The sequence below is a fragment of the Aeromicrobium sp. genome (assembly GCF_023146395.1).
Taxonomy (GTDB): Bacteria; Actinomycetota; Actinomycetes; order Propionibacteriales; family Nocardioidaceae; genus Aeromicrobium.
Genome location: NZ_JAGLCD010000017.1, coordinates 56330 through 112553 on the forward strand (window position 1 = coordinate 56330; position 56224 = coordinate 112553).

55 protein-coding genes (2 of these 55 cut by a window edge) are annotated in these 56224 nt (G+C 71.5%); 19 read left to right on the top strand and 36 right to left on the bottom strand.

Annotated features, from left to right (window positions below):
- On the top strand, window positions 1-851 hold the 3' portion of the coding sequence (locus KAG51_RS12225) for a glutathione S-transferase C-terminal domain-containing protein (protein WP_290584061.1). Its footprint begins 112 nt before the window's first position; the window shows 851 of its 963 coding nt (coding positions 113-963); its start codon lies beyond the left edge, outside the window; the stop codon is at window positions 849-851.
- 15 nt (window positions 852-866) lie between these two features.
- On the opposite strand, the gene KAG51_RS12230 is transcribed toward KAG51_RS12225, so the two are convergent.
- Complete coding sequence (locus KAG51_RS12230; RefSeq protein ID WP_290584063.1) at window positions 867-1613, bottom strand: IclR family transcriptional regulator; 747 nt, start codon at window positions 1611-1613, stop codon at window positions 867-869.
- Window positions 1614-1725: 112 nt separating this feature from the next.
- Here KAG51_RS12230 and KAG51_RS12235 point away from each other — a divergent pair, with 112 nt between their 5' ends.
- From KAG51_RS12235 to KAG51_RS12245, 3 genes are all read left to right on the top strand, one after another.
- A complete protein-coding gene (locus KAG51_RS12235; RefSeq protein WP_290584065.1) occupies window positions 1726-3093 on the top strand; it encodes an SLC13 family permease in 1368 nt (455 codons plus the stop codon).
- Entirely contained in the window at window positions 3090-4505 is a 1416-nt protein-coding gene (locus KAG51_RS12240) for an acyl-CoA synthetase (protein WP_290584067.1), read from the top strand. Before KAG51_RS12235 ends, KAG51_RS12240 begins: the two co-directional genes overlap by 4 nt.
- 125 nt (window positions 4506-4630) lie before the next feature.
- Window positions 4631-5080 carry an NAD(P)H-dependent oxidoreductase gene (locus tag KAG51_RS12245; protein ID WP_290584069.1) on the top strand — a complete coding sequence of 150 codons (450 nt, stop codon included), beginning with the start codon at window positions 4631-4633 and terminating at the stop codon, window positions 5078-5080.
- A gap of 116 nt (window positions 5081-5196) precedes the next feature.
- Here the strand turns inward: KAG51_RS12245 and KAG51_RS12250 are convergent, their stop codons facing one another.
- Window positions 5197-6180 (bottom strand): NAD(P)/FAD-dependent oxidoreductase, encoded by a 984-nt coding sequence (locus KAG51_RS12250; protein WP_290584071.1) that lies wholly within the window; start codon window positions 6178-6180, stop codon window positions 5197-5199.
- Window positions 6181-6248: 68 nt separating this feature from the next.
- Between KAG51_RS12250 and KAG51_RS12255 the strand changes: the two genes are divergently transcribed.
- Entirely contained in the window at window positions 6249-6656 is a 408-nt protein-coding gene (locus KAG51_RS12255) for a MerR family transcriptional regulator (RefSeq protein WP_290584073.1), read from the top strand.
- Window positions 6657-6658: 2 nt separating this feature from the next.
- Here KAG51_RS12255 and KAG51_RS12260 read toward each other — a convergent pair whose 3' ends face one another.
- The 12 genes from KAG51_RS12260 to hrcA form a co-directional block, all read right to left on the bottom strand.
- Window positions 6659-8827, bottom strand: coding sequence for a DUF3488 and transglutaminase-like domain-containing protein (locus KAG51_RS12260; RefSeq protein ID WP_290584075.1), 2169 nt, complete (start codon window positions 8825-8827; stop codon window positions 6659-6661).
- The gene (locus KAG51_RS12265; protein WP_290584077.1) at window positions 8814-9998 is read right to left on the bottom strand and encodes a DUF58 domain-containing protein; all 1185 of its coding nucleotides are present in this window, start codon (window positions 9996-9998) and stop codon (window positions 8814-8816) included. The genes KAG51_RS12260 and KAG51_RS12265 overlap by 14 nt, the downstream gene beginning before the upstream one ends.
- On the bottom strand, window positions 9998-10921 hold the full coding sequence (locus KAG51_RS12270; protein ID WP_290584079.1) for an AAA family ATPase: 924 nt from the start codon (window positions 10919-10921) through the stop codon (window positions 9998-10000). Before KAG51_RS12270 ends, KAG51_RS12265 begins: the two co-directional genes overlap by 1 nt.
- A gap of 87 nt (window positions 10922-11008) precedes the next feature.
- Entirely contained in the window at window positions 11009-12028 is a 1020-nt protein-coding gene (locus KAG51_RS12275) for a PHP domain-containing protein (RefSeq protein WP_290584081.1), read from the bottom strand.
- A 37-nt stretch (window positions 12029-12065) separates the two neighbouring features.
- Window positions 12066-13010, bottom strand: a complete 945-nt coding sequence (era, locus tag KAG51_RS12280; protein WP_290584083.1) for a GTPase Era — start codon at window positions 13008-13010, stop codon at window positions 12066-12068.
- Window positions 13010-13360, bottom strand: coding sequence for a cytidine deaminase (locus tag KAG51_RS12285; RefSeq protein WP_290584085.1), 351 nt, complete (start codon window positions 13358-13360; stop codon window positions 13010-13012). The genes era and KAG51_RS12285 overlap by 1 nt, the downstream gene beginning before the upstream one ends.
- Window positions 13357-14658, bottom strand: coding sequence for a hemolysin family protein (locus KAG51_RS12290; protein WP_290584203.1), 1302 nt, complete (start codon window positions 14656-14658; stop codon window positions 13357-13359). Before KAG51_RS12290 ends, KAG51_RS12285 begins: the two co-directional genes overlap by 4 nt.
- A gap of 5 nt (window positions 14659-14663) precedes the next feature.
- Window positions 14664-15140, bottom strand: coding sequence for an rRNA maturation RNase YbeY (gene ybeY / locus KAG51_RS12295; protein WP_290584087.1), 477 nt, complete (start codon window positions 15138-15140; stop codon window positions 14664-14666).
- Window positions 15118-16116 (bottom strand): PhoH family protein, encoded by a 999-nt coding sequence (locus tag KAG51_RS12300; protein WP_290584089.1) that lies wholly within the window; start codon window positions 16114-16116, stop codon window positions 15118-15120. The genes ybeY and KAG51_RS12300 overlap by 23 nt, the downstream gene beginning before the upstream one ends.
- A gap of 69 nt (window positions 16117-16185) precedes the next feature.
- Window positions 16186-16527, bottom strand: a complete 342-nt coding sequence (locus tag KAG51_RS12305) for a histidine triad nucleotide-binding protein (protein ID WP_290584091.1) — start codon at window positions 16525-16527, stop codon at window positions 16186-16188.
- A 27-nt stretch (window positions 16528-16554) separates the two neighbouring features.
- A complete protein-coding gene (dnaJ, locus tag KAG51_RS12310) occupies window positions 16555-17712 on the bottom strand; it encodes a molecular chaperone DnaJ (RefSeq protein WP_290584093.1) in 1158 nt (385 codons plus the stop codon).
- Between the two features lie 44 nt (window positions 17713-17756).
- Window positions 17757-18770: a heat-inducible transcriptional repressor HrcA gene (gene hrcA, locus KAG51_RS12315; RefSeq protein ID WP_290584095.1), complete on the bottom strand. Its 1014-nt coding sequence runs from the start codon at window positions 18768-18770 to the stop codon at window positions 17757-17759.
- A 73-nt stretch (window positions 18771-18843) separates the two neighbouring features.
- Here hrcA and KAG51_RS12320 point away from each other — a divergent pair, with 73 nt between their 5' ends.
- Window positions 18844-19278, top strand: a complete 435-nt coding sequence (locus KAG51_RS12320) for a hypothetical protein (RefSeq protein ID WP_290584097.1) — start codon at window positions 18844-18846, stop codon at window positions 19276-19278.
- Window positions 19266-20114, top strand: coding sequence for a DUF3097 domain-containing protein (locus tag KAG51_RS12325; RefSeq protein ID WP_290584204.1), 849 nt, complete (start codon window positions 19266-19268; stop codon window positions 20112-20114). The genes KAG51_RS12320 and KAG51_RS12325 overlap by 13 nt, the downstream gene beginning before the upstream one ends.
- A 77-nt stretch (window positions 20115-20191) precedes the next feature.
- Here the strand turns inward: KAG51_RS12325 and hemW are convergent, their stop codons facing one another.
- From hemW to KAG51_RS12345, 4 genes are all read right to left on the bottom strand, one after another.
- Window positions 20192-21334 (bottom strand): radical SAM family heme chaperone HemW, encoded by a 1143-nt coding sequence (hemW, locus tag KAG51_RS12330; protein WP_290584099.1) that lies wholly within the window; start codon window positions 21332-21334, stop codon window positions 20192-20194.
- Between the two features lie 28 nt (window positions 21335-21362).
- Window positions 21363-23204, bottom strand: coding sequence for a long-chain fatty acid--CoA ligase (locus KAG51_RS12335; RefSeq protein WP_290584101.1), 1842 nt, complete (start codon window positions 23202-23204; stop codon window positions 21363-21365).
- Window positions 23205-23325: 121 nt separating this feature from the next.
- On the bottom strand, window positions 23326-25191 hold the full coding sequence (gene lepA / locus KAG51_RS12340) for a translation elongation factor 4 (protein ID WP_290584103.1): 1866 nt from the start codon (window positions 25189-25191) through the stop codon (window positions 23326-23328).
- Window positions 25192-25198: 7 nt separating this feature from the next.
- Window positions 25199-25537 (bottom strand): hypothetical protein, encoded by a 339-nt coding sequence (locus tag KAG51_RS12345; protein ID WP_290584105.1) that lies wholly within the window; start codon window positions 25535-25537, stop codon window positions 25199-25201.
- A gap of 133 nt (window positions 25538-25670) precedes the next feature.
- On the opposite strand from KAG51_RS12345, the gene rpsT reads away from it, so the two are divergent.
- On the top strand, window positions 25671-25931 hold the full coding sequence (gene rpsT / locus KAG51_RS12350; RefSeq protein WP_290584107.1) for a 30S ribosomal protein S20: 261 nt from the start codon (window positions 25671-25673) through the stop codon (window positions 25929-25931).
- A 54-nt stretch (window positions 25932-25985) separates the two neighbouring features.
- Here rpsT and KAG51_RS12355 read toward each other — a convergent pair whose 3' ends face one another.
- From KAG51_RS12355 to glf, 7 genes are all read right to left on the bottom strand, one after another.
- Window positions 25986-27140 (bottom strand): heparan-alpha-glucosaminide N-acetyltransferase domain-containing protein, encoded by a 1155-nt coding sequence (locus KAG51_RS12355; RefSeq protein ID WP_290584109.1) that lies wholly within the window; start codon window positions 27138-27140, stop codon window positions 25986-25988.
- Between the two features lie 4 nt (window positions 27141-27144).
- Entirely contained in the window at window positions 27145-28128 is a 984-nt protein-coding gene (gene holA, locus KAG51_RS12360) for a DNA polymerase III subunit delta (protein ID WP_290584111.1), read from the bottom strand.
- Window positions 28129-28137: 9 nt separating this feature from the next.
- Window positions 28138-30414, bottom strand: a complete 2277-nt coding sequence (locus KAG51_RS12365) for a ComEC/Rec2 family competence protein (protein ID WP_290584113.1) — start codon at window positions 30412-30414, stop codon at window positions 28138-28140.
- Window positions 30395-31189, bottom strand: coding sequence for a ComEA family DNA-binding protein (locus KAG51_RS12370; RefSeq protein WP_290584115.1), 795 nt, complete (start codon window positions 31187-31189; stop codon window positions 30395-30397). Before KAG51_RS12370 ends, KAG51_RS12365 begins: the two co-directional genes overlap by 20 nt.
- A gap of 95 nt (window positions 31190-31284) precedes the next feature.
- On the bottom strand, window positions 31285-32166 hold the full coding sequence (locus KAG51_RS12375; RefSeq protein WP_290584117.1) for a DegV family protein: 882 nt from the start codon (window positions 32164-32166) through the stop codon (window positions 31285-31287).
- A gap of 49 nt (window positions 32167-32215) precedes the next feature.
- Window positions 32216-34900 carry a leucine--tRNA ligase gene (leuS, locus tag KAG51_RS12380; protein WP_290584119.1) on the bottom strand — a complete coding sequence of 895 codons (2685 nt, stop codon included), beginning with the start codon at window positions 34898-34900 and terminating at the stop codon, window positions 32216-32218.
- Window positions 34897-36078 carry a UDP-galactopyranose mutase gene (gene glf / locus KAG51_RS12385; RefSeq protein ID WP_290584205.1) on the bottom strand — a complete coding sequence of 394 codons (1182 nt, stop codon included), beginning with the start codon at window positions 36076-36078 and terminating at the stop codon, window positions 34897-34899. Before glf ends, leuS begins: the two co-directional genes overlap by 4 nt.
- A gap of 156 nt (window positions 36079-36234) precedes the next feature.
- On the opposite strand from glf, the gene KAG51_RS12390 reads away from it, so the two are divergent.
- Together KAG51_RS12390 and KAG51_RS12395 are read left to right on the top strand one after the other, a co-directional pair.
- The gene (locus KAG51_RS12390) at window positions 36235-37077 is read left to right on the top strand and encodes an ABC transporter permease (protein ID WP_290584121.1); all 843 of its coding nucleotides are present in this window, start codon (window positions 36235-36237) and stop codon (window positions 37075-37077) included.
- Window positions 37061-38350, top strand: coding sequence for an ATP-binding cassette domain-containing protein (locus KAG51_RS12395; RefSeq protein ID WP_290584123.1), 1290 nt, complete (start codon window positions 37061-37063; stop codon window positions 38348-38350). The genes KAG51_RS12390 and KAG51_RS12395 overlap by 17 nt, the downstream gene beginning before the upstream one ends.
- Window positions 38351-38366: 16 nt before the next feature.
- On the opposite strand, the gene KAG51_RS12400 is transcribed toward KAG51_RS12395, so the two are convergent.
- From KAG51_RS12400 to KAG51_RS12410, 3 genes are all read right to left on the bottom strand, one after another.
- A complete protein-coding gene (locus KAG51_RS12400) occupies window positions 38367-40319 on the bottom strand; it encodes an S-layer homology domain-containing protein (RefSeq protein WP_290584125.1) in 1953 nt (650 codons plus the stop codon).
- Between the two features lie 79 nt (window positions 40320-40398).
- Window positions 40399-40803 carry a cupin domain-containing protein gene (locus tag KAG51_RS12405; protein WP_290584127.1) on the bottom strand — a complete coding sequence of 135 codons (405 nt, stop codon included), beginning with the start codon at window positions 40801-40803 and terminating at the stop codon, window positions 40399-40401.
- The gene (locus KAG51_RS12410) at window positions 40800-41600 is read right to left on the bottom strand and encodes a phosphotransferase (RefSeq protein WP_290584129.1); all 801 of its coding nucleotides are present in this window, start codon (window positions 41598-41600) and stop codon (window positions 40800-40802) included. The genes KAG51_RS12405 and KAG51_RS12410 overlap by 4 nt, the downstream gene beginning before the upstream one ends.
- A gap of 87 nt (window positions 41601-41687) precedes the next feature.
- Between KAG51_RS12410 and KAG51_RS12415 the strand changes: the two genes are divergently transcribed.
- Window positions 41688-42941: a YibE/F family protein gene (locus tag KAG51_RS12415; RefSeq protein WP_290584131.1), complete on the top strand. Its 1254-nt coding sequence runs from the start codon at window positions 41688-41690 to the stop codon at window positions 42939-42941.
- 9 nt (window positions 42942-42950) lie between these two features.
- Window positions 42951-43271: a hypothetical protein gene (locus KAG51_RS12420; protein WP_290584133.1), complete on the top strand. Its 321-nt coding sequence runs from the start codon at window positions 42951-42953 to the stop codon at window positions 43269-43271.
- 1 nt (window position 43272) lies between these two features.
- On the opposite strand, the gene KAG51_RS12425 is transcribed toward KAG51_RS12420, so the two are convergent.
- The 3 genes from KAG51_RS12425 to KAG51_RS12435 are packed head-to-tail and all read right to left on the bottom strand — an operon-like array spanning window position 43273 to window position 46926.
- A complete protein-coding gene (locus KAG51_RS12425) occupies window positions 43273-43794 on the bottom strand; it encodes a hypothetical protein (RefSeq protein WP_290584135.1) in 522 nt (173 codons plus the stop codon).
- A complete protein-coding gene (locus KAG51_RS12430) occupies window positions 43791-44429 on the bottom strand; it encodes a class F sortase (RefSeq protein ID WP_290584137.1) in 639 nt (212 codons plus the stop codon). Before KAG51_RS12430 ends, KAG51_RS12425 begins: the two co-directional genes overlap by 4 nt.
- The gene (locus tag KAG51_RS12435; protein WP_290584139.1) at window positions 44422-46926 is read right to left on the bottom strand and encodes a hypothetical protein; all 2505 of its coding nucleotides are present in this window, start codon (window positions 46924-46926) and stop codon (window positions 44422-44424) included. Before KAG51_RS12435 ends, KAG51_RS12430 begins: the two co-directional genes overlap by 8 nt.
- Window positions 46927-47137: 211 nt before the next feature.
- Here KAG51_RS12435 and KAG51_RS12440 point away from each other — a divergent pair, with 211 nt between their 5' ends.
- Complete coding sequence (locus KAG51_RS12440; RefSeq protein ID WP_290584141.1) at window positions 47138-47875, top strand: DUF429 domain-containing protein; 738 nt, start codon at window positions 47138-47140, stop codon at window positions 47873-47875.
- Between the two features lie 4 nt (window positions 47876-47879).
- On the opposite strand, the gene KAG51_RS12445 is transcribed toward KAG51_RS12440, so the two are convergent.
- On the bottom strand, window positions 47880-48218 hold the full coding sequence (locus tag KAG51_RS12445) for a glyoxalase superfamily protein (RefSeq protein ID WP_290584143.1): 339 nt from the start codon (window positions 48216-48218) through the stop codon (window positions 47880-47882).
- A 9-nt stretch (window positions 48219-48227) separates the two neighbouring features.
- The gene (locus tag KAG51_RS12450) at window positions 48228-48728 is read right to left on the bottom strand and encodes a hypothetical protein (RefSeq protein WP_290584145.1); all 501 of its coding nucleotides are present in this window, start codon (window positions 48726-48728) and stop codon (window positions 48228-48230) included.
- Window positions 48729-48829: 101 nt separating this feature from the next.
- On the opposite strand from KAG51_RS12450, the gene KAG51_RS12455 reads away from it, so the two are divergent.
- The 3 genes from KAG51_RS12455 to KAG51_RS12465 are packed head-to-tail and all read left to right on the top strand — an operon-like array spanning window position 48830 to window position 51164.
- Complete coding sequence (locus KAG51_RS12455) at window positions 48830-50173, top strand: MFS transporter (protein ID WP_290584147.1); 1344 nt, start codon at window positions 48830-48832, stop codon at window positions 50171-50173.
- Window positions 50170-50781: a hypothetical protein gene (locus KAG51_RS12460; protein ID WP_290584149.1), complete on the top strand. Its 612-nt coding sequence runs from the start codon at window positions 50170-50172 to the stop codon at window positions 50779-50781. Before KAG51_RS12455 ends, KAG51_RS12460 begins: the two co-directional genes overlap by 4 nt.
- 38 nt (window positions 50782-50819) lie before the next feature.
- Entirely contained in the window at window positions 50820-51164 is a 345-nt protein-coding gene (locus KAG51_RS12465; RefSeq protein WP_290584150.1) for a VOC family protein, read from the top strand.
- A gap of 4 nt (window positions 51165-51168) precedes the next feature.
- Here the strand turns inward: KAG51_RS12465 and KAG51_RS12470 are convergent, their stop codons facing one another.
- Window positions 51169-53334, bottom strand: a complete 2166-nt coding sequence (locus KAG51_RS12470; protein WP_290584152.1) for a SpoIIE family protein phosphatase — start codon at window positions 53332-53334, stop codon at window positions 51169-51171.
- 225 nt (window positions 53335-53559) lie between these two features.
- Here KAG51_RS12470 and KAG51_RS12475 point away from each other — a divergent pair, with 225 nt between their 5' ends.
- Window positions 53560-53946 carry an ATP-binding protein gene (locus KAG51_RS12475; RefSeq protein WP_290584154.1) on the top strand — a complete coding sequence of 129 codons (387 nt, stop codon included), beginning with the start codon at window positions 53560-53562 and terminating at the stop codon, window positions 53944-53946.
- Between the two features lie 66 nt (window positions 53947-54012).
- Here KAG51_RS12475 and KAG51_RS12480 read toward each other — a convergent pair whose 3' ends face one another.
- Together KAG51_RS12480 and KAG51_RS12485 are read right to left on the bottom strand one after the other, a co-directional pair.
- On the bottom strand, window positions 54013-54402 hold the full coding sequence (locus tag KAG51_RS12480; protein WP_290584156.1) for a DUF805 domain-containing protein: 390 nt from the start codon (window positions 54400-54402) through the stop codon (window positions 54013-54015).
- A 111-nt stretch (window positions 54403-54513) separates the two neighbouring features.
- On the bottom strand, window positions 54514-55056 hold the full coding sequence (locus tag KAG51_RS12485; protein ID WP_290584158.1) for a putative immunity protein: 543 nt from the start codon (window positions 55054-55056) through the stop codon (window positions 54514-54516).
- 91 nt (window positions 55057-55147) lie between these two features.
- Here KAG51_RS12485 and KAG51_RS12490 point away from each other — a divergent pair, with 91 nt between their 5' ends.
- Together KAG51_RS12490 and KAG51_RS12495 are read left to right on the top strand one after the other, a co-directional pair.
- Complete coding sequence (locus KAG51_RS12490; protein ID WP_290584160.1) at window positions 55148-55681, top strand: hypothetical protein; 534 nt, start codon at window positions 55148-55150, stop codon at window positions 55679-55681.
- Between the two features lie 77 nt (window positions 55682-55758).
- Window positions 55759-56224: the 5' portion of an alpha/beta fold hydrolase gene (locus KAG51_RS12495; RefSeq protein WP_290584162.1), read on the top strand. 392 nt of this gene lie beyond the right edge of the window; 466 of the gene's 858 nt are visible here — the first part of the coding sequence; the start codon lies at window positions 55759-55761; its stop codon lies beyond the right edge, outside the window.

Sequence of the window (56224 nt, forward strand, 5' to 3'; positions counted from 1 at the left end):
ACTCCGCCGACTGGCCCGTCGAACCCGGTCGGTACCGCCTCGTCGCGGCCAAGGCCTGTCCGTGGGCCAACCGCGCCATCATCGTGCGGCAGCTCCTCGGCCTCGAGGATGTCATCAGCCTCGGCCTGGCCGGGCCGACGCACGACCGGCGGAGCTGGACCTTCGACCTCGACCCCGGTGGTGTCGACCCGGTGCTGGGGTACGAGCGCCTGCAGGAGGCGTACTTCGCACGCTTCCCGGCCTACCCCAAGGGCATCACGGTGCCCGCGATGGTCGACGTGCCCACCAAGCAGGTCGTCACGAACGACTTCCCCTGGATCACGCACGACCTGTTCTTCGAGTGGCAGGAGTTCCACCGCCCGGACGCACCGAACCTCTGGCCGGACGACGTCCGCGAGGAGATGGAGTCGGTCATGAAGCGGGTCTTCACCGAGGTCAACAACGGCGTGTACCGCTGCGGGTTCGCCGGGTCCCAGGAGACCTACGAGGCGGCGTACGAGCGGCTCTGGACCGCGCTCGACTGGCTCGAGGACCGCCTGGCCGACCGCCGGTACCTGATGGGCGACACGATCACGGAGGCCGACGTGCGCCTCTTCACGACGCTGGCGCGCTTCGACGCGGTCTACCACGGCCACTTCAAGTGCAACCGCAACAAGCTCACCGAGATGACGAACCTCTGGGGCTACGCACGGGACCTGTTCCAGACGCCCGGCTTCGGCGACAACACCAACTTCGACCAGATCAAGGCGCACTACTACGTCGTGCAGACCGACATCAACCCGACGCAGATCGTGCCGCAGGGGCCCGACCCGTCGGTGTGGCAGACCCCGCACGGGCGCGACCGCCTCTGAGGCGACGGCCCCGGATCAGGCGCGGAGCCGCTGCGTGATGCGGGCGGCGGCCTGCGCGACCTGGGCCCCGAGGTCGTCGAAGCGCGACGGCTCGATGCGGCTCGAGGGGCCGGAGATCGAGACCGCCGCGACCGGGGATCCGGTGTGGTCCAGCACCGGCGCTCCGAGCGAGCTGATGCCGGAGGACAGCCCGCCGACGTTGACCGACCAGCCGCGCTCGCGGATGTGCGCGAGCTCGTCGCGGATCCGGTCGGGATCGGTCAGCGAGTCGGGGGTGCGGGGCACGAGCGGGCCGTCGAGGTAGCGGTCGATCCGCCCGGCGTCGCAGGCCGACAGGAAGGCGAGGCCCGTCGCCGAGGCGTGCAACGGGATCCGCTCCCCCAGGGGGAGGAAGGCCCGGAGCGAGTGCGCGGTGTCGAGGCGCTCCAGCAGCACGAGCTCGTCGCCGTCGGGGGCGACGAGGTGGATCGTCTCGGTCGTCGACAACTGCAGCTCGTGCATGACCGGCACCGCGACGTCGCGCAGACTCTCGCGCGCGCCCATGCCGCCCGTGACCGAGAGGGCCCGCAGCGTCATGCTCCAGCGCGTCGGCGCCGAGGAGGACGACTCCGCCCACCCCACCTCCTGCAGCGTGAGCAGGCAGCGCTGGACGGTGCTCTTGGGCAGCTCGACCTCGCGGGCCAGCTCGGAGAGCCCCACGGGCTGCAGGCGGGCGACGCCCTCGAGCACCCGGAACGCGGAGACGACGCTCGTCGTGGCCATATTTGCCTTTCGCGGGAAGTGTGTTCTACGTTACATCGTACGGTCCACCAGTTAGACCATTGTGCCATCTGATGGACCGTTTGTCATCCCCGACCGTCGACCGGAGACCTTCATGTTCGAACAACTTCTCGCGCTCGCGATCTTCATCGCAGTGTTCGCGATCGCGGCCGTGCGCAACGTCAACATCGGCATCGCGATGTTCCCTGTCGCCTGCGTCGTCGGCATCTGGATCGCCGACATCGCGCTCGACGACGTCGTGGCCGGCTTCCCCCTGAGCATCCTGGTGCTCCTGGTCGGCGTGACGTACTTCTTCGGCATCGCGCACAGCAACGGCACGATCGACTGGCTCATCGAGTCCTCGCTCGCGAAGGTCGGCGACCGCGTGGCCCTGCTCCCCACCGCCTTCTTCGTGTTGACCGGACTGATCTCGGCGATGGGTGCGCCTCTCGGCGGTCTCGTGATGGCGCCCATGGGCATGAGCGTGGCGCACAAGCGCGGCATCGACCCGATGCTCATGGCACTCGCGATGGGCTGCGGCTTGAGTGCCGGCGCTTTCGCACCGACCAGCCTGTTCGGCATCATCACGTGGGGCACCGCCGACTCGGCCGGCATCGAGCTGAGCCCGCTGCTGCTGTTCGGCGTCGCCATCGCGATCAACCTCGTCCTGCTCGTCGTGGCGCACGTCCTGTTCGGCCGCGGTCGTCGCCGTGCCGCCACCCCGGAGTTCGCCAAGGCCATGGTCGCCCGCGGCGAGGCCCAGAGGAACGCCCTGCCGACCTACGGCCAGTCCTCGCTCGACCTGGAGCCCGACCGCGCGAACAGCGGCGACGGCGACGGCGAGCGTGGTCCGGTCGGCCGGCCCACCGGCCTGCAGTCCCTGACGCTCGCGGCGATGGTCGTGCTGGTGGCGCTCGTCGTCGTGCTCGCCCTGCGCGACGCCGATCCCGACATCGGCGTCATCGGCTTCGCTCTCGGCGCGGCGCTCGCGCTCCTCGACCCGAAGGCCGGCAAGGCCGCGATGTCGCGGATCGACTGGGGCTCGGTGCTGCTGGTCGGCGGCATCATCACCTACGTCGGCGTCCTGACGCAGATGGGCGTGATCGACCTGCTCGGCGAGAAGGCCGCCGCCGTCGGCGCACCCGTCATCGCCGCCCTGATGCTGTGCGCGGCCGCCGGGCTGATCTCGGCCTTCGCCTCGACGACCGGCATGCTCGCCGCCCTGGTGCCGCTCGCCCTGCCGCTCATCTCCGAGGGCGGCATCCCCGGGTGGGCCATGATCTGTGCGATCGGCGTGTGCGCCTCGATCGTCGACGTGTCACCCTTCTCCACGGTCGGCGCCACGTACGTCGCCACCACGGTCGACGAGGAGCAGCGACCCCGCATGACGACCCTGCTGACACGGTGGGGCCTGTCGATGGTCGTGATCGGCCCCGTCGCCCTCACCCTGACCCTCATCCTTCCCGGAATGGCCTTCTCATGACGTTCCTCGCCGCACTGCGCGACACCACCCGACCCGACGACGACCACGCGGTCCGGATCGACCAGGACTCGCTCTCGTGGTCGGGGCTGCGCTCGGCCGCCTCGACCTTCGCGGGGACGCTCCCGGGTGCCGGTCCGGTGGCGGTCTGCGCCGAGCCCACGCTCGAGACCGTCGTCGCCGTCACGGGGTGCCTGCTGGCCGGGGTGCCCGTGGTGCCGGTGGCGCCGGACTCCGGCCCGGCCGAGCTGGCCCACGTCCTGGACGACTCGGGAGCGACCAGCTGGGTCGGACCCGCCCGCGACGGGGTGAGCCTCCCGGTCCGGTCGGTCGACGTGCGCCCGGCGGCCGAGGTCGCGCTGCCGCCGCCGGTCGACGAGGAGGCCGTCGCGACGATCCTCTACACGTCCGGCACGACGGGGGCGCCGAAGGGGGTCCTGATGAGCCAACGAGCGCTGCGCGTCGGCATCGACGGCCTCGCGCAGGCCTGGGGGTGGACCGACGCCGACACCGTCGCGCACGGCCTGCCGCTGTTCCACACCCACGGACTCGTGCTGGGGGTGCTCGGGTCGCTGCACCTCGGTTCACGCGTGCTGCACACCGGCAAGCCCACGCCGGAGCGCTATGCGGCCGCCGACGCCACGATGTACTTCGGTGTGCCCACGATCTGGGGCCGCGTCGCCCGCGACCCGGAGTCCGCACGCCGGCTCGCCTCGGCGCGCCTGCTCGTCTCGGGAAGCGCACCCCTACCGGTGCCGGTGTTCGAGCGGCTCCGCGAGCTGACGGGGCAGTCGCCGATCGAGCGCTACGGCATGACCGAGACCCTGCTGACGCTCAGCACCCGCGCCGACGGCGAGCGCCGGCCCGGGTGGGTGGGCCTGCCGGTCGCGGGGGCCGAGACTCGCATCCGCGCCGAGGACGGCTCCGACGCTCCCGCCGACGGCGAGACGATCGGCCGGCTCGAGGTGCGCGGCGAGATGCTCTTCGACGGCTACCTCAACCTGCCGGAGGTCACGGCCGAGGTGTTCACCGACGACGGCTGGTTCATCACGGGCGACCTCGCCGTCGTCGACGCCGGCGGATTCCACCGCATCGTGGGTCGCGAGTCGGTCGACCTCATCAAGTCCGGCGGCTACCGCATCGGAGCGGGCGAGATCGAGACCTCGCTCCTGGCGCGCCCCGAGGTGCTCGAGGTCGCCGTGGTGGGCCTGCCGGACGAGGACCTGGGCCAGCGGATCGTCGCATACGTCGTGACCGAGGCTGCCGCGCCGTCCGACGAGCTCGCCGCCGCTCTCGTGGCCCACGTCGCCGACGACCTCTCGTGGCACAAGCGGCCGCGCGAGATCGTGTTCGTCGAGGCGCTCCCCCGCAACCACATGGGCAAGGTCCAGAAGAAGCAGCTCCTGCCCCACTGACCCCCGGTGGGCGGTGAGTGGCGCGCCGAATCACCGTCTCCATTGGCGCGTCGCTCACCGCCGGCCTGCGGCATCGCCGCGTAGGTCACCGCCCGCCACCCGGCAGGCCGCGTTAGCGTTTCGACATGTCCCGTCTGCTCGTGGTCCAGCACACGCCGACCGAGAACCTCCGGACGATCGCGGACGCCGTGCTGGCCGGGGCGCGGCACCCGGACCTGGAGGGCGTGGAGGTCCAGGTCCTACCGGCGCTCGAGGCCGGGATCGACGACGTGCTGGCCGCAGACGGCTACGTGCTCGGGACGCCGGCGAACTTCGGGTACATCTCCGGGGCGATGAAGCACTTCTTCGACACGGTCTACGACCACGTGCGCGAGGAGACCGCCAAGCGTCCGTTCTCGTACTGGATCCACGGCGGCTACGACACGACCGGCGCCGAGCGCGCGATGGAGCAGATCACGACCGGGCTCGGCTGGACCCTCGTGGCCGAGCCGCTGGTGTTCACGGGCGAGGTCACCGAGGACCGCCTCGAGGCCGCCACCGAGCTCGGCGGCACCGTCGCCGCGACGCTGTCCTGACCCCGGGCGGGCGGTGACCTGCGCGCCGAACCGGCTCGCGGGCGGTGACCTACGCGCCACATTGCGGGTCAGTTCGGCGCACAGGTCACCGCTCCTCGCACGGTTTGGCGCGTACCTCACCGCCCGGCGGTGGGGGCGAGGAGCGCGGCGCGGTCGGCGACCATCAGGTCGGCGACGCACACACCGCCGGCCAACGCGCCGGCACCGATCGCGTTCGCGACCGAGGCCATGGCCATCGGCAGGTCACGGTGGTGGGCCGCGTCGCCGGCCGCGTAGACGCCCGGGACGCTCGTGCGAGCGAACGCGTCGACCAGGATCGACCCCATCGCCGAGACCTCGAGGCCCAGCTGCTCGGCGAACGGGGCCGCCTGGTGGACCGTCGGCGCCACGAAGACGCCGTCGAGCCGCACCGGGTCGGCAGCCGCGAGGTGCACCACGAGCCCCTCCCCCTGCGGCGTCACGCGCTCGACGACCTGGTCGTGCACCGTTGCGCCGTACGCGTCCAGCACGGCTCGCGTCTCGGCGTCCACCGCGGTGCCGTGGGAGAACACGTCGAACGTCCGCGAGATCCGCGGGAAGAACCCGGCCAGGTGCAGGAGGTGGCCGGGGACCGTGCCGATCACGCCGGCGGCGCCGCCACTCAGCTCGTGCCCGTGGCAGAACGGGCAGTGGGCGACCCCGCGACCCCAGAGCTCGGTGAGCCCCTCGATGGGCGGCAGCTCGTCGCGCACGCCCGTGGCCAGCACGACGTGGCGCGCCCGGCGCGTCGATCCGTCGTCGAGCACGGCCGTGAAGTCGTCTGCCTCCCCCGTCAGCGACACGACACGGGCCGCGACGCTGGTGACGGTGCCGTAGGCGGCGATGTCACGCCGGGCCGCGGCACGGAGCTCGGCCGGATCCTGGCCGTCGTGACCGATCAGATTGTGCAGGTGTCGCTCGGGCGCGTTGCGGTACACGCCCGAGTCGAGGTGCAGCACCGTGCGGTGCACCCGCGCCAGGCTCAGCGTGGCCTGCAGACCTGCCGGGCCACCACCGATCACCAAGGCGTCGTGCTGTGCGGTGTCGTGCAGCGGGCTGTCGTGCTGTGCGGTGTCGTTCATGGGTTTCTCCCGAGTCTGACGTGCGCGACGAGTTGCCGTCGGACCCGAGTGTGTGACTTCATGTCAACATGAAGTCAAGTGCCGACGCGCCCTCGGCGCGGTGGAGCATCGGCGACACCGCCGCGAAGTTCGATCTGCCGACCCACGTGCTGCGGCACTGGGAGGACGTCGGCCTGCTCCGGCCGGCCCGCGACTCCGGCGGACGGCGACGCTACGACCAGAACGACGTCGTGCGCATCGCGGTCATCGTGCGCAACCGGGAGGCCGGCATGGGGCTCGACCAGATCCGGGTCCTGCTCGACGAGGACGCCCCCGACCGTCACCAGGTGCTGCTCGACCACGTCGCCGACCTGGATCGCCGCATGGCCGAGATGCAACGATCGCGCGAGATGACGATGCACGCCTTCGACTGCACGAAGCACGACATCACCACGTGCCCGCAGTTCGCCGGACTCGTGGCCGATCTCGTCGGCTGAGCTCAGTTCCGGCGCAGCAGGGAGCGCGGCAGGACGCGCGCCCGCCGCCGGTCCGCCGGAGTGGCCCGCGCGAGCAGGTGCTCCACGACGCTGACCGCGTCGGCCCGGCTGGCCGCAGCGGTACCGACCGCGACCCGTCGCGGTCCGTACCGCTGTGCCTCGAGAAGCGTGCGGAGTCGCTCGAGCGCGTCACGCGCCTGCGTCTCCACGTGCTGGGACAGCTCGTCCACGTGCGCGCTCAGCGTCGTGCTGGGATCGGAGGCGATACCGACGTCGTCCGCGGTGGCGACGATCTCGCGCCACCAGTCGTCCGGCGTGGAGGACCGCCGGAGCCGTCGTCGCCGCAGCGCAGCACGCGCGAGGGCGGGCGCCACCGCCAGGGCTCCGAGGATCGCCACCAGGAGCAGCACCGTGCGACCCACGTCCGTGCTCCGCTCCACGGGGGCCGCGGCCACCGACGACGGATCGGTCTGCGGCGTCGGGGTCGGCACCGCCTGGGTGGGCTCCGGGACCGGGACGGAGGTGGTCGGCACGGGCGCGGACGAGGTGTCGTCGTCCTCGTCTGCGTCCGGATCGTCGACGATGCCCGGCGTCGGCTCGAACTCGACCCATCCCACGCCGTCGACGTAGATCTGGGGCCACGCGTGGAGCTGGTCGGTCGTGACACGGTAGCGCTCCTCGTCCGGATCGGCACCGGGCCTGGGCTGCGCGCGAGTCCCGGGGGCGTAGCCGACCATGATCCGGGCGGGCACCCCCACCGACCGGGCCATGACCGCCATCGCGGACGAGAAGTGCACGCAGTAGCCGCTCCGCTCCTGGAGGAAGCGCTCGATGACGGCGATCCCGTTGCCGTCGTAGTCGCCGTCGACCGGCGCGGTCTCGGAGTACTCGAAGGCACCGGACCGGAAGAAGTCCTGCAACGCCTGGGCCTTGGCGTAGGCGCCCACGGCGCCGCCGGTCACCAGCTGGGCGGCGTCGGTGATCGACTGCGGCAGGTCGTCAGGAAGCTCGAGGTAGTCCTCCTGCAGGCGCAGGCCGGTCGGCGGCGGCGCCACGAGCTGTTGCGGCGTCGGTCGGCGCACGAGACTCGTGACGGAGTACGTCTGGCCCCCGGTGTCGCTCGAGTCGGAGCGGAAGGTCAGTCCCGCGTCGAGCCGGTTCCACTCCCCCTCGAGCCCACGGACGTCGACCGCCGGGTAGGACACCGGCAGCATCGTCGTGCGGAGGTCTCTGATCTCGACCTCGACGACCTGACGACCGACGTCGACCTCCTCGGAGAGGTCGGCCCGGCCCTCCTGGTAGGACACGTCGTCCTCGGTGACCGGACGCCAGGTCTCCCCGGTGAAGTCGCGCAGCATCGCGACCGACAGGTAGGGCGGGGGCCCGTCCGTCGTGTACTCCAGCGCGAGCGCTCGCGACGGGCTCCGCAGGTCGTCGCCCAGGCTCAGGATCGGATTGATCCCCCGTCCGAACGGGCCGGCGTCGAGGTCGTCGGCCCGGCCGGTCACCGCCGAGGTGTCCGGCAGGACCGGGACCAGGACGAAGGCCAGCACGACCGCGGCCGACCCGACGAGCAGTCCGGCCGGGGTCATGAGCCCGCCCGGTCTCGCGCGCGTCGCGGACCGGTGCAGCAGGACGAGCCACAGGCCCGCCGGCACCACCAGGACGACGAACGACGGGACCTCGTCGGCCACGACCGCCGGCACGAGGTAGGTCACGACCAGGAGCAGCCCGATCAGCGGCACCCCACCCCGGCGCTGCAGCAGCAGGTCGGCCACGAGGGCCACCAGGGCGAAGGCGCCAGCGGCGACGAGCGTGATCGGGGGGATCGCCTCGACCGGTGGCACCTCCTCGGCCACGAGGGTGCGCGCTCGGTCGAGCAGCTCGGCCATCGCGGTGAACGTCGTCGGGGTCGGGATCACGCCGAGCAGCAACGTGCTCGGGACACTGGCCAGCGCCACGACGACGAAACCGGTCACGAGGCCCGCGAGCGGCGCACCGCGGGCCCCGACGTGGCGGACGAGCGCCGTCGCGCCCAGCACGCAGGCCAGGGCGGCCACGATCGTGATCCACCACCAGCTCCCGCTCAGGAGCCGCTCGTACCCCCCGGCCAGCACGGCCAGCGCCCCCAGGAGGAGGCCGTGCTCGAGCAGGTGCTCACGCCGGGGCACGACTCGCCTCCCGGCCCAGGTCGGCCCACCGGACCGCGACCTCGTCGAGGTCGTCCCAGACCACGACCCGCCACCCGGCCGAACGGAGCACCGCGAGGGCTGCCGCCCCGCTCTCGGCGGCGACCAGGGCCCGCACCGCCGACGACGGCCGCAGCGCCGCAGACCACGCCCGGGCCCGGGCCGGGTCGACCACGCCCAGCACCGCCACCACCGGGCGCGCATCGACACCCGCGAGGTCGACCGGAGCGCCGTCGCGATGGGTCAGGCCGGCGAGGTCGACCAGGGCGTCACGCGCCGTGTCGTGGGCTCCCGTGATCGACCGCACGGGGCACCCGGGCACGAGCGTCACGGTGGCGTGCCCGTCGCCGACCAGGTGCGTGATCGCCGAGGCGCCGGCCACGAGCGCCCACTCCGCCGCCGCCGCATCGGTGCCGGGGTCGACCGCGACCGCGATGCGCTCGGCCGTCGCCGGCTCGTCCTGGCGCACCATCAGCTCGCCGCGGCGAGCCGTCGTGCGCCAGTCGATCCGCTTGGGCGGGTCACCGGGCTGGTAGGTGCGGGACACGACGTCGTCCTCGCCGTCGCCGCGCCGGCGGGCGGTCGGTCGACCGTCCTGGCCGGCCTCGTGGCCGAGGAGGGACGCCAGCCGCGGCAGGACCACCCGGCGCGGCAGGACCACGACCTCGAGGGGGTCAGCCAGGCGACGCCGGCGCACCACCAGTCCGAACGGGTCCCGAGCCTCGACGACCAGGGGTCCGAGGTCGTGGCGCCCGCGCGCGACCCCAGTGACCTTGAGGTCGACCTCGACCGTCCTCGTCCTCGACCGACCGAGGCCCGGCCGGTCCACCGCGCCGGCGGCCGGACCGCCCAGCTCAGGCGGCAGGAGTGCACGCCACCCGATGTCGCCGCCGTCGACCGACGAGCGGAGTCCCACCTGCAGGGTGACCGTGCCGATCGCCCCGTGGTCGATGACCTGGGGAGTGACCGAGCGGCGTAGGTCGAGACGTCGCGGCGCCAGCATCACCGTGACGGCGCCGAGGGCCACGAGCGCGAGCAGGAACCCCGTGACCGGGAGCAGGGCGCGCACGTCGTAGCGTCCCGCCACCAGCAGGGCCAGCAGTGCCGCGAGCAGGAAGGCGACGCCGCGGCCTGTGGGCCGGACGGCCGTCATCAGCGCACGTCGCGCGCGCCGGCCGGCACGGCCGTCGAAACCAGGACCCGGTCCACGGCGTCGTCACCGGAACCTCGGATCGTCGACAGGCGATGGGCGAGCACGGGGCCGGCCAGTGCCACGAGGTCGTCGGGAAGGACGAACTCCCGGTCGTGCACGTAGGCGCGGGCCTTGGCCGCGCGCAGCAGGTGGAGGGCGGCACGCGGACTCGCGCCGAGCCGTACCTCCGGATCGCGCCGGGTGGCCCGCACGAGCGAGACGCCGTACTGCTCCACCTCCGGCGAGGCGTGGACGGCCCGCGCCGCCGCGATCATGGATCGTAGGCCCTCGGCCGTCGTGACCGGCACGATCTCGTCCATCGGATCGACCGCGTCCCGGTCGTGCATCATCGCCAGCTCGGCGTCCTCGTCGGGGTAGCCCATCGAGATCCGCGCCATGAACCGGTCGAGCTGCGCCTCGGGCAACGGATAGGTGCCCTCCATCTCGACGGGGTTCTGCGTCGCGATGACCGCGAAGGGGGTGGCCAGCGGGTGCGTCGTGCCGTCGACCGTGACGTGGCGCTCCTCCATCGACTCCAGGAGCGCCGACTGGGTCTTCGGCGAGGCCCGGTTGATCTCGTCACCGATCACGACGTTGGCGAAGACCGCACCGGGCTTGAAGACGAAGTCACCGGACTGCTGGTCGTAGACCGCGACGCCCGTGACGTCCGACGGCAGCAGGTCGGGCGTGAACTGGATGCGGCTCACCGAGCACCCGAGGGTGCGGGCCAGCGCCTTGGCGAGCACGGTCTTCCCGACGCCTGGGACGTCCTCGATCAGCAGGTGACCCTCCGCGAGCAGCACCACCAGGGCGGTCTCGATGGCCTCGGACTTGCCGTCGATGACGCGCTCGACCTGCTCGACGATGCTGCTGACCTGGCTCATGCACGCCCCTCACCGGTAGACCTCCATGATGGCCTCACCTGGCCAACGCCGCCGGTCGATCAGAGGTTCCCGTCGCGCTCCGTCGTCTCAGCGACCCGCGTGGGACCAGGCGAGGAGACGGTCCACCGGCCAGGTCGTGACGATCCGGTCGAGCGGGAGATCGGTGCCCGCTACCCGGACGCAGCCGTGGTCGAGGAAGTCGAGCTGTCCGGGCGCGTGCGCGTCGGAGTCGATGCTGAACAGGCAGCCGAGGTCGACCGCGAGACGCAGCAGGTCGTCCGGCGGGTCGGCACGGTCGGGGCGTGCGTTCACCTCGACCGCGACGCCGTGCTCCGCGCATGCCGCGAAGACGGCCGCAGCGTCGAACTCGCTGGGCGGCCGCGTGCCCCGCGACCCTCCGACGAGCTGGCCCGTGCAGTGACCCAGCACCGTGGTGTGCGGGTCCTCGACCGCCCGCAGCATCCGCCGGGTCATCGTGCGACGGTCCGACCGGAGCTTGGAGTGGACGCTCGCCACCACGATGTCGAGCCGGTCGAGCATCGTCGGCGTCTGGTCGAGCGTGCCGTCCTCGAGGATGTCGACCTCGATGCCGGCCAGCAGGCGGAAGTCGTCGAGCTCGGCGTCGACCGCGGCGACCACGTCGAGCTGCTCGGCGAGCCGGTGGGCCGACAGGCCGTTCGCGACCGTGAGCCGCGGTGAGTGATCGGTCAGGGCGATGTACTCGTGCCCGAGCCACTGGGCCGTCCTGGCCATCACGTGGATCGGTGACCCGCCGTCGGACCAGTCGGAGTGCACGTGCAGGTCGCCGCGCAGCGCGGCACGTACCGCCTCGCCGCCCTCGACGACGGGGCCACGTCCCTGCTCACGCAGATCGGCCAGGTAGTCCGGCACGTCCCCGGCCAGCGCCTGGGCGAGCACCGTGGCGGTGCGCTCACCGATGCCCGGGAGGTCGCGCAGACGACCCTGGGCGGCCAGGTCTCGCACCGAGGCGGCGCTGCGCCCCTCGAGCAGCCGCGCCGCCTTGCGGAACGCCTCGACCCGGTACGACGACGCCCGACCGCGCTCGAGCCAGAAGCCGATCTCGTCCAGTGCCTCGATGGGATCCATGCCCCTATCGTGGCCCGACGGGCGGACCACTGCGCAGCTAGAACCCCAGCTTGCGCAGCTGCTTGGGGTCGCGCTGCCAGTCCTTGGCGATCTTGACGTGCAGGTCGAGGTACACGGGGGTGCCGATGATCTTCTCGATCTGACGACGCGAGGTGGCCCCGATCTCCTTGAGGCGCGCGCCCTGCTTGCCGATGATGATGCCCTTCTGGCTGTCGCGCTCGACGTAGACGTTGACGCGCACGTCGGTGAGCGGCTTGCCCGGCGGACGGTCCTCGCGGGGGACGATCTCGTCGACCACGACCGCCAGCGAGTGCGGCAGCTCGTCGCGCACCCCCTCCAGCGCGGCCTCACGCACGATCTCGGCCACGAGCGTCTCGGCAGGCTCGTCGGTGAGCTGGCCGTCGGGGTACAGCGGTGCGCCCGCCGGGAGGGTCGCGACCAGGAGGTCACGCAGCAGCTCAACCTGGCTGCCGTCCTTGGCGCTGACCGGGACGATGTCCTGCCAGCGCAGGCCGACCTCGTCACCAGCGGCCTGGATCGCCATCAGGTGCTGGGCGAGGCGGTCGGGCGAGACCAGGTCGGTCTTGGTGGCCACTGCGAGCACCGGCTTCTGGCGCAGGCCCGCCAGCTCGGCGACGAGGTACTTGTCGCCCGGCCCGACCTTCTGGTCGGAGGGGAAGCACATCGCGACGGTGTCGACGTCGGCCCACGTCGCGCGCACCAGGTCGTTGAGCCGCTCCCCCAGGGTGTTGCGGGGGCGGTGCAGACCCGGCGTGTCGACGAGGATCAGCTGGGCGCCGTCGAGGTGCACCAGACCGCGGATCGCGTGCCGGGTCGTCTGCGGCTTGGAGGACGTGATGGCGATCTTCTCGCCCACGAGCGCGTTGGTCAGCGTCGACTTGCCGGCATTGGGCCGGCCCACGAAACAGGCAAAGCCCGACCGGAACTGCGGGACCGCCGCGGCGTCCCCAGGACCCGGCATCAGGTGTGCTTGACGGCGTGCACCGTGCCGTCGGGCGTGGCCGAGTAGACCGGCGTGTCCTCACCGGCCAGCTCGCGGAACGCGTCGAGGTTGACGATGCGGTCCTCGGGGCCGACGACGGCGCCGGCCTCCAGGTCGGAGGCCCCGGAGGAGACGGCCATTGCGACGGCCAGGTCGAGCGCCTCGAGCTGCAGCACCTCGAGCTCGACCGTGGTCGCGGTGTAGGTGCGACCGTCCTGGTCGCGGACCGCGGCTCCCTGGGCCGCACCGGTGCGGGCCCGGGACGCCCGCGCCAGGGTGACCAGCTTGGCGTCCTCGGCCTCGAGTTCGACGGCGTGTTCGTGGCTCATGAGCCCGAGGCTACCGACTCGTCGTCCTCGGCGAGCCGGGTCACCCGCACGTGGCCCACCTTGTTGCGTCGCCCGGTGCTGCCCTCGGCCAGCAGGCGCAGGCCCAGCGCCTCGGTGTGGGACCCCGGCAGGGGCACCTCCCCCAGGTGCTTGGCCAGCAGACCGCCGACCGTGTCGACCTCTTCGTCCTCCAGGTCGCTGATGCCGGTGAGCTCGGCGAGGTCGTCGATGTCGAGGCGCACGCTGACCCGCCACGAGCCGTCGGTCAGGACCTCGACCTCGTCGGGCTCGGAGTCGTACTCGTCGGTGATCTCCCCGACGATCTCCTCGAGGATGTCCTCGATCGTGACGAGCCCGGCGGTGCCGCCGAACTCGTCGACCACGATCGCGATGTGGGTCCGGCTGGCCTGCATCTCGCGCAGCAGGTCGTCGACCGGCTTGGTGTCGGGCACGAACAGGCACGGCCGCATGATCGAGTCGATGCGCTCGACCTGCTCGGCCGTGTGGTTGTCGAAGACTCGCTTCGTGACGTCCTTGAGGTAGGCGATGCCCACGACGTCGTCGAGGTTCTCCTCCACGACGGGCAGACGCGAGTACCCGCTCTGCAACGACAGCGACATGACCTTGCGCAGGGTCTTGGTGTGCTCGACCGCGACGACGTCGGTGCGCGGCACCATGACCTCGCGCACGATCGTGTCGCCGAGCTCGAAGACCGAGTGGATCATCTTCGACTCGTCGGTCTCGATGAGCGACGACGCGGCCGCGAGGTCGACCATCTCCCGGAGCTCGACCTCGGAGGCGAACGGGCCGTCGGTGAAGCCGCGGCCCGGGGTCAGGGCGTTGCCGATCACGATGAGCAGCTTCGGGATGGGGCCCAGGACCCACTCCAGCGCCATGACCGGCCACGCCGACCAGACCGCGACGGCCTCGGCCCGCTGACGTCCGAGCGTGCGCGGACCGACGCCGATGAACACGAAGCTCACCAGGCCCATCACGAGCGTCGCGACGACGAACTGCTGCCACAGGCCCTCGATCTCGCCGGCCACGAAGATCGCGGCCAGCACGACCGAGGCCGTCTCGGCGAGGACTCGCAGGAGCGTCAGGCTGTTGAGGTACGGCGCGGGGTCGTCGAGGATCCGCAGGAGTCGAGCGGCCCCAGCGCGTCCCTCGTCGTCGAGCTCCTCGGCCCGCGCCCGGGAGAACGACGACAGAGCGGCCTCGGTGCTCGTCAGCAGCCCGGCGACGAACGCCAGGGCCACCGCGGTCAGTGCCGGCGTCCAGCTGGCGGGATCGAGCATCGCGGTCACGGCCCCTCGGGGTCGACGCCGAGCTCGGCGCGCTGCCACTCCACGAGCAGGCGACCCTGGAGGCCGAACATCTCGCGATGCTCCTCCGGCTCGGCGTGGTCGTACCCGAGCAGGTGCAGGATGCCGTGCACCAGCAGCAGGTCGACCTCGTCGGACGTCGAGTGACCAGCCGCGGGCGCCTGCTGCTCGGCGACCTGCGGGCACAGGGCGATGTCGCCGAGGTAGCCCTCCGGCGCCTCCTCGTCGTCACGACCGGGCGTGAGCTCGTCCATCGGGAACGACAGGACGTCGGTCGGCCCCTTCTTGCCCATCCACTGCTCGTTGAGCGTCGCGATCGTGTCGGGCTCGACCAGGCGGACCGTGAGCTCGGTGGCCGGGTGAAGACGCATGCGCCGCATGACGAAGCGACAGAGGCGGGTCAGGGCGACGACGTCGACGCCCGTCCCGGACTCATCGAGGACGTCGACGTTCACGGATCTCCTGCTCCTCGGCACCGTTCTCGAACTCGTCGTAGGCGGCGACGATCTTGCCCACCAGGCGGTGCCGGACGACGTCTTGCGCCGAGAGCTCTGCGAAGTGGATGTCGTCGATGTCGCCCAGGATCCCCTGGATGATCCGCAGTCCGCTGCGCTGACCGGTCGGCAGGTCGACCTGGGTCACGTCTCCCGTGACCACGACCTTGGAGCCGAAGCCGAGACGAGTCAGGAACATCTTCATCTGCTCGGCCGTGGTGTTCTGGGCCTCGTCGAGGATGATGAACGCGTTGTTGAGGGTCCGGCCACGCATGTACGCCAGTGGTGCGACCTCGATGACTCCGGCGGTCAGCAGCTTCGGGATGGCTTCGGGATCCATCATGTCGTGCAGGGCGTCGTACAGCGGGCGCAGGTACGGGTCGATCTTCTCGCTCAGGGTGCCCGGGAGGTAGCCGAGCCGCTCCCCGGCCTCGACGGCCGGACGGGTCAGGATGATGCGGCTGACCTCCTTGGACTGCAGCGCCTGCACGGCCTTGGCCATCGCGAGATACGTCTTGCCCGTGCCGGCCGGGCCGATGCCGAACACGATCGTGTGCTCGTCGATCGCGTCGACGTAGCGCTTCTGGTTCAGCGTCTTGGGCCGGATCGTGCGGCCGCGGTTCGACAGGATGTTGAGGCTCAGGACCTCGGCCGGTTGCTCGTGCGTCTCGGCCCGCAGCATCCCGACGCTGCGCTCCACCGTCTCGGCGGTCATGCCCTGGCCCGTGCGGACGATCGTCGTGAGCTCGTCGAGGAGCCGTTCGACGAGCGCGACCTCGCCGGGCTCGCCGGTGACGCTCACCTGGTTGCCGCGGACGTGGATGTCGGCGTCGAAGTCGCGCTCGATGAGTCGCAGGAACTCGTCGCCGGCGCCGAAGAGCGCGACCGCGTCGATGCTGGTGGGGACCGTGAAGGTGTGGGTGGGGTGCTGAGTCATGGGTGCTGCCAGTCTACGGCCAGACTCGTGGACGTCGAGCGGCCGTGACCCAGCGCCCCGTCGTGGTGCTCAGCCGGGAGGCCAGGTCAACGATCGGCCCGAGAGCACGTGCCCGTGGCAGTGGAACACCGTCTGGAACGCGTCGGCGCCGGTGTTGAACACGAGCCGGTACGAACCGGTGCCGAGCTCGTCGGCGATGCGGCGCGTGTGCGTGATCAGGTCGACCGTGGCCTCCGGGTCGGCCGCAGCGAGGCTCGCGACGTCCGGCTCGTGGCGCTTCGGGATGACCAGCACGTGGGTCGGTGCCTGCGGGTTGATGTCGCGGAAGGCGAGGGTGTGGTCGGTTTCACCGACCACGTCGGCCGGGACGTCGCCGGCGACGATGGAGCAGAACAGGCAGTCGTCACTCATGCTCCAGTCCTACCGCACGGCGCCCGATCACTCGCCGGCGGCGCGGAAGGCGCTCTTGATCCGGCCGAACACGCTGCGGTGCGTGGCCCCGAGGCGGGCCTCCGGGCGCTCCTCGCCCCGCAGCGTCGCGAGGCGCTGCAGCAGCTCGCGCTGCTCGTCGTCGAGCTTGTCGGGGGTCTCGACGACCACCGTGACGCGCAGGTCGCCCGAGCCGATGCCGCGCAGCCGGGGCACCCCCTCGCCGCGCACGACCACGACCTCGCCGGACTGCGAGCCCGCCTCGACGTCGACCACGATGGACTCGGGTCCGTCGTGCTCCTCGAGGTCGGCCCGCAGGGACGGCAGGTCGAGCGTGGTACCCAGCGCGGCGGCAGTCATCGGCAGCGTGACCTGACACTCCAGGTGGTCGCCGCTGCGCGAGTACACGGGGTGGCGACGGACCTGGATCTCGACGTAGAGATCGCCCGCGGGTCCGCCGCCCGGACCGATCTCGCCCTCGCCGGTGAGCTGGATGCGCGTGCCGTGGTCGACGCCGGCCGGGATCGTGAGCGTCAGGTTGCGACGAGCCCGGACACGGCCCTCGCCGTCGCACGCCCGGCACGGATCGGGGATGACCGAGCCGAAGCCGTGACAGGTCGGGCACGGGCGGGCCGTGCGGATGTCGCCGAGCAGGGAGCGCTGCACGTGCTGGATCGCGCCCTGTCCGTGGCAGGTGCCGCACGTGACGGGCTGGGAGCCCTCCTCAGCACCGCTGCCGTCGCACACCTCGCAGACGACCGCCGTGTCGACCTTGAGCTCCTGGGTGACCCCGAAGACCGCCTCGGCGAGCTCGACCTCGAGCCGGAGCAGGGCGTCCTGGCCACGCTGCACCCGCGACCGCGGCCCACGCTGCGAGGACTGACCGAAGAACGCGTCCATGATGTCGTCGAAGCTGAACCCCTGACCGAACCCGCCGCCGCCGCGCTGGCCGCCCATCGGGTCACCGCCGCGGTCGAAGACCTGACGCTTCTGCGGGTCCGACAGCACCTCGTAGGCCTGGGAGACCTCCTTGAACCGTTCCGCGGCATCGGGGGCGTCGTTGACGTCGGGGTGCAGCTGGCGCGCCAGGCGGCGGTACGCCTTCTTGATCTCCTCGGGGGTCGCGGAGCGGTCCACGCCGAGCAGCGCGTAGTAGTCGGAGGCCATGAGGTGCTTTCGGGCTGGGAGTTCTGGACGGGTTCGGGCGGTCGTCAGGCGTCGTCGAGCATGCGGCCGACGTACCGGGCGACAGCGGCGACGGTGGCGATCGTCCCGGGGTAGTCCATGCGGGTGGGGCCCACGGTGCCGAGGGTCGCGCGGCTGCCGTCACCACCGTAGGCCGAGGCCACGACCGCGGTGCCGGCGAGGGTGTCGAGACCCGTCTCGCCGCCGATGCGGACCGTGACCCCGCCGGAGGCCTCGCCCAACAGCTTGAGGAGCACGACCTGCTCCTCGAGCGCCTCGAGGACCGGACCGACGGTGGTGTCGAAGTCGGCTCCGAAACGGGCGAGGTTCGAGGTGCCGCCCACGACGATGCGCGCGTCGGAACGTTCGTCGGAGAACGTCTGCGCGAGCGTGGCGACGACCGTGGCCACGACCGGCTGGTCCTCGGGGTCGAAGGCGGGGATGAGGTCGGCGACCTTGACGGCCGCGTCGGACAGACGCACCCCGAGGACGACCGGCAGGATGCGCGCGCGCAGGTCGGCCAGGAGCCGGTCACCGAGGGGTGAGGGGAGGTCGATCGTGCGCTGCTCGACCCGCCCGGAACTCGTGATGACGACGACGAGCACGCGACTCGCGTCGAGCGCCACGAGCTCGACGTGGCGCACCGTCGAGCGGGTCAGGCTGGGGTACTGCACGACCGCGACCTGGCTCGTGAGCTGGGCGAGGACCCGGACGCTCCGCTGGACGATGTCGTCGACGTCGACCGACTCCGACAGGAACCGCTCGATCGCGCGACGCTCGGCCGGCGACAGGGCCTTGACCGTGGCCAGACGGTCGACGAACATCCGGTAGCCCTTGTCGGTGGGGATGCGCCCGGCCGAGGTGTGCGGCTGGGTGAGGTACCCCTCGTCCTCCAGGGCCTTCATGTCGCCGCGGATCGTGGCCGAGGAGACCCCCAGGTGATGGCGTTCGACCAGCGCCCGCGAGCCCACGGGCTCCTGCGTGGCCACGTAGTCCTCGACGATGGCGCGGAGGACGTCGAGGCGACGGTCGTCGGACATCACAGCCTCCCCTCGGCGCGTCGCTGGCACTCACGATGCTCGTTTGCCAGTCTAGCGGGATGGGACTCAGGCCATGAGGCAGATCGCGCGCACCGGCGATGCGATCGTGGTGTCCGGGCGTGACCGCGACCTCACCTACCGGTCCCGGCGCGTCACCCTCGACGACGGCACGTGGGTCGCCCACGAGTCGCGCGGTGGCACGCTGAGCTCGGTGTGGGCCGTCGATCTCGGTGACCGGTTCGTCGAGGTCGTGCACCTGGGCGGTGGCCCGTCGGGCGGCGAGCTCGCCGTCGTCGTGCCGGACGCCGACACGGTCCTGCTCGGCGAGCTCGTGAGCGAGCCCACGGGTCCGGTGCCCCCCAGCTGGCCGGTCGCGGTCGATCTGGCCATCGGGCTCACCGGACCCGCCACGACGATCCTCGGCGCCGCCGGCGAGGTCAGCCGCGAGCATCTCGCCGAGCTCCACCAGCGCCTGCTGGGCCTGCTGCACGACGGATCGCCCTCATGAGCGACCGCTACGGCCAGGACGTCCTGTCCGGCGACTGGAAGCGGCCGTCCCAGGGGCGCTCGGCCGATCTTCCGGTCGAGCTGGGCCTGGTGGTCGAGGACGTCACGAGCGGTTTCGTCGGCGAGATCGTCACGATCGACGCCCAGATGGGCATGGTCGTGCTCGAGGACCGGCGGCACCAGCGCCGCAGCTTCGCCCTCGGCCCCGGGTACTGGGTCGACGGTAAACCCGTCACGCTGCGGCCGCCCGTCGTGGCCAGCGCCGGACCGAGGCGCACGGCCTCCGGGTCCGTCGCGGGCCCGCGCGAACGTGCCAAGGTCGCCCAGCCGAGCCGGATCTGGGTCGAAGGTCGCCACGACGCCGAGCTCGTCGAGAAGGTCTGGGGCGACGACCTGCGCCACGTCGGCGTCGCCGTGGAGTACCTCGGTGGCATCGACGACCTCAAGGCCGAGGTCGACTCCTTCGACCCCGGGCCGGGCCGTCGCCTCGGCGTGCTGGTCGACCACCTCGTGACCGGCTCGAAGGAGTGGCGCATCGCGCAGACGCTCTCGAAGGAACCGCACGTGCTGGTCGTCGGGCACCCCTACGTCGACGTGTGGCAGACCGTGAAGCCGGCCCGCCTGGGTCTGCAGGAATGGCCGGTGATCCCGCGCGGCGTCGAGTGGAAGCACGGCATCTGCGAGGCCCTCGGCTGGCCGCACGCCGAACAGGCCGACATCGCCCGCGCCTGGAAGAAGATCCTCGGCGCGGTCGAGACGTGGACCGACCTGGAACCGGTCTTCCTGGGCCGGGTCGAGGAGCTCATCGACTTCGTCACGGCGGACGGCCCCGCGTAGCCGGAGCCCCCAGATGTGCGCGCGACGGCATCCGAGACGGCCCCACGCGGCGGCATTCGCGCGCACGTCTGGTGGCGTCAGGTCAGCTCGCGGACGACGTGGTCGGCGAGCAGGCGGCCCTTCCTCGTCAGCACCAGGTGACCCTCGACCGGTTCCAGCAGACCTTGCTCGACCAGGTGGGCGTGGGGCGGGAGGCCCTGGGGGTCCAGGCCCGTCCGCAGGCGTGTGCGGAGCATGACGTCCTCCAGGCGCGCCGCATCGGCGTCGATGTCCTCGCCGTCCGCCTCGGGAGACTCCCCCGCGTCCAGCCGCTGCGCGTAGGCGGCCGGGTGCTTGACGTTCCACCAGCGACGCCCGCCCAGGTACGAGTGGGCACCCGGCCCGATGCCGAGCCACTCGCCGCCGGTCCAGTAGAGGACGTTGTGGCGGCACTGCGCAGCGGGGCCCGTGGCCCAGTTCGAGAGCTCGTACCACCCGAGCCCGGCGCCCTGGAGCATCGTGTCGGCGAGCAGGTACTTGTCGGCGGTCTCGTCGTCATCGGGCATCACGACCTCCCCGCGGGAGACCTTCCGCGCGAACGCGGTGCCCGCCTCGACGATCAGGGCGTACGCGCTGACGTGGTCGGGCTCCAGCGAGATCGCGTGCTCGACGGTGCGCCGCCAGTCGTCCATCGACTCCCCCGGCGACCCGTAGATCAGGTCGACGCTCAGCTGGTCGAAGCCGGCCTCGCGGGCCCACCTCACGGCCTCGGGAACCCGCTCGGGATCATGCGTGCGGTCGAGGACCTTCAGGACGTGGGGCACGGCCGACTGCACGCCGAACGAGATCCGGTTGAAGCCTCCCGTGCGCAGGGTCGCGAGCATCGCCGGGTCGACGGAGTCCGGATTGGCCTCGGTCGTGACCTCGACGTCCGGCGCCAGTCCCCACGCCTCGTCGATGGCACCGAGGATGCGGACCAGGTCGTGGGCCGCGAGCTGTGTCGGCGTGCCACCGCCCACGAACACGGTCTCCACCGCGCGGGCCCCGGTGCGGGCCGCGGACCGGCGGATCTCGGCGATCGCGGAGTCGGCGTACGTCGCCCGCGTGGCCCCGTCACCGAGCTCGTCGGCCGTGTAGGTGTTGAAGTCGCAGTACCCACAGCGCACCGAGCAGAACGGGACGTGGACGTACACGCCGAAGGGTCGTCCCCCGTCGGAGGACGACCCTTCGCGCGTGTTCACGCCCCCAGCGTAGAGGGGCGCCGCCCGGTCAGGACCCGGCGTAGAACCCGTCGAGCACGTCGCGGTAGTTGTCCTCGACGACCTTGCGCTTGACCTTGAGGCTCGGCGTGAGCTCGCCGGACTCGATCGACAGGTCGTTGGGGAGGATCTTCCACTTCTTGATCGTCTCCCACCGGTTGAGCTTGGAGTTGAGCTCCTCGACGTAGCCGGCGACGAGCTTCTCGATCTCGGGCGACTGCACGACCTCGGTGTACGACTGCCCCGACTTGCCGTGCGTCTCGGCCCACGCCGCGATCGCATCGGGATCGAGGGTGATCAGCGCCGAGCAGAAGTTGCGGTCGTTGCCGTGCACGATCATCTGGCTCGCGAGCGGGCAGACGCCCTTGAAGACGCCCTCGATGTGCGACGGTGCGACGTACTTGCCGCCCGAGGTCTTGAAGAGGTCCTTCTTGCGGTCGGTGATCTTGAGGAAGCCCTCGGAGTCGAGCTCACCGATGTCACCCGTGGCGAGCCAGCCGTCGGCGTCGAGCGTCTCCTTCGTGGCGGTCTCGAGGTTGTGGTACCCGCGCATGATGTTGGGGCCCTTGATCAGGACCTCACCGTCGGCGGCGATCTTGATCTCGACGCCCGGGAACGGGATGCCGACCGAGCCGAGCTTGAGGTGGTCGGGGTGGTTGACCGTGGAGCCCGCGCTGGTCTCGGTGAGTCCGTAGCCCTCCAGGATGATGACGCCGGCCGAGTGGAACCACTCGGCCACGTCGGCCGAGAGCGCAGCCGAGCCCGAGATGAAGAACCGCACGCGGCCGCCGAAACGGTCGCGGACCTTCGAGAACACGAGCTTGTCGGCGAGGCCGTGCTGGATCTTCAGGCCCATCGGGACGGGCTTGCCCGACCGCACGAGGCGCGAGCGCTCGAGGCCGACCTTCTCGGCCCAGCGGAAGAGCTTGAGCTTGGCGCCGCCCTCGTCCTCCATCATGCCCACGACGCGGCCGTAGGCCTTCTCGAAGATGCGCGGCGCAGCGCCCATGAACGTGGGCTTCACGACCGCCAGGTTGTCGACGATCTTGGTGACGCGACCGTCGATCGCGGCGGCGAACCCGATCTGCAGCTGCGTCATCTGCAGGACCTTGCCGAACGAGTGCGCCATGGGCAGCCAGCGGTACTCCAGGTCGTCGACCGTGAGGATGCCGTTGGCCTGGATGGCCGCGCCCTCGAAGACCCAGCCGTCGTGGCTCAGCCGCACGCCCTTGGAACGGCCCGTGGTGCCGGAGGTGTAGATCAGGGTCGCGAGGTCCTCGGGCTTGATCGCCGCGACGCGGTCCTCGACCACGGTCGGGTGCTCGCTCAGGTGGGCCTCGCCGATCTTCTCCAGGTCGGCCAGGCCGATGACCCAGTCGCCGTCGGTGGCGCCGTCGAACGTGATGACCTTGGTGATGTCGGGAAGCTCGGACTTCTTCTCGACGAGCTTGGCGATCTGCTCGTCGTCCTCGGCGAACACGATGACGCTGCCCGAGTCCGAGAGGATGTAGGCCACGTCGTCGGACACGGTCGACGGGTACACCGTCGTGGTCGCGCCGCCGGCGGAGTTGATCGCCAGGTCGGCGAGGATCCACTCCACCCGCGTGCCGGAGGCCACGGCGGCCCGCGCCTCGGGCTCGAGGCCGAGGGAGACCAGACCGGCCGCGAGCTTGGTGACGCGCTCACCGACCTCGCCCCAGGAGATGGAGTGCCAACGCTCGTTGGCATCGGGGTAGCGGAAGGCCTCACGCTGCGGCGTCTCGGCGACGCGATCGAGGAAGAGACGGCCGATGCTGGCGGCGCGACCGTCGATCTGGGCCTGTTGCTGCGGGGTCAGGACAAGGGGGCTCATGCGTTCCTCACAGGGCACGGGGACGTGTGGTGCGGATCACCCTAACCTACCCGCCGGTCAGGTCTGGCGTGGTTGCGTCCGGCACATACTCACGGTCGGTTTCGCTCCCGTGAGGTGCAGGTCAGGAGGGTCCGTCGCCGGTCGAGAGCGCCGCGATGAAGGCCTCCTGGGGCACCTCCACGCGACCCACCATCTTCATCCGCTTCTTGCCCTCCTTCTGCTTCTCGAGCAGCTTGCGCTTGCGGCTGATGTCGCCCCCGTAGCACTTGGCCAGGACGTCCTTGCGGATCGCCCGGATGTTCTCGCGGGCGATGACGCGGGCCCCGATCGCCGCCTGGATCGGCACCTCGAACTGCTGGCGCGGGATGAGCTCCTTGAGCTTGCCCGCGAGCGCCACGCCGTAGGAGTACGCGTTGTCCCGGTGCACGATCGCGCTGAAGGCGTCGACGATCTCGCCCTGCAGCAGGATGTCGACCTTGACCAGGTCGGCCGCCTGCTCCCCCGACAGCTCGTAGTTGAGCGAGGCGTACCCCTTGGTGCGGCTCTTCAACGCGTCGAAGAAGTCGAACATGATCTCGCCCATGGGCAGCGTGTAGCGGATCTCGACGCGGTCCTCCGACAGGTAGTCCATCGCGACGAGCTGGCCACGGCGTGCCTGGCACAGCTCCATGATCGTGCCGATGTACTCGCTCGGGGCGAGCACCGTGGCCGCCACGACCGGTTCGAAGACCTTGGAGATCTTGCCCGCGTTGGGGTACTCGCTCGGGTTGGTGACGGTATGCACCGACCCGTCCTCGAGCTCGACGCGGTAGACGACGTTCGGTGCCGTCGCGATGAGGTCGAGGTTGAACTCGCGCTCGAGCCGCTCGCGCACGATCTCCAGGTGCAGCAGGCCCAGAAAGCCGATGCGGAAGCCGAAGCCGAGCGCGCCCGACGACTCGGGCTCGTAAATCAGGGCCGCGTCGTTGAGCTGCAGCTTCTCGAGCGCCTCGCGCAGCGTCGCGAAGTCGTCGCCGTCGATGGGGTACAGGCCCGAGAACACCATGGGGTTGGGATGGGCGTAGCCGCCGAGCGGCTCCGCGGCCGGGCGGCTGTTGGCGGTCACGGTGTCGCCGACCCGCGACTGCCGCACCTCCTTGACCCCCGTGATGAGGTAGCCGACCTCGCCGATGCCGAGGTGGTCGGCCTTGACCGGCTCGGGCGAGATGACGCCGACCTCGAGCATCTCGTGGACCGCGCCGGTCGACATCATCTTGATCTTGTCGCGGTGGCTCAGCTTGCCGTCGAACACGCGCACGTAGGTGATCACGCCGCGGTACGTGTCGTAGACGGAGTCGAAGATCAGGGCCCGGGGCGGACCGTCGGCGTCGCCGGTGGGAGCCGGCACCTCGTCGACGATGAGGTTGAGCAGCGCCTCGACGCCCTGCCCGGTCTTGGCCGAGACGCGCAGGACGTCGTCCGGGTCGCCGCCGATGATGCCGGCGATCTCCGCGGCGTACTTCTCGGGCTGCGCGCCGGGCAGGTCGATCTTGTTGAGCACCGGGATGATGTGCAGGTCGGCATCCATCGCGAGGTAGAGGTTCGCGAGCGTCTGCGCCTCGATGCCCTGGGCGGCGTCGACCAGCAGGATCGCGCCCTCGCAGGCCTCGAGCGACCGGCTCACCTCGTAGGTGAAGTCGACGTGGCCCGGGGTGTCGATCATGTTGAGCACGTAGGCCGTGCCGACGTCGTCCCCGTCGGACTTGGTGAACGGCATGCGGACGGCCTGGCTCTTGATCGTGATGCCGCGTTCGCGCTCGATGTCCATGCGGTCGAGGTACTGCGCCCGAGCCGCGCGTTCGTCGACGACCCCGGTGAGCTGCAGCATGCGGTCGGCGAGCGTCGACTTGCCGTGGTCGATGTGAGCGATGATGCAGAAGTTCCGCAGCAGCTCCGGAGGGGTGGAACCGGGCTGCGGGAGGTTCGTGGTAGGCGTGGGGGGCGTCATGGAGTGGTCACCAGAGGTAGGCGAGGCCCACGTTGACGACGACGAGCGCCGCCACGACGTGGGCGAAGGGATTGGGGGCGGGGCGCTTGCGCGTGCCGTGGGCCAGACCGACGGCGACCGTGGCGATCACGAGCTTCACGGCCACCTTGGCATGGTTCGGGTCGGCGACGTCGTCACTCATCGACGCGATCGCGACGAGGACGAGGCCCAGGAGCCATGCGGCGCTGAGGCCGTGGGCCATGAGCCCGTTGATCCTCGGAGACGACAGCACCAGCACGTAGCCGAGCAGGACCGTCGCCCAGCTGGCGATGTGCAGCCACACCAGCACGTCGTAGAGAGTCTCCATGGTGGCCGATCGTAGTGACCTCCGTGGATTTGGGAGGCACCGGCGGCCGATGGTAGGGTTGGGGGTCGCGCGCCGTGGCGCGCCACCAGACTTCTTCTCCCGCTCGTCTCCATCGAAAGAACAGGTACGCCCCGTGGCGAACATCAAGTCGCAGATCAAGCGCAACCGTCAGAACGAGGCGGCTCGCGAGCGCAACAAGTCGGTCCGTTCGGCCCTGAAGACGGCCGTGCGCCGATTCACCGAGGCTGCCGACGCCGGCAACACCGACGAGGCCAAGAAGCTGGCCAACGAGGCCAACCGTCGCCTCGACAAGGCGGCCTCCAAGGGCGTCATCCACAAGAACCAGGCGGCCAACCGCAAGTCGGCCATCGCCAAGAAGGCGTCCGCGCTCTGAGTCGCTGACACCTCGCACGACCTCCACGACCCCGGCCCATGGGCCGGGGTCGTGTCATGTCCGGCGAGTCGCGCGAGGGCGGTGCGGCAGGTGCGGTCGCGCGAGGCTGCACCACCGCACCAGGGTCTCGAGCGGACCGCGTGGCGTGATGAGCCGCCACAACCAGGCCAGCGTGACGAGCAGGACCACCTGGATCCACCACTCGCGGTAGTACCCGGTGGTGAAGCTGGCGTCGAGCTCGCGATTGGCCCACGTCATCACGACGTGCATGACGTAGAGGGTCAGGGTCATCGAGCCAGCGGCGCGCAGCGGCGACACCAGCCGCGCGCCGCGCGCGCTCCGGCAGAGCCAGAGGCACAGCCCGACGACGAGCACCGCTGAGCCGGCCGCTCCGACGACGTTGAGCGGGGTCGACGTGTGCTGACCCGCAGCCCAGAACCAGCTGGGGTCGAGCGGGTCGTAGGCCGACCTCGCCACGAAGAGCTGCTCGAACCGGGGGTCTCCCGCAGCGTCACGGAAGACCCCGAGGTACAGGGCCGAGGCCGCGGTCCAGAGTGCGGCGGCCGTGACGACCGCGCCCCCCACGACGAGCCGGCGCACGACGACCGCGCTGCGCAGGTCGAGCCGGGCCACCGACAGACCGACCAGGACGTAGCCGAACCAGACGATCGCCGGATACCCGCCCCACACGAGCAGCGAGACGGGCAGCTCGTCGAGCCCGCCCCCGAACGACGGCTGGATGACGGATCGGACCGGCTCGTCGACCACGTGGCGCACGGCGAAGAGGGCGGCGGGTGACAGCAGGCACCAGGCCGTCGCCAGGCCGAGCAGCACGCGAGTCGAGAGGGCGCGCACCAGCACGGTGGCGGCGATCAGCACCGCGTAGCAGGGCAGGATCACGAGGATCGTGAGGTCGGGGAGCGCGGCGAGGCCGAGTCCGATCACGAGCAGCACCACCGCGCGCCGCACGACGGCGGTGCGGGACCCCACCCCGTCGGGATCGAGGCGGACCATGAGTCCGACGCTGAGACCGGCGAGGACCGCGAACAACGGAGCCGCACGACCGGCGGCGAGCCAGTCGGACACCGGCGGTGCGCCGAAGCCCGTCCACGGGGGGCCGAGGTGCGCCAGCATCATGCCCAGCAGGGCGACGGCGCGCGCGAGGTCGATGCCGACCAGGCGGCCCGCCCCCTCGCGCAGGCCTGTCACGCGCTCATCCGCGACTGGGCCGCAGGCGCAGCGAGGCGACGCGCAGCACCATGCGCTCCGTGGCGTACTCGGCGTCGGCGGTGGCGCCCTTGACGTCGAGGTCGGCCTGGGCGACGGCCGCGAGAGCACCCTGCAGCCCGGCGGGGTCCCACTGGTTCAGCTGACGACGCATGCCCTGGATCTTGAACGGCGGCGCGCCCACGTGCTTGGCGAGCTCGGCGTCGCGCAGGCCCTGCGGTGCCGTGGCGAGGCGCACGAGCTGACGCAGGCCCGAGGCGACGGCCGAGACGATGACGACCGGCGACGTGCGTGCCGCGAAGGCCCAGCGCAACCGCTCGACCGCGATGTCGAGACGACCGTCGAACACCGCGTCGGCGATCTCGTAGCCGCGGACCTCGGCGCGTCCCCCGAAGTAGCGTCGGACGATCTCGACCGAGACCTCCTCCCCCTGCGGCACCGAGGCGACGAGCTGGTCGGCCGCGCCGGCCAGCGCACGCAGGTCGAGGCCGATCGCCGTGACCAAGGTGCTGGCCGCCTGCTCCGACATCGCGGCGCCGAGCTGACGGACCTCCTGCCGCACCCAGGCGGCGTGGTCGCGCTCGTACTTGGGGGCCTCCTGCTTGGCCTCCGACACGGTCGTGGTCTTGCGCAGCTTGTCGAGCAGACCGCGCCCCTTCTGCCCGCCGCCGTGCACCAGCACCAGGGCGACCTCGGCCGCCGGCTCGGCCGCGTAGGCGAGCAGCTCCGCCTGGACGTCGTCGGCCAGGTCCTGCAGGTCGTGGACCACGACGGCGCTCGACGCGCTGAACAGCGACGGGCTCGTGAGCGTCAGCAGCTCGCCCGGCACGAGCTGGCCGCCGACGGCCTCGCTGATCTCGCACTCCGGGTCCTCGGCCAGCACCGCAGCCACGGCTCGGCGGCGCGTGCGGTCGGCGAGGAACTCCGATCCACCCGTGACGAGCAGGATCCTGCCGAAGACTGAGGGCACGGGCCGAGTCTAGTCGCGAGTCAGGACATGGACTCGACCGTCACGCACGACGACGCCCAGGTCGCCCTGCAGGTCGGTGCGCCACCACGCGGCGCCGAGGGTCGCCAGCAGGTCGAGCGTGGAGGGCGCGGGGTGTCCGTAGGTGTTGTCGCGTCCCGCACTGAGCAGCGCGACCTCGGCCCCGGTGGCCAGGACGAAGTCACGGTCCTGGTGGGCGCTGCCGTGGTGGGGGACCTTGAGGACGTCGGCACTCACGTCGGCCCCGGATCGCAGGAGCGCCCGTTGGGCCTGGGGCTCGATGTCACCGGTCAGCAGGAAGCGGACGCCGTCGACCTCCAGCCGCAGGACGAGGCTCAGGTCGTTGCGGTCCTCCCCCAGGGCGGCGTCGCGGTCCTGCGGCCACAGCACCTCGAGCCGCACCTGCCCGGCCTCGATCACGTCGCCCGCGGCTGCCGTCGCAACGGGGATGCCCGGCACGTCGGGCCCGCCGGAGGGACCGGTGACGACGGCATCGACCTGGCGGCCGCGGAGCACCCCGGCCCAGCCCGCGACGTGATCGGCGTCGGCGTGCGTCATCACGAGCGCCGCGACCCGCTGGGCGCCCAGCCCGTCGAGGCAGCGGTCGATCGGACCGGGCTCCATTCCCGTGTCGATCACGACGACCCGTCCGTCACCGGCGTCGACCACGAGCCCGTCGCCCTGCCCGACGTCGCACGCGACGAGCACCCAGTCGTCGGGTGGCCACCCCGGGCTGGGGGGCCGCCACACGACCACCGCGAGCGCAAGGACCACGCCGATCGCCACGACAGGTCGCCGCAGCATCCACCACAGGGCCGCGACCGAGAGTGGCACGGCGAGGAGGCTCAACCACCAGGGACCTGCCCACCCGACGGCCGCGCCCTCGAGCCCGCCGGCGACGCGACCGACCGCGACGATCCACCGCGCCCCGAGCGCCGCGACCGTGCCGGACCACGCCCCGACGGGCTCGAGGGCCAGCCAGAGCAGACCTCCCAGCAGTCCGGCCACGGTCGTGGGGGCGACGGCCGGACCGGCGACGAGGTTGGCCAGCACCGCGACGACCGAGACCTCGCCGCTCAGCGCCACGAGCGCTGGCGTGCAGGCCACCTGCGCCGCGAGCGGCACGGCGACGGCGACCGCGATCCAGCGCGGGCACCATCGCAGACGATCGGCGAAGGGCGGCGCCAGCAGGACAATGCCGGCCGTGGCGCACACCGACAGCACAAAGCCGGGTGAGCGGCCGAGCCACGGGTCGATGGCCAGGAGCGCCAGCACCGCGACGGAGAGGGCCCGCACCCCGCCTGCGCTACCGACGCCGATCGCGACCACGCCGACGAGCCCCATGGCTGCCGCACGCAGGACGCTGGGCTCCGGGCGGGCGACCAGCACGAACCCGACGACCGCCAGCACCGCGAGCAGGGACCACCCCCGGCGACGGACTCCGGCGACTCGCGCCACGGCCAGGACCGACGCCAGGACGATCGTCAGGTTCGTGCCGGACACGGCCAGCAGGTGCGTGAGACCGCTGCGTCGGAAGTCCTCGTCGAGGTCGTCAGGGATCGCACCCACGTCGCCGTCGACCAGGGCCGGCACGAGCGCCCGCGGCGCGAGCGGCTCGTGCGCGACCGCCCCGCGCACGCCCGCTCGGACGCGCTCGCTCATGGCCCACCACCACGGGACCCCGGGCAGCAGCTCGAGATCGACGACGCGCAGCACCGCGACCTCGTGGGTGTCCTCCGCAGGAGCGGCACGAGCCGAGACCCGCACCGACCGCCCGACCGTGAGCCGTGACGCCTCCACGTCGGTCGCGGCGGGGCCCGACACGAACAGCGTCACGCGGCCGGCGTCCGCGACCCCGCCGAGGCGCGAGGTCGCCGCACGGACCGCACCGGTGATGACGATGCCCTCGCCGCCGGGTGCCCGGTAGGTGCGGGCGTCGATCGCGATCTCGACGACCGCGTCGACCACGACCCCCTGGCGCGCCCACTCCCGCACCGGCGACCCTTCGACCGCCGCGAGCTGCCACGCGGTCGAGGCCGCCACGGCGCCCACGAGGCAGGCCGTCACCACGACCACCGGACGCCTGCTGACCACGACGGCCAGGAGCAGGCAGACCGCCGCGGCGACAAGGGTGACACGGGAGGACTGGCCGACGCACCAGGCGGCCACGCCCCAGGCGATCACGGCGGCCGGCGCGAGACGCAGGTCGTGACGCGGCCGCAGCGCTGGCTCGCGGTCCGAGGACGTCTCAGACCGTGACGAGATCACGCAGGTCGCCCAGGGTGGCCTCGCCGATGCCGCGGACCTCGAGCAGGTCCTCGACCCGGCTGAACGGTCCGTTGTCACTGCGCCAGTCGACGATCGACTGCGCGGTCACCGGACCGACCCCCGGCAGCTCGTCGAGCTGGTCGACCGTGGCGGTGTTGAGGTTGGTGAGCCCACCGGCCGACCCCGGACCAGCCGCGGGCGCGACCGGCGCGACGCCCACCAGGACCTGCTCGCCGTCGACGAGCTTGCGGGCGAGGTTGAGCGAGGTCGTGTCGACCGCCCCGGCGAGCCCACCCGCGGCCTCGATCGCCTCGTGCACGCGAGAACCGGCGGGGAGTGTCACGATCCCGGGGCGGGCGACGTGCCCCGCGACGTCGATGACGATCTCGCCGGTCTCCACGGGACCGCCACCGTCACTGCTACCGCCGCTGCCGTCGACCGGCCCGCTCGTGAGCCCGGCGACCGACGTGTCGGGAACGCCTGCCGGCGTGGACTGCGGCCGGCCCGTCAGCACCGACCAGACCAGCAGCACCGCGACGGCGACCACGACGGCTCCGACGACCCGGACGTGCAGCTGGGTGACCCGCCGTCGGACGTGCGAGCGCGCAGGCGCGGGCGCGAGGGCGGGCGACGACCCCTCCCGCGCCGCGGCCACGGACGGAGTGCTCGGGGAGGCGCCGTCGGCATCCGACGGTGGCACGTGCTCCTCGAAGGACGCCACGAGCTGCGCCAGGCGCCGCCGGGCGATCTCGGCCCGTGTCTCCTCGGTCTCCACGTGCCGACGCTAGGTCCGGTCGGCGCCGTCCGGGAGCCGGCTGGAGCAGCCTGTGGACGAAGAACGGCGGTGGACGACCGCGATCGGGCGCAGGATCAGTGCGGCGTGATGGTGACCGCGACGGTGCCCGGCCCGACGTGCGCACCGATCACGGCTCCGACCTCGTCGACCGGGATCGACTCGAGGTCGAGGCGCTTGGCCAGACGCTCGGCAAGCTGGGTCGCGACCTGGTCGTTCGCCAGGTGCTGCACCCCGATGTCGAAGGACCCGTGCTGCTCGGCAGCCGCGGCGGCGAGGGCCTCCATGCGGGCGATCGCCTTGCCGGAGGTGCGCACCTTCTCGAGCGGCACCACGAGTCCGTCGGTGATCGTCAGCAGGGGCTTGACGGCCAGTGCCGATCCGATCAGGGCACCGACGGCGTTGACGCGCCCACCGCGGCGCAGGTACTCCAGGGTGTCGACGTAGATCAGGGCGGTGGACGCCTGTCCGGCCGCGCGCGCGACCTCGGCGACGTCCTCCGGGCTGCGGTCCTCGCCGCGCGCCCGAGCCGCGAGACCCGCGGCGAAGCCCGTGGCGAGCCCGACCTGGCGCGAGTCGACGACCGAGACCGGGACGGGCGAGCGCTTGGCCGCCAGCATCGCCGAGTCGGCGGTGCCCGACATCCGGCTCGACAGGTGGACCGAGACGATCGAGGTGGCCCCTTGCCTCGCCAGGCCCTGGTAGACCTCGGCGAACTCGTCCGGGTTGGGGCGCGAGGTGCTGACCGGCACGAAGTCCTTCAGCGCTGCGGCGATGATGTCGGCCGACGCGTCGACGCCCTCGGTGTAGGTGTCGGCGCCGACGATGACGCTCAGCGGCACGACCGCGATACCCTCGCGCTCGGCGTCAGCCGGGTCGAGCGAGGCGGTCGAGTCGGTCACGACCGCGACGCCCCCGGGGAACGCCGCGGACTTCTTGGTGCGTCGCTTCCCGGTCATGGGAGAACCGTACAGCCGGCGGCCACCACGGTCCGAGGAGTCGCGCGCGTCAGACGACGATGTTGACGAGCTTGGGCGCGCGCACGACGACCTTGCGGACCTCGCGCCCGTCGATCGCCCGCTGCACGTTGGCCTCGGCGAGGGCGAGCTCGGTGAGCTGCTCCTCGGACGCCGCGGCCGGCACGTCGAGCTTGGCGCGCACCTTGCCCTGGACCTGCACGATGCACAGGACCGTGTCGTCGACGAGCAGCGCCGGGTCGGCGACCGGGTAGGGCTCGCGGACGATCGAGGACTCATGACCCAGACGGGCCCAGATCTCCTCCGCCAGGTGCGGTGCGAAGGGGGCGAGCATCAGCGTGAGGGGCTCGACCGCCGCGCGCGAGGTGACCTCGGCCTTCGTGAGGTGGTTCGTCAGCTCGATGAGCTTGGCGATGGCGGTGTTGAACCGCAGGCCGTCCATGTCGGCGGCCACACCGTCGATCGTCTTGTGCAGCACCGAGAGCGTGGCGTCATCGAGGTCGGCGTCGGTCGAGACCGTCGCACCGGACTCCTCGTCGACGACGAGTCGCCACACCCGCTGCAGGAACCGCTGGGCGCCCACGACGGCGCGGGTCTCCCACGGCCGGGACACGTCGAGTGGGCCCATGCTCATCTCGTAGACGCGGAACGTGTCGGCGCCGTAGGCGTCGTACATCTCGTCCGGCGTCACGACGTTCTTGAGCGACTTGCCCATCTTTCCGTACTCACGCTGGACGGGGTCACCGTTCCAGGTGAAGGTCGACTCGCCGGCGTCGGAGACCGTCTCGACGACCTCGTCGGCCGGCACGTAGGAACCGCGCGCGTCGATGAAGGCGTAGGCCTGGATGTAGCCCTGGTTGTAGAGCCGGTGGAACGGCTCCTCGCTCGAGACGTGCCCGAGGTCGAACAGCGCCTTGTGCCAGAAGCGCGCGTACAGCAGGTGCAGCACGGCGTGCTCGACGCCGCCGACGTACAGGTCGACGCCCCCGGTGCCCCCGGACTCGCGCGGGCCGAGCCAGTACGCCTCGTTCGCGGGCGACACGAGCTGGTCGGTGTTGTGCGGATCGGCATAGCGCAGCTCGTACCAGGACGAGCCGGCCCAGTTGGGCATCGTGTTGGTCTCGCGGCGGTACCGCCGGGGGCCGTCGCCGAGGTCGAGCGTGACGTGCACCCAGTCCTCGGCGCGGCCGAGCGGAGGCTCGGGCTCACTTGTGACGTCGTCGGGCTCGAACGTGCGCGGTGAGTAGTCCGGCACCTCGGGCAGCTCGACGGGCAGCATCGAGTCCGGCACCGCGATGGGGTTGTCGTGCTCGTCGTAGACGATCGGGAACGGTTCGCCCCAGTAGCGCTGGCGACTGAAGAGCCAGTCGCGGAGCCGGTAGGTGGTGGTGCCCGTGCCGTGGCCGTTCGCCTCGAGCCAGGAGACGATGCGCGCCTTGGCATCCTCGACCGTCAGACCGTCGAGGCTCACGTCCGCGTTGCTGGAGTTCACGAGCGTCTCGCCCTGCAGGACCTGGACCGTGGGCAGGCCCAGCACCTCGGCGAACTCGGCGTCACGGGCGTCACCGTCCGGCACGGCCATGATCGCGCCGGTGCCGTAGCCCATCAGCACGTAGTCGGCCACGAGCACCGGCACCTGCTCGCCGTTGACCGGGTTGGTCGCGGTGCTGCCGGTCAGCACGCCGGTCTTCTGCTTGTCGGCCTGGCGCTCGACGTCGGTCTTGGCGACGGCCGCGGCGCGGTACTCGGCGACCGCGTCGGCCTGCTCGGGCGTCGTGAGGGCCTCGACCAGCGGGTGCTCCGGCGAGAGCACCATGAAGGTCGCACCGAACAGCGTGTCGGGCCGCGTCGTGAAGACCCGGATCGGGCCGGCGGCACTCGCGAAGTCGACGTGGGCACCGTGCGAACGGCCGATCCAGTTGCGCTGCATGAGCTTGACCGGCTCGGGCCAGTCGACCCGGTCGAGGTCGTCGATCAGGCGGTCCGCGTAGGCCGTGATGCGCATGTTCCACTGCCGCAGGCTGCGCGTGAACACCGGGAAGTTCCCGCGCTCGGAACGGCCTTCGGAGGTGACCTCCTCGTTGGCCAGCACGGTGCCCAGACCCGGGCACCAGTTGACCGGGGAGTTCGAGACGTAGGCCAGCCGATGCTGGTCGATGACCGACGGATCAGCGGTGCCGAGCTTCTCGACGAGCTCGGCGATCGGCCGCGCCTTCTGGAGCTCGGGATCGAACCAGGCGTTGAACAGCTGCAGGAAGATCCACTGCGTCCACCGGACGAACTCCGGATCGATCGTCGCGAAGGAGCGCCGGTCGTCGTGACCCAGGCCGAGGCGCCGCAGCTGGCGGCGCATGTTGACCATGTTGGCCTCGGTGTTGGTGCGCGGGTGCTCCCCCGTCGAGATCGCGTGGATCTCCGCCGGCAGCCCGAACGCGTCGTAGCCGAGGGCGTGCAGGACGTTCTTGCCCAGCATGCGCTGGTGGCGGCCGACGACGTCCGTCGCGATGTAGCCCAGCGGGTGTCCGACGTGCAGTCCCGCGCCCGAGGGATAGGGGAACATGTCCATGATGAAGTACTTCTCGCCCAGCTCGGCGGCGCCGGCGTCGGCGAGGTCGCCCTCGGGGTTGGCCGCGTGGAACGTGCCCTCGGACTCCCAGCGGTCCTGCCAGCGCTGCTCGATCTCGGCGGCCAGCTCGGCGGTGTAGCGCGAGCTCATGCCGGCGTGCCCCCGTCACGCAGCTGCATCGCGGGCAGCAGCTCGCCCAGCTGGTTGTCGAACATCGACAGGGCTGCGCCGATCGCCATGTGCATGTCGAGGTACTGGTAGGTGCCGAGCCGCCCGCCGAACAGCACCTGCGGCTCCGCGGCGGTGCGCTCGCGGTACGCCAGCAGCATCTGGCGGTCCTCGGGGGTGTTGACGGGGTAGTACGGCTCGTCGTCACCTTCGGCGAAGCGCGAGAACTCCCGCATCACGACGGTCTTGTCCTGCGGGGCGTCACGCTCGGGGTGGAAGTGACGGAACTCGTGGATGCGGGTGTAGGGGGCGTCGGAGTCGGCGTAGTTCATGACCGAGGTGCCCTGGAAGTCACCGACCGGGAGCACCTCCTGCTCGAAGTCGAGCGTGCGCCACGACAGGCGGCCCTCGGCGTAGTCGAAGTAGCGGTCGACCGGCCCGGTGTAGACGATCGGCAGCTGGCCGAGCGTCTGGGCCTTGCTCGCGTCGTGGGAGTCGTCGAAGAAGTCGGTGTCGAGCCGCACCTCGATGTTGGGGTGGTCGGCCATCCGCTCGAGCCACGCGGTGTACCCGTCGACCGGCAGGCCCTCGTGGGTGTCGTTGAAGTAGCGGTTGTCGTAGGTGTAGCGCACCGGGAGTCGGCTGATGATCTCCGGCGGGAGCTCGGTGGGTGAGGTCTGCCACTGCTTGGCCGTGTAGTCGCGGATGAACGCTTCATACAGCGGGCGGCCGATCAGGCTGATGCCCTTCTCCTCCAGGTTCGAGGCCGTGGCCGACTCGAACTCGCCGGCCTGCTCGGCGAGCAGCGCCCGGGCCTGGTCGGGCGAGTACGCCGAACGGAAGAACTGGTTGACGGTGCCAAGGTTGATCGGCAGCGGGTACACCTCGCCCTGGTGCACGGTGTAGACGCGGTGCACGTAGCTCGTGAAGGCGGTGAACCGGTTGACGTACTCCCACACGCGCTCGTTGGAGGTGTGGAACAGGTGGGCCCCGTAGCGGTGCACCTCGATACCGGTCTCGGGCTCGAACTCGCTGTACGCGTTTCCGCCGAGGTGGGAGCGGCGATCGATCACGACGACCTTCTGGCCGTGCTCGGCCGCACGCTCGGCGATCGTGAGCCCGAAGAAGCCCGAACCGACGACCAGCAGATCAGCATTCACCACGGAAGTTCCTTCTACGTTGGAGGACGTCGCGCGCGCGAGGCGCAGCCGTCAACGTTACCGGAGGCCGCGGGCTACACTCGCTGCGACCGTCAGGGCGCCACCGGGTGCCGGAACGCATGAGGAGAGCAAGTGTCGGTGCGCGCGGGTGATCCGGTGTCCGAGTTGGTCGACCCGGGCCGCGGTCGAGGTCTCGTCGACGTCGCCCGGCGCCGCTATCTGTTGCACCTGTTGACCCGTAAGGACGTGCAGGTCCGATACCGCGGCTCGGCGCTCGGCTGGGCCTGGTCCTTCGTCAAGCCCGCCGCGCTGTTCACGGTGTACTTCCTGGCCCTGGGCGTGTTCCTGCGCCTGAACGACTCGATCGAGCGGTATCCCGTCTACCTGTTCTCGGGCCTGATCCTCATCAACCTCTTCAGCGAGGCCTTCACCAACTCGACCCGGTCGCTCGTCGACAACGGGGCGTTGATCAAGAAGATCTACCTGCCCCGCGAGCTGTTCCCCGTGGCCACGATCTACGTCGCGATCGTCAACTTCCTGCCGCAGGTCGTGATCCTGCTCGGCGTGTGCCTCGCGGTCGGGTGGTCGCCGTCGATCGCCCAGGTACTCGGGGTGCTCCTCGCGATCGCGATCGTCATGATCTTCGCGCTCGGCCTGGGCATGCTGTTCGGCGCCGCGAACGTCGCGTTCCGCGATGCACAGAACTTCGTCGAGCTCATCGTGATGGTCGCCCCGTGGGCCTCGCCCGTGCTCTACCAGTGGGACATGGTGCGCAACGTCGTGCCGGACTGGCTCTTCACGCTCTACCAGCTCAATCCGCTGACGTCCGCCGTCAACCTGATGCACCACGGCTTCTGGCAGCCGACCACCGAGGCCGGCAGGATCGCCCCCGACGTCTGGCTCTTCGCCGGCATCGCGCTCCTGACGTCGATCGCCACGCTCGCCCTGGGGCAGCTCGTCTTCCGTCGACTGGAGGGTCGCTTTGCCCAGGACCTCTGAGGGACCCCGCCGGGTCGCCGACCACACCGCAGACCGGACGTCGATCGTCGTCGACGACGTCCGCAAGACCTTCCGACTCCGCCACACGCACTCGCTCAAGGAGGCCTTCGTCGCGAAGATGCGCGGCAAGGTCGTGAGCTCGACGTTCGATGCCCTTCGCGGCGTCGACTTCACGATCGAGGCGGGCGAGTCGGTCGCGCTGCTCGGGTTCAACGGATCGGGCAAGTCGACGCTGCTCAAGCTCATCTCGGGCGTGCTGCGCCCGGATGCGGGCACGATCCGCACCCGGGGGCGCATCGCCGGTCTGATCGAGGTCGGCGCCGGCTTCCACCCCGACCTCTCCGGACGCGAGAACGTCTACCTCAACGCCGCGATCCTGGGCATGAGCCGCGACGAGATCGACGCGCGTTTCGACGACATCGTCGAGTTCAGCGAGATCGAGAAGTTCATCGACACCGAGGTCAAACACTACTCCTCGGGCATGTTCCTGCGTCTGGCGTTCTCGGTCGCCATCCACACCGAGGTCGACATCCTCCTGGTCGACGAGATCTTGTCGGTCGGCGACGAACCGTTCCAGAAGAAGTGTCTGGCGCGCATCCGCGAGCTGCACGAGGCCGGGCGCACGCTCGTGGTCGTGAGCCATGACCTCGACATGGTCGCGCGGCTGTGCGACCGCGGGATCTTGCTGTCCGGCGGCGAGGTGCAGTTCGACGGCCCTGCGACCGAGGCCGTCAGCCGCATGCGCGCCGCGGCACCGACGTTCTCCGACGTCCCGACCTCGCACCCCTTCTTCAGCCACATCGAGTGGGCCTCGTCGGAGGGCGTCGCCACGGGCTGGACGGTCGACGGACAGCGCGAGTTCCGGCCGGCCGAGCCGGTCGATCACGCGGCGCTGTCAGGGTTTCTGCAGCACTTCGGTGGGCCCTCCGGACGACGCACCGCCGATGCGCCAGCACTCGAGACGGTCGCCACCGACACCGCCGCGATCGCCGACCGGGCCGCGTTCGCCGCGCTCGTGCACGAGCTCGCCGGTTCCCCCGAGGTCGCCCTGCCGAAGAAGCCACGCTTCATCGACGTTGCACCCGATCACGAGCACGCCGCAGCGATCGAGTGGCTGGCCGCCAGCGGCATCACCGCCGGTTGGTCGGTGCCGGCCGGCATGGAGTTCCGCCCCGAGACCGCGCTCACGCGCGAGGCGGCCGTGGTGTTCCTGCACCGCTACCGCGACTGGGCCTCGCGCCAGAAGGACGCCCGCTCCCCCGACCCGACCTGAGGGCTGTCGGGAGCGACTACACCCAACCGCGATCGCGCAGCCACATCCCCGACGCGTTCGGCGCCAACCCCGGAACCAGGGTCCAGTGGCCGTAGAAGACGACGTACCTGCCATCGTCCGAGATCGAGCCGCCGACGTAGGGTCCGACGCCTGCAGCACCTGCGGTCGACACCGAGACACGCTCGGTCGTCTCGGCCTCCAGGTCGCGGACGAAGACGTCACTCTGTTCGTTGACGTCGCCGGGGACGAGGTCGGGAACGCCGCTGGCGAAGACGACGGACTGCCCGTCGCTCGTGATCTGGAACGGCAGAGCCGCTCCACCCGACCGCGCTCCGGTCGGTGTCACCGACACCATCGACGTGCTGCGGGCCGTTCGGTCGCGCACGTAGACCTGCCACCTGCCCGGCGGGATCCCCGATGCCAGGCGTGAGGATGAGGAGGCGAAGGCCACCCGCTGCCCGTCCGCTGAGATGGACACTCCCGCGGACCATCCGTCGAACTGTGGTGTTTGCTCGCCCGTACTGGTGACCGAGACCCGTTCGGTCAGTCTCGTCTGCCGATCGTGCACGAAGACGTCCTCAGCCTCGTTCGTGTCTCCCGCGACGACGTTCGCCGACTGCGTGACGAAGGCGACGTGGCGCCCGTTCGCCGAGAGGTCGAAGCTCCCGACGGGGAAGTAGCCGGACAGCTCCCCCGTGCTCGACACCGAGGCGGGCGTGGTCGTGCCAGCCAAGCGATCGCGGACGAAGATCTGATTCGATCCGGTGTTCGGGGCGCCGGGCACCAGGTTGGACGAGGTCGAGTGGAAGGCCACGACCTGCCCGTCGTCGGACACCTGCGACCCGAAGTACGCCGAGTCACGGTTTCCCTGCTCGCCCGTGCTCGAGACCGACACCCGCTCAGTCGCTCCGGTCTGGCGATCGTGAAGGAACACGTCGATGTGCGCGTTCGTGTCGCCGGGCACGAGATTGGTCGCTTCCGAGACGAACGTGACGTATCGACCATCACTGGAGATGTCCGGACGTCCGTAGGTGGCCGAGTCCCGATTGCCCTGCTGACCGCTGCTCGAGACGGAGACGCGTTCGGTCCGGCCGTTCCTGAGGTCGCGGACGAAGACGTCACGCTGCTGATTGGTGTCGCCTTTCACCAGGTCCGACAGCGTCGAGCTGAAGACCACGAACCGTCCGTTGCCGGAGACCACTCCCGCACCCATGACGTGGCCGGGCCGATCGAGCTCCAGCATCGAGGTTCTCGGGACGGAATCGAAGCGGAACATGAAGGCCGCCATCTGCTCCCGGAGCACAGACAGCGTGCCGCGGAAGGTCCGCGTGCCGCCCGGCTCCGCATAGCCCGTGGTGACCCCGGTGCTCGCGAGCCAGCGGATCTCCCGCTCGAACGTGTCGTCCCTGACCACGTCGGTGAACGAGGATCCGGTCGGCACGGGTGGCTTGACGCCGTCGTCCTGCCAGGTCCAGAACCGGTAGAGGAACGCCGCCATCTGCTCGCGCAGCACCGGCTGCGCTCCGCGGAACGTGACAGTGCCGTCCGTACCGGTGTAGCCCGTCGTCACCTGGGTCGACTGCAGCCAGACGATGGCTCGGTAGAACGCGTGCGACGTCGGGACGTCGGCAAACGGGGACTCCGCGGGCAGCACGACGTCGGGCTCCCCCGCGAGGCGGTAGAGGAAGGCCGCCATCTGCTCGCGCAGGACCGGCGCCGACGGATCGAACCGTCGGCCGGGGGCCGAGCCGTAGCCGGTGGTAATACCTCGCTCGGCAAGCCAGGAGATCTCCCGGTAGAAGGTGTGGGGCCGGTCCGAGCTGGTCCCGGCGACGTCCACGAAGGGCGACGTCGGCGAGGGCGTGTAGGCCGTCGCGGCGTCGACCCCCGACGCGGAGCCGGCCGGGAGCGCTCCGAGCAGGACTGCGCACAGCAGCACCACTCCCGACATGTTCAGCCGCCCGATCATGGCGACATCAAAGCGCACACGAGGCTCACAGGACCTGGATTCACACCAGATTCACCCGTCGCGGGACGGACGCCTCCCGTCAGTCGGCGAGGCGGAAGTCGGCAAAGTCGAAGCCCGGTGAGACCAGGCAGCTCACGAGGGCATCGGCGCCGGTCGGCACGGTGCGCTGCCACACCCCGGCCGGCACGAGCACCTGCGCCTCGGCGTCGACGGCGCACGTGTGGCGCTCCACGTCGGATCCGGGCTGATCTGCCGTGCCAGCGAGCTCGAGGGTGACGGTCCCCGTCTGGGCGATCCAGATCTCGTCGGAGGCCACGACGTGCCAGGCCGACGACTCCCCCGCGGGCAGGAAGAAGTGGATGAGCGTGGCAGTCGCACGCACGCGGCCGTCGGGCAGCGTGACCTCGACCGGCGAGCGCCACATCTGACGGAACCACCCGCCCTCCGGGTGCGGCTCGAGGCCGAGACGCTCGATCTCGGTCACGCGAGCTCCGCCTCGATCGCGGCGCGGCGCTCGCGGAACGCGGCGACGCGGTCGCGGGTGCGCTGCGGCTCACCGCGTGTCTGCAGGTGGAGCATCCCGGGGTCGCTGCGCTCGATGCCGGCCGCGATCCGCTCGGTCGCGGTGGTCATGCGGCGCTCCACGGCGTCGAGCAGCGTCAGTGGCCCCCACTCGGCGTAGGCATCGACGACGAGCTCGATCCGGCGGGCGGTCTCGGCGGCACCGATGTCGCGGTAGAGCGGGATCGCCGTCCAGCACAAGAACGCCAGGTCGTCGATCGGGTCGCCGGGTCCCGCGAGGTCCCAGTCGATCATCGCGACGAAGTGACCGCTCTGGACGATCCAGTTGTAGGCGCCCGGGTCGTTGTGGCAGACGATCTGCCCGGGCTCGAGCTCGACCGGCTCGGCCCCGCTCTGGCGCCAGGTCCGCGGGCCATCCGGCCGGTAGGAGTCGACGAGGTCGTGGAAGTCGCGCAGCCACCCCACGGCCTCGACCAGGACCGTGTCGAGCACGATCTCGTCGTCGACCGGCACACCGCGCCCCTCGATGTACGAGACGATCTCGCGGCCGTCGTCGTCGACGCCGCCGACGTGCGGGATGCCGCCGAGGCCCTCGCCGGCGAGCCAGGTCAGCAGCTCGTGCACCGCGGGCGTCCAGGGCCCGGTGGGCCGGCGAACCGTGCGGCCGACCTTCCACACACCTCCGGACCCACCGGGAAGGTGCTCCGGACCGGGGTCGTCCGGCGTGGGTTCTTCGGACGGGGTGACGTCGCGTGACACCCTGTCATCGTGTCACACAGCCATGGTCACGGCCCCGTCGACAGCGGGCCTCCTCGCCCCGAACTCGCGCGCACGCTCGGAGGTGTCGTGGCCGCCATCGCCGTGGCCACGGGCATCGCGATGGCCATCTTGTGGCCGTCGTCGGATGACGTGCCCCGCGACATCGATCCGTTCAGCGGCGAGGGCGTCACGACGGTCGAGGCCACGGTCACCTCGCTCGAGCCCTTCGACTGTGGCAGCACCGGCGAGGTCGACATCGACAGCATGCCCACCGTCGCCGGCAGCTGCGCCAACGTCACGGCCGACGTGGAGACCGGCGAGGCTGCCGGACAGACCGCGGAGTTCCAGCTGAACTCGACCAACTTCGTGGCCGGCACCGTCGCCGCGGGAGATCGGGTGCGCCTGGTCCAGTACCAGATCGAGGGCGGCTCGTTCGGCTACGAGTTCCGTGACTTCGTCCGGGGCTTCCCCCTCGCCGCCCTGGCGATCGTCTTCGCCGTCCTGGTCGCGCTGATCGGACGCTTGCGTGGACTGTTCGCGCTCCTCGGCATCGGGGTCACTCTCGTGGCCCTCATGACGTTCGTGCTGCCCGGCATCCTCACGGGCCAGTCACCGCTCCTCATCGCCGTGGTCGGGTCCACCGGCATCATGATCGCCGTCCTGTACCTGGCCCACGGGATCTCCATCCGCACGACGTCGGCGCTGTTCGGCACGCTGTTCGGCATCGCCTTCACCGCGCTCGCTGGGCTCATCGGCACCGACTGGTCGCACCTGACCGGTCTGACCTCCGAGGACGACGCCCTCCTGCTGGCCACCGCGCCGCAGCTGCAGATGCAGGGCATCGTCGCGGCGAGCATGGTCATCGCCGGGCTCGGCGTGCTGAACGACGTCACGGTCACCCAGGCCAGCGCTGTGTGGGAGCTCCGGGCCCTGCAGCCCTTCGCGTCCGCCTGGGACCTGTTCCGGTCCGCGATGCGTATCGGGCGCGACCACATCGCCTCCAGCGTCTACACGCTCGTGTTCGCCTACGCCGGCTCGGCCATGACGGTCATGCTGCTGATCACGGCCTACCAGCGCGGCCTCGTGGACGTGCTGACGAGCGGTGAGATCGCCCAGGAGGTCGTGCGCACCCTGGTGGGAGCCATCGGCCTCGTCCTGGCCGTGCCCGTCACCACCGCGTTCGCGGTGTGGCTCGCCCCGCCCGCGCGGGATCCCGGGTCGGACCGAGAGCCGGACCGCGCGGTGGACGACTCCGGGAGCGGCGCGACGGCAGCCCCGGCCACCTGGGCGGACGAGCGCCCCTCGGCCGGGAGACGGGTGCGACGCCCGGAGGACGCGTAGGCTGGCGCCATGACCTGGTTGGAGCCCGTCCTCGTGATCGGGGGCATCCTCGTGGCCGGGTTCCTCGCGGTCTGGTTGTTCCAGCGCTCGCTCGACCAGCCCGGCGGACGAGACGGTCTGGGCACGGGCGGCAACGGGCTGGGCCTGGTCGAGAACATCTTCAGCCCCGGCCGTGGCGATGCGCGTGAAGACCTCGAGAGCCAGAAGAAGGCCGGCGCCGTGCTGCCCTCGGCCGATGACGAGGAGCCGCGCACCGACGCGGTGTTCGACGACGAGGGGCAGCTCCGCAGCGTGACCCTGCGCCGGGTGCAGCGTTCCGACGACGACTGACTCAGCCCCACGCGAGGCCAGCGGCCTCGAGCGCCTCCTCCAGCAGGCGCACGGCCCGCGGGCCCACCCCGTGAAGTGCCGCGATCTCGGCGGGCGCACGAGACGACACCTCGGCCAGCGTCGTGATCCCGGCGCTGTGCAGGGCCGCAGTCGCGGGCCGGCCGAGCGATCGCGGCAGGTCACTGTCGGCCCCGGCTTCCACGGGGGTGCGCGTGAGTCGGTCCGGTGCGCGAGACGCCCAGGAGCGGCCGATGACCGCATTGGCCTGCATCCCGTTCATCGCGTCGATCGGGATCACGACTCCCGTCGTCCGAGAGCCTCGCCTCAGCAGACGCGAGCCTGGGATGTCGAGCAGCACCTGCTCGGCGTCGTCGGCCGGCAGCTGCAGCTCGACGGACCCGCGGTCGGCGGTGACCGTGAGGAACTCGCGACCGTCGATCGCCCAGGTCTCGGCGCCGCCCTCGACCCTGCTCACCTCGGCCAACCGCCTGACGGCCGTCCGGACATGGGCGATCGTCGTCATGCGCTCGAGCGTAGCGGCGCTGGCACGGCCGTCACGATCACGGAGTCGCGGAAGGTGCGTCGCCCGGCGCGCTCGACGACCGGCCCCGCGCACGTCACGACGGTGAGGCGACGGTCTCCGGTCGTGGCGAAGTACTCCGGTTCCATGAGCTTGTCCCGCGAGGTCTGCAGCCCCGTGACGACCCACTCGCGCAGCGCCCCCTCGTCGTCGCGGGTGAAGATCCTCGAGCCCGGCGTGATGCGCGCGAGGTCGTGCAGGGCGCCGTCGACGCCCCCGGCCGCCACGTGACCCGCGAGGAACGTCGAGCCCTCGGCGGCCGCGAGCGACGGGGTCTGCTCGTCCCACCCCACGACCGCCGGGTCCGTCGGGATTTCCAACGCACCGGCCCGGGTGGCCATCGGGGTCAGGCGGGCCTGGATCTCGAGCGCGGGGACGAAGAGGGTGCCCGGATCGAGGTCGTGCGGGCCCACCTCCCGGGTCGCCCTCGGACCCTGCGGATGGGCGTTCGGCGCCGTGAAGCTGCTGACGGGCTCCGGGCGGTCGTCCGGCCACCCCACGACCACGAGTGCGGCACCCGCGACCGTCGCGACGAGCGAGGCCCCGAGCAGCAGCCGCCGTACCCGCCGCTCACGCATGGCCGCCTCCGCCGCGACGCAGCTGCCAGATCGACGACCCTGCGCCGGCACCGGCCATCGCCAGTCCCAGCACGAGCCAGAGCGGGAAGGCGGACGCGGACGGGCTGCCCGCGGGCACGGCCGGGACGTCGGGCACGAACAGGATCGTCTCCGCCGGAAGGCCCGCCTCGTCGACGACGGCCGCTCCGACGAGCTTCTCGTGGACCGGCGTCCAGGCCACCACGAACGTGGCGCACACGGCGCCGTTGCCGTCGATCACCGTGGTGCTCGAGGTGTGCACCCCGTCGGTGACGGTGGGGATCGGCTCGATCTGTCCGGCCGAAGTCGCGTGGCTCCAGTCGACCGCGTCACACCCGCCGTCGACCGGCGGCGCCGTGAGGATCTCGCCCGTGACGGTGCCAGGCACGTCCTGCGTGCCCGAGACCGTGATGACGTCGCTGAGCTCTCCCCCGAGGTGGGTCGTGCTGGCCTGCGCCACGGTGGCGATCTCGGGCGCCGCGACCATCCCGGTCTCGGTCTCCAGACCGGGCGCGGAGACGAGCTCGGTGCCTGGGGCGGCGTCGAAGGAGAACACCGCCGACCACGTGTAGCAGCCGAGCTCGGTTACCGGGACGTCCGTGGTCGTGACGTCGCCGTCACCGGTGAACGCGACCTCCTCGAGGTGCGCCTCCGAGGCCTCGCCGGCGGCGATGAGCTCGGCCCACCGCGCCGGACCGAACCAGCAGCCGAGGTCCGGGTCGGGGGCGACAGGTCCCCAGAGCGCGGCGACGAACGAGCCGCTCGCCCCACCGGTTCCGGTGATCGACACGGTGTCGCTGAAGTGCCCGCCGGGCTCGACGACGGTCGAGCTGATCTGGGTGACCGCCTCGGGCACCTCGACGAGCACGGTCTGCTCGACGCGTCCGGCCTCGTGGTCGACGCGGTAGATCGGCTCACCCTGGCTGTTGGTCGCCACCAAGGTCTCGCCGTAGGAGTAGCAGCCGCCCTGGCGGGGCGTGAACTCTCCCACGCCCACGAGCTGCTTCTGCCCACCGGTGATCGGGAGCGGCCCGAACTCGTGCGCGATGGGAGCCTCGCGCCAGTCGACGTCCTCGCACGAGCCGTCGACCGGCGGGACCGGACCGTAGGCGCGACCGGTCAGCACGGTGCTGATGGGACCCAGTCCGTCGTGGTCGTGGACGGTGCCGACGACCGTCACGGTGTCGCTGACGGGCTGTCCGACGACGACTTCCCGCCGACTCACCTCGGTGACGACGTCAGGCGGTGGCGCGACGAGCGAGGTCTCCGTGCCGACGCCGTAGCGTCCGCGGAAGCCGAGGTTGCGAGGGCTGGGTGCGTCCTCAGGCTCGCCGTCGATCTCCTCCTGCCAGACGAAGTAGCCGGGTGCCGGCAGGACCAGCGCGGGGGTCTCGACCGTGGCCGCACCGGTCTCGTCGACGGTGACCTCGTACTCGGCCGTGCCGACGACGGGAGTGCCCGCGGGCGGCTCGGCGGACTCGGTGGGCTTCTCGGTCAGGGGGCCGTAGAGCGTCGACCGACCCGTCAGGGTCGACCCCGGGCGTGCGCCCGTGATGGTGATGCGGTCGTGGACCTTGGTGCCGGGCTCGGCCACCGTGAGCACGCTCGTGTTCGTGACCGCCGAGGGCCGGTGCTCCAGGACTGCGACCTGGGCACCGGTCGCGCCGGTCAGCGGCTCGTCGCCGACCCGGGTCGTGATCATCTGGTGCCCCGGGCTCTGCGCGGGGTGGGAGTTCACGTGATTCGACGGGACCGTGGTCGAGCCCGTTACCGTGAACTCGCCGTTGCCCGTGCTGCGCAGGTTGAGCGTCTGGGGTTCTCCCGTCGAGGTCACGGTGATCGTGCTCGTGCCGCTGGCCTCGAACACGACCGGGCCCGTGACCGCCAGGTCGATGGCCCGGCCTGGCATCCAGGCACCCGGGGCCTGGATGCCGACCCCGGTGAGCTGCCAGGTCTGGCCGGGTGTGGGCGAGGTGGACGTGAGGCCGAGCGGGAGGGTTCGCGGCCCCGCGTAGGCATGCGCCTCGGCGACGATCTGGTCGACGCGCGCCCGGACTCCGACGTCGGGGGTGGCGTTCTTGTGGTTGCTGGGCACGGCCGGATCGTTCTTGACGATCGTGGCGATCGCAGCACCGGTGGTGTCGTCGAGGCCGGAGCCGTCGGGACCGGCCACGTGAAGGGCCCAGGCCGCGACCGGCGCGTGGACGCGGCTCGGCGGGGTCGTGACGGTGGGAGCAGCACGCCCGTTGCCGGTGCAGACACCGATCACGCCGTCGAAGGTCTCCACCCCGACGTACGTGGCGGCGTGGGCGTGCCCCGCCACCCGCACGCCGGCCTCGGACGCGGTGCCGGTGACGACCAGCCCCGCCCCCACCACGAGGCAGGCCAGGAGCCCTCGTGCGAGGAGCCGCCGCGCGGCCCGCTCGCGCTCGCGGCGCGCCTGCGCGGCTCCGCTCTGCTGACTGACGTGCTGGCCCATTGTGGTGCCCCTTCTCGGTTCTCACTGCTGCCCTGCGAAGGACGCTAGAGGCGAGGAAGCACGCGTCGCCCCGTCCGCGGACCCTCCTGTGGACGGCGCCGGCCTGTGGACAGACGTCCGCCGACGGCCGGCCGCCTGAGGCGAGAGCGCCCAGCAGCACGCGACCTTCGCCACCCCCGCCTACGCTCTCGACCATGGGTGGAGGCCAAGCGTGGACGTGACCGTGGGGATCGACCTGGCGGCCGAGCCCCCCGGCACCGCCGTCGCCGCGATCCGTTGGGGTGCGGGACGTGCCGTCGTCGAGGAGGTCGCCGCCCGGGCCGACGACGAGACCGTGCTGCGGTGGATGCGGCACCCGGGCGGCGCCATCGGGATCGACTGCCCGTTCGGCTGGCCTGTCGCCTTCGTGCAGCTGGTCGCCGACCACGGCGACCGCACCCTGCGGAGCCCCACGAACCGTCCCGACGGCTGGCGACGCGAGTACGTGCTGCGCGAGACCGACCGTCACGTCCAGGCCACGACGGGGCTGCGACCGCTCAGCGTGGCCGCGGACTACATCGGGCACGTCGCGATCCGGCTCGCCGCCCTGATCTCGGAGCTCGGCCCCGGGGTCGACTCCTCACTCGATGGCTCCGGAGCCATCGCCGAGACCTATCCCGCCGCGGCGCTGAAGACGTGGGGCCTGCCGCACCGCGGCTACAAGGGCGCGGCTCACCAGCCGGCCCGCGACGTCATCGTCGACTCCCTGGCCATCGCGGCGCCCTGGCTCGACCTCGGCTCGCACGAACAGGCCGTGCGGGACTCCGACCACGTGCTCGACGCCGTCCTGTGCGCCCTGGTCGCACGCGCGCGGCAGCGGGGTCTCACCGAGCTGCCGTCCGACGTCCAGCTGGCGCGCCGGGAAGGGTGGATCCACGTGCCGACGGGATCGCTTGCCGACCTGCCCTGACCCCTCAGCCCGCGCTGAGCGCCGTGGCCGCGCGGACCCGGTTGCCGTCGGGGTCGACGACCTCGCAGTCGCGTGCCCAGGGCATGTCCTCGACCGTCGCGCCGAACTCCGCGGCCACGGCATCGACGTCGTCGACCCACAGGTACACCAGGCCCGGACCCGCGGCGTCGCCCGCGTGCTGCGACAGGTGCACGCGGGCCTCCTCGCGCACGATGCCCACGTACCACGGCAGACCCGGCTCGAACTGGTGCCGAAACTCCTCGCCGAACCCCAGGCGGACCCACCACAGCAACGCTCGGTCGAGATCGGTGATCCGCAGCACGGAAGCCGCCAGGGTCGTCATGGCAGGACGCTACCGTCGCCGGGCGTCCGAGCCATCGTCCGCCACGTCCGGCGGACCTCCCCCTGGTCGCTGAGCCTCCTCCGGCTCGACGTAGGGCTCGTAGGCCACCCGACGACCGAGCCGCCGCCACCCGGGGATGGGGTAGAAGTGCGGCGGCTCATGGCCGGTCTCGGTGAACGTCTCGCCGCCCTCGAGGAGCACCGTCACGGCGGATCGCCCCGGAGCCATCCGTTCGTGCACCCTCCCCGCCACGCAGGCGTCCAGGAGCCGCACGGCAAAGTCCAGCCCGTCCGCGTCGGCCGTCAGCTCCCACCGTCCGCCGATCTCGCCGACCTGGACGACCAGCTCGTCGCCGAGCTGGACCGCGTCGAACCGGCGACATCCCCGGCGGTGTGGCTCGACGCTCAGGGTCTGCAACGTCCACGGGACGTCGGTCCCGGGGTCGTCACGGGTCACGGTGGCCGACTTCCCCACCATCTCCCGCGCCCGTGCCTCCAGCCGATCCATCACCCTCCCAGCGTAGGGGCCTGACCTCGGACAGCCCGACCGCGGACAGCGCCGCGTCCGTGCTCTGGCGCGCACCGGGGAGACCGCGCTGCGAGGATGGCGGGATGCGTCATGCCACGGCCCCGCTGCTCGCCGTCACGGTGGGCCTGGTGCTCGCCGACTCGGCGATCGTGACGCTCGCGCTGCCGGAGATCCTGCACCACCTCGACGCCACGGTGGGCGAGGTCGCGTGGGTGCTGATCGCCTACAACCTCGTGCTCGCGCTCGCCGCGGTGCCGGCGGCCCGCGCGTTCTCGCGGGCGCAGCCACGGATCTTCACCGCGACCGGCATCGCCGTGTTTGCCGGCGCGTCGGCCTGGTGCGCGTTCGCCGACTCGATCGAGATCCTCATCGCGGCCCGGTGCGTGCAGGCGCTGGGCGGCGCCCTCGCGCTGGTCGGGTGCCTGGAGCAGCTCGTGGTCGAACGCGGGGAGCGGCGCGGTGTGGCCTGGTGGGTCGCGGCGGGCGTGATCGGCACGGCGGTCGGTCCGGTGGCCGGCGGGCTCCTCACGCAGGCGATCTCGTGGCAGGCGATCTTCGTCGTCCAGGTGCCGTTCGCCGCGCTCGCGGTGCCGGCCGCGTTGGCGGTGCGCTCGACACCGCTGCCGGTCCTGCAGCGGCACCGCCCGGCGATCCGGGCCAACCTCACGCTCGCACTGCTCTCGGCGGCCCTGACCGCGGCGCTGTTCCTGCTCGTGCTCCTGCTCGTGGAGGGGTGGGGCCGTTCCCCCGCCACTGCGGCCCTGACGGTCTCGGTCGTGCCCGTCGCGGCCCTCGCCGCGCGTCCTCTGGCCCGGCTGTTCCGCTCCCCGCCCCACGTCGAGATCGCCGTCGGGTGCGTGCTGGTCGCCGGCGGGCTCGTCGCCCTGGCGATCCCGCCGTCGTCGAACCTGCTGTGGACCGTCGCGCCCCAGGGCCTCGTGGGCCTCGGACTCGGCATGACGGTCGACCAGCTCACCGCGCGGGCGATGCAGATGCGCCTGCCGCGTGCCGACCACGCGGCGTGGACGATCACCGCGCGCCACGTGGGTGTCGTTCTCGGCCTGGCCATCCTGACCCCCGTGTTCACCGCCGATCTGCGCGACGCCCAGGACCCGGCGCAGCAGGCCATCACGTCCCTCGTGCTCGACTCGCCCCTGCGCGCCCAGGACAAGATCGCGGTCGCCGAGGCCCTCGGCGGCGCTCTGACCGACCGGCAGGGGCAGGTGCCGGACCTCGCGCCTGCCTTCGACCGGATCGACGTCGATCCCGGCGAGCAGGCAGCCGTGGACGAGCTGCAGCGCGATCTCGACGACCAGCTGGAGCGGGCCGCGACTCGCGCCTTTCGCGACTCCTTCGTGATCGGCGCCGCCTTGGCCCTCGCCGCACTCGCGACGCTGGTCCCCGTGCGACGCCGGAGGTCGACATGACCCCGGTCGTGCGCTGGGCCGGCCTTCCGGTGCTCGCGGCACTGCTCGTCGCCGTCGTGCTGGGCGTCCAGGTGGCCAACGGCGGCGGCGCCTACGAACCGCTCCGGCCGGCCGACCCCTGCTCCCCCCGGGAGACCACGTCGCGGTCCGACGGCGTGGAGGGCCTGACCGAGCAGCTCGTCCTGATCGGCATCGACGAGGCCGCGTGCACCCTGCAGGTCAGCCGCGAGGAGCTCACGCTCCGTCTGGCCCGGCCCGGGGAGCGCACCGACGCCGAGATCGACGCGCTTCGAGCCGGGCTCCAGAGCGCGGTCGCCCGGATGGAGGCCGCCGGCACCCTGCCGCCAGCATCGTCCCTCGTCGACGAGGTGCTGGCGTCCGCCGACCTCAACGGCTTCGTCAAGGCAGCCATCCGTGCCCTGCCCGACGGCGTCGTCGACGCCGCGCTGAAGACCGACGACGTCCTCACCCGCGCGATCGACGATCTCGACCTCCGCGAGCTCCTCGACAACCTGACCGACCGCGACGACCTCGAGCAGCAGATCGGCGCTGCCGTCGAGCAGGCCGTCAAGGACTCGCTGGTCGATCGGCTCCGCACCGTGTTCTGAGGCTCGACCTCCGCGACCCGGAGTGCTTGACTCGCCGCATGAAGGTCGAGCGTGTCGTCCCGAACCTCAGCGTCGACGACCTGGCCGAGACGGTCCGCCAGCACACCGCGGTCCTGGGCCTGCGCGTCGTGATGGACCACGGCTGGATCGTCACGCTCGACGATCGCGACGGTCACCAGCTCAGTCTGATGACGACCGACGCGTCAGCCCCGGTGAACCCCGACGTGTCGATCTTCGTCGACGACGTCCACGAGGCGCTCGCCGCCGCCGTCGAGGCAGGGCTCGAGATCGTCCACCCCCTGACGGCCGAGACCTGGGGCGTCACGCGCTTCTTCTACCGCGACGCGTCCGGGCGGGTCGTGAACGTCGGCACGCACACCTGAGGTCTCAGCCGAGCCGGGGGTCCGAGGGTCCGGCCTCTGCGGGTCGGGGACGGTCCTCACGGTGGAGCCGCACGGCCACGAGCGCGATGTCGTCCTCGGGGCGCTCCGGGAGCATGCGGCGCAGCACCTCGTCGCAGACGGCGTCGAGGTCCAACCCCTCGGCGGCGACCTCGCGCAGGACGTCGGCGAGTCGGGCGATGCCCTGCTCGAGGCCCTCGCCGCGCCGCTCGACCAGACCGTCGGTGTAGAGCAGCACGGTCGACCCGCGCGGCAGGCTCGCGACGCTCTCGGTGCGGTGGGCGTCCGGGAAGAGACCCAGCAGCATGTTCGTCTCGTCGGCCCACAGCTCGCGCACCTCGACGGCTGCGACCGGCACACGACCGGTCTGGTCGGCCGGGTCGATCACGCCGTCGTCGCCGTGCACCATGACCACGAGCGGCGGCGGATGGCCGGCATTGGACCACCGCAGGCGGGTGACCCGTTCGGCGCGCTCCTGCTCGGTCTGCTCGAACCGCGCCACGACGACACTCGCCGAGGAGTCGACCCGCAGGCCGTCGAGCACCGCGTCCATGCGGCGCAGCACGTCGGCCGGGCCTTCGTCGGTGGTCATCGCGATGCCACGCAGGAGCGAACGCATCTGCCCCATCGCGGCGGCGGCCGCCGTGTCGTGCCCGATGACGTCGCCGATCACGACGTTCGTCGAACCGCCGGGCTGCAGGAAGGAGTCGTACCAGTCACCGCCGACCTTCGCGGCCTCGGTCGCGGGCTCGTACCGGACGACGACGTGGAGGTGGTCGGGTTGCGGAGGTGCGGTGAGCAGGCTGCGCTGCAACGCCTCGGCGAGGTCGCGCTGCTCGGCGAAGGCCTGGGCGTTGCCCAGGGCCAGACCGGCGCGACCACCGATGTCGCCCAAGATTTCCAGGTCGTCGCGGCTGAACGGCTCGCGCTCGGCGGCCCGGAACAACGTGAGCAGACCCGTCGTGCGTCCGTGACCCCGCAGAGCCATGAGCACGGCCGACTCCGGCGCCAGACCGCGGTACACGTCGCGCACGGTGCCGGGCTGCAGCACCGCCGAGATCCTCTCGGTGGCCTCGGACTCGATCAGGATCGGTTCGCCGCTGCGGAGCACCCGGAAGAGGAATGCCTCGTCGCGCAAGGCCCCGAGCCGGCCGGCGGCGTACTGGTCGACCGCCGGCTGGAGGTCGGGGTCGGCGTGCCAGGCCCCGATGTCGCGCAACCGACGCCGCGACATCGACGAGTCGGGCTCTCCGTCGACGGTCGTGACGATGCACCAGTCGCACAGCTCCGGCACCAACAGCCCGGCGAGCCGCGCGACGCCCGCCTCCGGATCCATCGTGTCGGTGAGCGCCTCGGACACGGCGGCGAGCAGGGAGCTGCGCCGGGCGAGACGCTCGAGGGTCTCCTGCGCGGCTCGGCGCTCGGTGATGTCGAGGAAGTAGACCGAGAGACCGTCGGACGTGGGCCACACGCGGACCTCGTACCAGTCGTCGAGCGGGGGCGGGTAGTACGCCTCGAAGGTGATCGTCTCGCGACGGGTGGCGGCGCGACGATAGCTCCGTTCGAACTCGGTGCCCAGCGCATCGGGAAACAGCTCCCAGATGACCTCGCCGACAGGGTCGGCGCTGACGGCACCGAGCAGGCGTTGGGCCACGGGGTTCACGTAGCTGAAGCGCCACTCCCGATCGAGTGCGAAGAAGGCGGTGGGCATCGCCTCGAGGACCGTGAACGCCCGCGTCTCCTCGCTGGCGCCGGTCCCGCTGTCGATCGCGGCGCCGATGACCCGGGCCGCAGTGCCGTCCGGCCCGGGGAGGGCACGACCGCGGGCGCGGACCCACCGCTGGCGTCCGCTCGGCAGCATCACCCGGTACTCGGCCTCGTATTCCCCCACCGAGGAGATCGCCGCGGCGTGAGCTCGATCCACGCGGTCGCGATCGTCCGGGTGCACGCACTCGGTGAAGGCCGCGATCGTGCCGGCGAACGTGGCACGATCGCGCTGGAACAGCTCGTGCAGCTGGTCGTCCCAGCGCAGCTCCCCCGTGGCCAGGTCCCAGTCGAAGACCCCGACCCCTGCGGCCTCGACCGCGAGCCGGAGCCACGGCGGGTCGTCGGCGTCGGAGGACCCGAACGGGGTCGGTCCGGGTGCCGCCATGGTGGGTGCCGCCTCGCTGTCGACTGTCGTGACGGAGACGCGGTGACGCCGGTGGGACTGTCCGCCATGGTCTCCCCGAGCCATGATTCGCCGACGATTCTATCGGGCAGCCACGAGTCTGCTGCGGGTTCGACGTCACGTCCTGGCCCGGCGCGCCAGGTCGGTCGAACGGGCCTAGGGTGTCGTCGGTGCGGGCCTGAGCGCCCCGAACACGAGGAGGCTGGCGTGGCGGCGACCGGGACGACGCAGCTGCCCTTCTCGTCGCGCTCCCTACGCACGGCACGGCACGAGCTCATGACCTTCCTGGCGCAGCACGGGGTGCGCACGGTCGTCGCCAACGACGCGTTGCTCGTGCTGGGCGAGCTGGCCGCGAACGCCGTGCGGCACGGCGCGCCGCGCGACGACGGCACGTTCGAGGCCCGGTGGGTGCTCCGCGACGAGATCCTCGTGCTCAGCGTGCACGACGGTGGCGACAGCGGCACGGTCCACGTCCTGCACGTCGACGAGTCGGCCGTTTCCGGTCGCGGTCTCGCCATCGTCGACCTGCTGGCGGACCGCTGGTGGATCGAGCGCGACAGCGGCACCCGGATCAGCGCCGAGCTCACGGTCTGACGCGGCCCTCGAGCCTCCGACGACCATCGACCGGTGCCGTCACCGCGTAGCGACAGACGCCGCTCGTCAGACGGCGGGCGAGGTGGGGTGGCCGTACGGGCCGGCCGCACGACCCTTGGGGTTGGGGCCGTGCTCGTTGTCGGGGTGGGAGTCCTGGGCGAACCACACGATCAGGATGATCCAGCCGACGATCGGGATGAGGCCGATGAGCTGCAGCCACCCGCTTCGCCCGGTGTCGTGCAGACGGCGAGCGCCGACGGCGAGGTTCGGGACGATCGTGGCCAGGAGCAGCAGCGTCTGGACGATCTGGATGCCGATGATGGCGTCGATGATGGCCCCGACGAACGAGACGATGACGGTGGCGAGCACCCAGAACCAGTACTCCGAGCGCCGTGCGCGCCCGGTGAAGGTGGCGTACTGGGACAGCACACTGGAGACGGCTTGTTGCAGGTTCACGGTAGCTCCGAGCGATTGGCGGGCGGTGGTGCACAACCTAGAGCCACGCCGTGCTTCTGCGCGCGGAAAACGGCAAGCTCCCGGTCGCTGTCCCACCCACGCAGGATCGGTTCAGGCCGGCGTCGACCCGACCTGGGCCTGGATCTCACGGATCGTCGACCCCACGACGCCGCCCGCCAGCAGTCCCGGGCCGAGCGGGCCGGACCGATCCGAGCCGAGCGGTGGGAGCAGCCGCAGGGCCGCGCGGCAAGCCTCGTCCAGCTGGTCGAGCTGCCACTGCACCTCTGCCGCGATCGCCTCAGCGCCGTCGGGGGCGGCGAGCGCGACAGCCTTGACCGCGTAGCCGGCGGCCCCCAGCGCGTGGGCGCCCATGTGGGCCACCGCTGAGGCCTGCCCCACCGCCCGAGCCGCGGCAGCGCCGGCGGGAGTCGACACCTGCGACGCGGCCCTCACGGCGACCAGGCGTCTGCCGATCTCCTCGGCCGCACTGCTGCGACCGTCCGCGTAGGCATAGGTGCGGGCCAAGGCGTGCGCGACGTCGCCCACGGCCGCGGCATCACCGTCGACGAGGGGAAACACTCGTTCGGCACACGCGGCCGCCCACCGGGCAAGCAGTCGCCGGTCGGGGTCGCTGAGCGTCTGGATCGAGGTCATCTCCTGCATTCTCGTCGACGATCACGACACTCCACCCGGCTCGGCTCTCCGCGCGTGCCGCGAGCGGTCTTCGGCAGGCGATGATGGGGTCATGTCGACCACGACTCCCGCCGATCTCACCGTGTGGCGCCGTCTGCAGGACGCCGGTCAGGCGACCCCGTGGCCGCCGGGGGTGCGCATGCTCGCCGACGGCGAGCACCCGGCCGTGCTCGACACCGTCGGCCTGACGGTCGAAGGACTCGCGGACCCCGATGCCGCCGCCCGCGCTCGCGCCGTGGCCGAGACGGCCGCGCTCGTCCGCTGGGTCGTCGAGAACGACGACGAGCACGTGGCGTTCGGGTACTGGCGGGGGCCGGACGACCTGCCGCTCGACGATGCACCCGTGGTCGCGCTGGACGCCGACGGCCAGTTCGAGATGCTGCGCGGCTCGACCCTCAGCGAGGCCCTGACCGACGAGTACGGCCAGTGGTCGCACGCGGACTACACCGCGCTCGTCACGGAGTGCCGTTCGCAGGGCGTCGCGATCAGCGCCGACGATCCCGACGACCTGGTCGAGCCCGAGGTGTCGCCGACGCCGGCGGCGCATCTCGCCGTCCGCTACGAGGCGCTGCGGACGCCCAGCTGACACCTCGTGGCTGGCGACCGCCCCACGGGCTACCGTGGGCGGGCCCGGTTCACCCCACCACGGCGAGGACAACCACCATGGCGCACGTCGACCCCCGGAAGGTCGTGCTCCACGGGCACGACCTCTCCTACACCGACCGTGGCGAGGGCCCCGTGGTGCTGTTCATCCACGGAATCCTGGGCTCGCAGCAGCAGTGGGCCCACCTGGTCGACGCGATGGACGACGACCACCGGGTGGTCCTGCCCGACCTGTTCGGCCACGGCGAGTCCGCCAAGCCGATGGGCGACTACTCGCTGAGCTCCCACGCCGCCACGATGCGTGATCTGCTGGACCACCTCGGCGTCGATCACGTGACCCTCGTCGGCCACTCCCTCGGCGGCGGCATCGCGATGCAGTTCTTCTACCTCTTCCCCGAGCGGGTCGAGCGTCTCGTGCTGGTCTCCAGCGGAGGCCTCGGGCGCGAGGTGAGCATCGCGCTCCGGTCAGCGACCCTGCCCGGCGCCGCCCAGGTGCTGAGCGTGGTGGCCTCGGCACCCGTGCTGT

What these genes read in the sequence shown, in the direction of transcription:
- KAG51_RS12230 (WP_290584063.1), bottom strand. Translation starts at nt 1,613, where the DNA reads ATGGCCACGACGAGCGTCGTCTCCGCGTTCCGGGTGCTCGAGGGCGTC.
- KAG51_RS12235 (WP_290584065.1), top strand. Translation starts at nt 1,726, where the DNA reads ATGTTCGAACAACTTCTCGCGCTCGCGATCTTCATCGCAGTGTTCGCG.
- KAG51_RS12240 (WP_290584067.1), top strand. Translation starts at nt 3,090, where the DNA reads ATGACGTTCCTCGCCGCACTGCGCGACACCACCCGACCCGACGACGAC.
- KAG51_RS12245 (WP_290584069.1), top strand. Translation starts at nt 4,631, where the DNA reads ATGTCCCGTCTGCTCGTGGTCCAGCACACGCCGACCGAGAACCTCCGG.
- KAG51_RS12250 (WP_290584071.1), bottom strand. Translation starts at nt 6,180, where the DNA reads ATGAACGACACCGCACAGCACGACAGCCCGCTGCACGACACCGCACAG.
- KAG51_RS12255 (WP_290584073.1), top strand. Translation starts at nt 6,249, where the DNA reads ATGAAGTCAAGTGCCGACGCGCCCTCGGCGCGGTGGAGCATCGGCGAC.
- KAG51_RS12265 (WP_290584077.1), bottom strand. Translation starts at nt 9,998, where the DNA reads ATGACGGCCGTCCGGCCCACAGGCCGCGGCGTCGCCTTCCTGCTCGCG.
- KAG51_RS12270 (WP_290584079.1), bottom strand. Translation starts at nt 10,921, where the DNA reads ATGAGCCAGGTCAGCAGCATCGTCGAGCAGGTCGAGCGCGTCATCGAC.
- KAG51_RS12275 (WP_290584081.1), bottom strand. Translation starts at nt 12,028, where the DNA reads ATGGATCCCATCGAGGCACTGGACGAGATCGGCTTCTGGCTCGAGCGC.
- era (WP_290584083.1), bottom strand. Translation starts at nt 13,010, where the DNA reads ATGCCGGGTCCTGGGGACGCCGCGGCGGTCCCGCAGTTCCGGTCGGGC.
- KAG51_RS12285 (WP_290584085.1), bottom strand. Translation starts at nt 13,360, where the DNA reads ATGAGCCACGAACACGCCGTCGAACTCGAGGCCGAGGACGCCAAGCTG.
- KAG51_RS12290 (WP_290584203.1), bottom strand. Translation starts at nt 14,658, where the DNA reads ATGCTCGATCCCGCCAGCTGGACGCCGGCACTGACCGCGGTGGCCCTG.
- KAG51_RS12300 (WP_290584089.1), bottom strand. Translation starts at nt 16,116, where the DNA reads ATGACTCAGCACCCCACCCACACCTTCACGGTCCCCACCAGCATCGAC.
- KAG51_RS12305 (WP_290584091.1), bottom strand. Translation starts at nt 16,527, where the DNA reads ATGAGTGACGACTGCCTGTTCTGCTCCATCGTCGCCGGCGACGTCCCG.
- dnaJ (WP_290584093.1), bottom strand. Translation starts at nt 17,712, where the DNA reads ATGGCCTCCGACTACTACGCGCTGCTCGGCGTGGACCGCTCCGCGACC.
- hrcA (WP_290584095.1), bottom strand. Translation starts at nt 18,770, where the DNA reads ATGTCCGACGACCGTCGCCTCGACGTCCTCCGCGCCATCGTCGAGGAC.
- KAG51_RS12320 (WP_290584097.1), top strand. Translation starts at nt 18,844, where the DNA reads ATGAGGCAGATCGCGCGCACCGGCGATGCGATCGTGGTGTCCGGGCGT.
- KAG51_RS12335 (WP_290584101.1), bottom strand. Translation starts at nt 23,204, where the DNA reads ATGAGCCCCCTTGTCCTGACCCCGCAGCAACAGGCCCAGATCGACGGT.
- lepA (WP_290584103.1), bottom strand. Translation starts at nt 25,191, where the DNA reads ATGACGCCCCCCACGCCTACCACGAACCTCCCGCAGCCCGGTTCCACC.
- KAG51_RS12345 (WP_290584105.1), bottom strand. Translation starts at nt 25,537, where the DNA reads ATGGAGACTCTCTACGACGTGCTGGTGTGGCTGCACATCGCCAGCTGG.
- KAG51_RS12375 (WP_290584117.1), bottom strand. Translation starts at nt 32,166, where the DNA reads ATGACCGGGAAGCGACGCACCAAGAAGTCCGCGGCGTTCCCCGGGGGC.
- leuS (WP_290584119.1), bottom strand. Translation starts at nt 34,900, where the DNA reads ATGAGCTCGCGCTACACCGCCGAGCTGGCCGCCGAGATCGAGCAGCGC.
- KAG51_RS12400 (WP_290584125.1), bottom strand. Translation starts at nt 40,319, where the DNA reads ATGATCGGGCGGCTGAACATGTCGGGAGTGGTGCTGCTGTGCGCAGTC.
- KAG51_RS12420 (WP_290584133.1), top strand. Translation starts at nt 42,951, where the DNA reads ATGACCTGGTTGGAGCCCGTCCTCGTGATCGGGGGCATCCTCGTGGCC.
- KAG51_RS12425 (WP_290584135.1), bottom strand. Translation starts at nt 43,794, where the DNA reads ATGACGACGATCGCCCATGTCCGGACGGCCGTCAGGCGGTTGGCCGAG.
- KAG51_RS12430 (WP_290584137.1), bottom strand. Translation starts at nt 44,429, where the DNA reads ATGCGTGAGCGGCGGGTACGGCGGCTGCTGCTCGGGGCCTCGCTCGTC.
- KAG51_RS12435 (WP_290584139.1), bottom strand. Translation starts at nt 46,926, where the DNA reads ATGGGCCAGCACGTCAGTCAGCAGAGCGGAGCCGCGCAGGCGCGCCGC.
- KAG51_RS12445 (WP_290584143.1), bottom strand. Translation starts at nt 48,218, where the DNA reads ATGACGACCCTGGCGGCTTCCGTGCTGCGGATCACCGATCTCGACCGA.
- KAG51_RS12455 (WP_290584147.1), top strand. Translation starts at nt 48,830, where the DNA reads ATGCGTCATGCCACGGCCCCGCTGCTCGCCGTCACGGTGGGCCTGGTG.
- KAG51_RS12460 (WP_290584149.1), top strand. Translation starts at nt 50,170, where the DNA reads ATGACCCCGGTCGTGCGCTGGGCCGGCCTTCCGGTGCTCGCGGCACTG.
- KAG51_RS12465 (WP_290584150.1), top strand. Translation starts at nt 50,820, where the DNA reads ATGAAGGTCGAGCGTGTCGTCCCGAACCTCAGCGTCGACGACCTGGCC.
- KAG51_RS12470 (WP_290584152.1), bottom strand. Translation starts at nt 53,334, where the DNA reads ATGGCGGCACCCGGACCGACCCCGTTCGGGTCCTCCGACGCCGACGAC.
- KAG51_RS12485 (WP_290584158.1), bottom strand. Translation starts at nt 55,056, where the DNA reads ATGACCTCGATCCAGACGCTCAGCGACCCCGACCGGCGACTGCTTGCC.
- KAG51_RS12490 (WP_290584160.1), top strand. Translation starts at nt 55,148, where the DNA reads ATGTCGACCACGACTCCCGCCGATCTCACCGTGTGGCGCCGTCTGCAG.